At 37.7% G+C, this 57,671-nt stretch carries 51 protein-coding genes and 1 tRNA gene (2 of these 52 only partly in view); 44 read left to right on the forward strand and 8 right to left on the reverse strand.

The features are described from left to right. The 15 genes from rsmH to ileS all read left to right on the forward strand — a co-directional run. A protein-coding gene (gene rsmH, locus IGL49_RS03640; protein ID WP_164982962.1) for a 16S rRNA (cytosine(1402)-N(4))-methyltransferase RsmH crosses the window boundary here: on the forward strand, positions 1-666 show its 3' portion. Its footprint begins 291 nt before the window's first position; only the last 666 of its 957 coding nucleotides appear in the window; the start codon falls outside the window, past its left edge; the stop codon is at positions 664-666. Positions 667-682: 16 nt separating this feature from the next. Then, the gene (ftsL, locus tag IGL49_RS03645) at positions 683-1,090 is read left to right on the forward strand and encodes a cell division protein FtsL (RefSeq protein ID WP_104854495.1); all 408 of its coding nucleotides are present in this window, start codon (positions 683-685) and stop codon (positions 1,088-1,090) included. Beyond that, positions 1,090-3,318 carry a penicillin-binding protein gene (locus IGL49_RS03650; RefSeq protein ID WP_104854494.1) on the forward strand — a complete coding sequence of 743 codons (2,229 nt, stop codon included), beginning with the start codon at positions 1,090-1,092 and terminating at the stop codon, positions 3,316-3,318. The genes ftsL and IGL49_RS03650 overlap by 1 nt, the downstream gene beginning before the upstream one ends. A 27-nt stretch (positions 3,319-3,345) precedes the next feature. Next, the gene (gene mraY / locus IGL49_RS03655) at positions 3,346-4,311 is read left to right on the forward strand and encodes a phospho-N-acetylmuramoyl-pentapeptide-transferase (RefSeq protein ID WP_104854493.1); all 966 of its coding nucleotides are present in this window, start codon (positions 3,346-3,348) and stop codon (positions 4,309-4,311) included. A 22-nt stretch (positions 4,312-4,333) separates the two neighbouring features. Further along, positions 4,334-5,704: a UDP-N-acetylmuramoyl-L-alanine--D-glutamate ligase gene (gene murD, locus IGL49_RS03660; protein ID WP_104854492.1), complete on the forward strand. Its 1,371-nt coding sequence runs from the start codon at positions 4,334-4,336 to the stop codon at positions 5,702-5,704. 4 nt (positions 5,705-5,708) lie between these two features. Next, on the forward strand, positions 5,709-6,800 hold the full coding sequence (murG, locus tag IGL49_RS03665; protein ID WP_104854565.1) for an undecaprenyldiphospho-muramoylpentapeptide beta-N-acetylglucosaminyltransferase: 1,092 nt from the start codon (positions 5,709-5,711) through the stop codon (positions 6,798-6,800). Positions 6,801-6,808: 8 nt separating this feature from the next. Next, on the forward strand, positions 6,809-7,933 hold the full coding sequence (locus IGL49_RS03670) for a cell division protein FtsQ/DivIB (protein WP_104854491.1): 1,125 nt from the start codon (positions 6,809-6,811) through the stop codon (positions 7,931-7,933). Between the two features lie 173 nt (positions 7,934-8,106). Then, the gene (gene ftsA, locus IGL49_RS03675) at positions 8,107-9,429 is read left to right on the forward strand and encodes a cell division protein FtsA (RefSeq protein ID WP_104854490.1); all 1,323 of its coding nucleotides are present in this window, start codon (positions 8,107-8,109) and stop codon (positions 9,427-9,429) included. 26 nt (positions 9,430-9,455) lie between these two features. Then, positions 9,456-10,688, forward strand: a complete 1,233-nt coding sequence (gene ftsZ, locus IGL49_RS03680; protein WP_002355899.1) for a cell division protein FtsZ — start codon at positions 9,456-9,458, stop codon at positions 10,686-10,688. 16 nt (positions 10,689-10,704) lie between these two features. Next, positions 10,705-11,382, forward strand: a complete 678-nt coding sequence (locus IGL49_RS03685) for a YggS family pyridoxal phosphate-dependent enzyme (protein ID WP_002358890.1) — start codon at positions 10,705-10,707, stop codon at positions 11,380-11,382. Positions 11,383-11,395: 13 nt separating this feature from the next. After that, positions 11,396-12,040, forward strand: a complete 645-nt coding sequence (locus IGL49_RS03690) for a cell division protein SepF (RefSeq protein ID WP_002355901.1) — start codon at positions 11,396-11,398, stop codon at positions 12,038-12,040. A 28-nt stretch (positions 12,041-12,068) separates the two neighbouring features. Next, positions 12,069-12,326 (forward strand): YggT family protein, encoded by a 258-nt coding sequence (locus IGL49_RS03695; RefSeq protein WP_002355902.1) that lies wholly within the window; start codon positions 12,069-12,071, stop codon positions 12,324-12,326. Between the two features lie 26 nt (positions 12,327-12,352). Continuing rightward, positions 12,353-13,135 carry an RNA-binding protein gene (locus tag IGL49_RS03700; protein WP_104854489.1) on the forward strand — a complete coding sequence of 261 codons (783 nt, stop codon included), beginning with the start codon at positions 12,353-12,355 and terminating at the stop codon, positions 13,133-13,135. Positions 13,136-13,286: 151 nt separating this feature from the next. Further along, positions 13,287-13,988, forward strand: coding sequence for a cell division protein DivIVA (gene divIVA / locus IGL49_RS03705; protein ID WP_002355904.1), 702 nt, complete (start codon positions 13,287-13,289; stop codon positions 13,986-13,988). Between the two features lie 310 nt (positions 13,989-14,298). After that, positions 14,299-17,079, forward strand: coding sequence for an isoleucine--tRNA ligase (ileS, locus tag IGL49_RS03710; protein ID WP_104854488.1), 2,781 nt, complete (start codon positions 14,299-14,301; stop codon positions 17,077-17,079). A gap of 51 nt (positions 17,080-17,130) precedes the next feature. Here ileS and zwf read toward each other — a convergent pair whose 3' ends face one another. The 3 genes from zwf to IGL49_RS03725 all read right to left on the reverse strand — a co-directional run bounded on the left by zwf (position 17,131) and on the right by IGL49_RS03725 (position 19,860). After that, positions 17,131-18,654 carry a glucose-6-phosphate dehydrogenase gene (gene zwf / locus IGL49_RS03715; protein WP_104854487.1) on the reverse strand — a complete coding sequence of 508 codons (1,524 nt, stop codon included), beginning with the start codon at positions 18,652-18,654 and terminating at the stop codon, positions 17,131-17,133. Next, positions 18,654-19,322, reverse strand: a complete 669-nt coding sequence (locus tag IGL49_RS03720) for a metal-dependent transcriptional regulator (RefSeq protein ID WP_104854486.1) — start codon at positions 19,320-19,322, stop codon at positions 18,654-18,656. The genes zwf and IGL49_RS03720 overlap by 1 nt, the downstream gene beginning before the upstream one ends. Positions 19,323-19,491: 169 nt before the next feature. Beyond that, a complete protein-coding gene (locus tag IGL49_RS03725) occupies positions 19,492-19,860 on the reverse strand; it encodes a DUF4828 domain-containing protein (protein ID WP_104854485.1) in 369 nt (122 codons plus the stop codon). Positions 19,861-20,058: 198 nt separating this feature from the next. Here IGL49_RS03725 and sfsA point away from each other — a divergent pair, with 198 nt between their 5' ends. The 17 genes from sfsA to IGL49_RS03810 all read left to right on the forward strand — a co-directional run bounded on the left by sfsA (position 20,059) and on the right by IGL49_RS03810 (position 34,785). Next, positions 20,059-20,790, forward strand: a complete 732-nt coding sequence (sfsA, locus tag IGL49_RS03730; protein WP_104854484.1) for a DNA/RNA nuclease SfsA — start codon at positions 20,059-20,061, stop codon at positions 20,788-20,790. A gap of 105 nt (positions 20,791-20,895) precedes the next feature. Next, a complete protein-coding gene (locus IGL49_RS03735) occupies positions 20,896-21,894 on the forward strand; it encodes a Gfo/Idh/MocA family protein (RefSeq protein ID WP_002355910.1) in 999 nt (332 codons plus the stop codon). A gap of 26 nt (positions 21,895-21,920) precedes the next feature. Continuing rightward, the gene (locus IGL49_RS03740) at positions 21,921-23,222 is read left to right on the forward strand and encodes a DEAD/DEAH box helicase (protein ID WP_104854483.1); all 1,302 of its coding nucleotides are present in this window, start codon (positions 21,921-21,923) and stop codon (positions 23,220-23,222) included. Between the two features lie 44 nt (positions 23,223-23,266). After that, positions 23,267-25,972, forward strand: a complete 2,706-nt coding sequence (locus IGL49_RS03745; RefSeq protein ID WP_104854482.1) for a sigma 54-interacting transcriptional regulator — start codon at positions 23,267-23,269, stop codon at positions 25,970-25,972. Between the two features lie 228 nt (positions 25,973-26,200). After that, complete coding sequence (locus tag IGL49_RS03750; RefSeq protein WP_002355913.1) at positions 26,201-26,518, forward strand: PTS sugar transporter subunit IIB; 318 nt, start codon at positions 26,201-26,203, stop codon at positions 26,516-26,518. Positions 26,519-26,659: 141 nt separating this feature from the next. Continuing rightward, positions 26,660-28,123: a PTS sugar transporter subunit IIC gene (locus IGL49_RS03755; RefSeq protein WP_002364646.1), complete on the forward strand. Its 1,464-nt coding sequence runs from the start codon at positions 26,660-26,662 to the stop codon at positions 28,121-28,123. A 43-nt stretch (positions 28,124-28,166) separates the two neighbouring features. Continuing rightward, positions 28,167-28,385 (forward strand): hypothetical protein, encoded by a 219-nt coding sequence (locus IGL49_RS03760; RefSeq protein WP_104854481.1) that lies wholly within the window; start codon positions 28,167-28,169, stop codon positions 28,383-28,385. A gap of 13 nt (positions 28,386-28,398) precedes the next feature. Next, positions 28,399-28,599 carry a DUF3188 domain-containing protein gene (locus tag IGL49_RS03765; protein WP_002355916.1) on the forward strand — a complete coding sequence of 67 codons (201 nt, stop codon included), beginning with the start codon at positions 28,399-28,401 and terminating at the stop codon, positions 28,597-28,599. Then, entirely contained in the window at positions 28,599-29,009 is a 411-nt protein-coding gene (locus tag IGL49_RS03770; RefSeq protein ID WP_002355917.1) for a DUF3284 domain-containing protein, read from the forward strand. The genes IGL49_RS03765 and IGL49_RS03770 overlap by 1 nt, the downstream gene beginning before the upstream one ends. Positions 29,010-29,284: 275 nt before the next feature. Next, a complete protein-coding gene (locus tag IGL49_RS03775) occupies positions 29,285-29,611 on the forward strand; it encodes a PTS sugar transporter subunit IIB (RefSeq protein ID WP_002355918.1) in 327 nt (108 codons plus the stop codon). A 22-nt stretch (positions 29,612-29,633) separates the two neighbouring features. Then, the gene (locus IGL49_RS03780; RefSeq protein ID WP_002355919.1) at positions 29,634-29,954 is read left to right on the forward strand and encodes a PTS lactose/cellobiose transporter subunit IIA; all 321 of its coding nucleotides are present in this window, start codon (positions 29,634-29,636) and stop codon (positions 29,952-29,954) included. Between the two features lie 65 nt (positions 29,955-30,019). After that, positions 30,020-31,297, forward strand: a complete 1,278-nt coding sequence (locus IGL49_RS03785; RefSeq protein WP_002355920.1) for a PTS sugar transporter subunit IIC — start codon at positions 30,020-30,022, stop codon at positions 31,295-31,297. An 83-nt stretch (positions 31,298-31,380) separates the two neighbouring features. Then, entirely contained in the window at positions 31,381-32,775 is a 1,395-nt protein-coding gene (locus IGL49_RS03790; protein ID WP_104854480.1) for a glycoside hydrolase family 1 protein, read from the forward strand. A gap of 57 nt (positions 32,776-32,832) precedes the next feature. Continuing rightward, a complete protein-coding gene (locus IGL49_RS03795) occupies positions 32,833-34,026 on the forward strand; it encodes a GNAT family N-acetyltransferase (protein ID WP_104854479.1) in 1,194 nt (397 codons plus the stop codon). Between the two features lie 83 nt (positions 34,027-34,109). Then, on the forward strand, positions 34,110-34,235 hold the full coding sequence (locus IGL49_RS03800; protein WP_002414508.1) for a hypothetical protein: 126 nt from the start codon (positions 34,110-34,112) through the stop codon (positions 34,233-34,235). 111 nt (positions 34,236-34,346) lie between these two features. Beyond that, positions 34,347-34,420 (forward strand) — tRNA-Arg (locus tag IGL49_RS03805). Between the two features lie 32 nt (positions 34,421-34,452). Next, complete coding sequence (locus IGL49_RS03810; RefSeq protein ID WP_104854478.1) at positions 34,453-34,785, forward strand: putative quinol monooxygenase; 333 nt, start codon at positions 34,453-34,455, stop codon at positions 34,783-34,785. 113 nt (positions 34,786-34,898) lie between these two features. Here the strand turns inward: IGL49_RS03810 and ppdK are convergent, their stop codons facing one another. Then, positions 34,899-37,544: a pyruvate, phosphate dikinase gene (gene ppdK / locus IGL49_RS03815; RefSeq protein ID WP_104854872.1), complete on the reverse strand. Its 2,646-nt coding sequence runs from the start codon at positions 37,542-37,544 to the stop codon at positions 34,899-34,901. A 169-nt stretch (positions 37,545-37,713) separates the two neighbouring features. On the opposite strand from ppdK, the gene IGL49_RS03820 reads away from it, so the two are divergent. Continuing rightward, positions 37,714-38,343, forward strand: coding sequence for a helix-turn-helix transcriptional regulator (locus IGL49_RS03820; protein WP_002355926.1), 630 nt, complete (start codon positions 37,714-37,716; stop codon positions 38,341-38,343). Between the two features lie 12 nt (positions 38,344-38,355). After that, positions 38,356-39,168 carry a pyruvate, water dikinase regulatory protein gene (locus IGL49_RS03825; protein ID WP_104854873.1) on the forward strand — a complete coding sequence of 271 codons (813 nt, stop codon included), beginning with the start codon at positions 38,356-38,358 and terminating at the stop codon, positions 39,166-39,168. Positions 39,169-39,238: 70 nt separating this feature from the next. Here IGL49_RS03825 and mprF read toward each other — a convergent pair whose 3' ends face one another. Together mprF and IGL49_RS03835 are read right to left on the reverse strand one after the other, a co-directional pair. Beyond that, on the reverse strand, positions 39,239-41,770 hold the full coding sequence (gene mprF, locus IGL49_RS03830; protein WP_104854874.1) for a bifunctional lysylphosphatidylglycerol flippase/synthetase MprF: 2,532 nt from the start codon (positions 41,768-41,770) through the stop codon (positions 39,239-39,241). Beyond that, positions 41,767-42,501, reverse strand: coding sequence for an alpha/beta fold hydrolase (locus tag IGL49_RS03835; RefSeq protein ID WP_104854875.1), 735 nt, complete (start codon positions 42,499-42,501; stop codon positions 41,767-41,769). Before IGL49_RS03835 ends, mprF begins: the two co-directional genes overlap by 4 nt. Before the next feature lie 176 nt (positions 42,502-42,677). Here IGL49_RS03835 and IGL49_RS03840 point away from each other — a divergent pair, with 176 nt between their 5' ends. Then, complete coding sequence (locus IGL49_RS03840) at positions 42,678-43,262, forward strand: hypothetical protein (protein WP_104854876.1); 585 nt, start codon at positions 42,678-42,680, stop codon at positions 43,260-43,262. Between the two features lie 22 nt (positions 43,263-43,284). Further along, on the forward strand, positions 43,285-44,340 hold the full coding sequence (locus tag IGL49_RS03845; RefSeq protein ID WP_104854877.1) for an endonuclease/exonuclease/phosphatase family protein: 1,056 nt from the start codon (positions 43,285-43,287) through the stop codon (positions 44,338-44,340). Positions 44,341-44,388: 48 nt separating this feature from the next. On the opposite strand, the gene IGL49_RS03850 is transcribed toward IGL49_RS03845, so the two are convergent. Beyond that, a complete protein-coding gene (locus IGL49_RS03850) occupies positions 44,389-46,626 on the reverse strand; it encodes an ATP-binding cassette domain-containing protein (RefSeq protein ID WP_104854878.1) in 2,238 nt (745 codons plus the stop codon). Positions 46,627-46,787: 161 nt separating this feature from the next. Between IGL49_RS03850 and IGL49_RS03855 the strand changes: the two genes are divergently transcribed. From IGL49_RS03855 to IGL49_RS03875, 5 genes are all read left to right on the forward strand, one after another. Continuing rightward, the gene (locus tag IGL49_RS03855; protein WP_438748971.1) at positions 46,788-49,145 is read left to right on the forward strand and encodes an amidase family protein; all 2,358 of its coding nucleotides are present in this window, start codon (positions 46,788-46,790) and stop codon (positions 49,143-49,145) included. A gap of 321 nt (positions 49,146-49,466) precedes the next feature. Next, a complete protein-coding gene (locus IGL49_RS03860; protein WP_104854879.1) occupies positions 49,467-50,111 on the forward strand; it encodes a DUF4767 domain-containing protein in 645 nt (214 codons plus the stop codon). Positions 50,112-50,220: 109 nt separating this feature from the next. Beyond that, entirely contained in the window at positions 50,221-50,631 is a 411-nt protein-coding gene (gene ndk, locus IGL49_RS03865; RefSeq protein ID WP_174128039.1) for a nucleoside-diphosphate kinase, read from the forward strand. Between the two features lie 152 nt (positions 50,632-50,783). Beyond that, a complete protein-coding gene (aspD, locus tag IGL49_RS03870; protein ID WP_104854880.1) occupies positions 50,784-52,394 on the forward strand; it encodes an aspartate 4-decarboxylase in 1,611 nt (536 codons plus the stop codon). Positions 52,395-52,536: 142 nt separating this feature from the next. Next, positions 52,537-53,622, forward strand: coding sequence for a hypothetical protein (locus tag IGL49_RS03875; RefSeq protein WP_104854881.1), 1,086 nt, complete (start codon positions 52,537-52,539; stop codon positions 53,620-53,622). A gap of 114 nt (positions 53,623-53,736) precedes the next feature. On the opposite strand, the gene IGL49_RS03880 is transcribed toward IGL49_RS03875, so the two are convergent. After that, positions 53,737-54,540 (reverse strand): Cof-type HAD-IIB family hydrolase, encoded by an 804-nt coding sequence (locus IGL49_RS03880; RefSeq protein ID WP_002355941.1) that lies wholly within the window; start codon positions 54,538-54,540, stop codon positions 53,737-53,739. 205 nt (positions 54,541-54,745) lie between these two features. On the opposite strand from IGL49_RS03880, the gene IGL49_RS03885 reads away from it, so the two are divergent. The 3 genes from IGL49_RS03885 to IGL49_RS03895 form a co-directional block, all read left to right on the forward strand. Next, the gene (locus tag IGL49_RS03885; RefSeq protein WP_164982967.1) at positions 54,746-55,321 is read left to right on the forward strand and encodes a DUF1361 domain-containing protein; all 576 of its coding nucleotides are present in this window, start codon (positions 54,746-54,748) and stop codon (positions 55,319-55,321) included. A gap of 151 nt (positions 55,322-55,472) precedes the next feature. After that, entirely contained in the window at positions 55,473-56,879 is a 1,407-nt protein-coding gene (locus tag IGL49_RS03890; RefSeq protein WP_104855358.1) for an NCS2 family permease, read from the forward strand. A 209-nt stretch (positions 56,880-57,088) separates the two neighbouring features. Then, positions 57,089-57,671 carry the beginning of a multidrug efflux MFS transporter gene (locus tag IGL49_RS03895; protein WP_002381323.1) on the forward strand. It continues 614 nt past the right edge of the window, so 583 of the gene's 1,197 nt are visible here — the first part of the coding sequence; its start codon is at positions 57,089-57,091; the stop codon falls past the right edge of the window.

Below are 57,671 nucleotides of genomic sequence, written 5' to 3' on the forward strand. Positions count from 1 at the left end.
CATGTCGATGGGATTCTATACGATTTAGGTGTTTCTTCACCACAATTAGATGAAGCAGAACGTGGTTTTAGTTATCATCAAGACGCGCCCTTAGATATGCGCATGGATCAAGACGCACCCTTAACGGCTCGCGAAGTGGTGAATACGTATAGCTATGGTGAGTTAGTCAAAATTTTCTTTCGTTATGGGGAAGAAAAGTTTTCGAAACAGATTGCTCGAGAAATTGAACGTGTTCGCGAAAAGCAGCCAATTGAAACAACAGGCGAACTCGTTGAGATTATTAAGACGGCGATTCCCGCTCCAGCAAGACGCAAAGGTGGACATCCCGCAAAACGGATTTTCCAAGCAATTCGCATTGCTGTTAATGATGAATTAGGGGCAGTTGAAGAATCGCTAGAACAAGCAATTGATTTGCTAGCGAAAAATGGCAGAATCAGTGTGATTACGTTCCATTCGTTAGAAGATCGGATCGTTAAAACATTGTTTAAAGAGTACAGTACGGTACAAGACTTGCCACCAGGCATTCCAGTCGTACCAGAAGAATTTCAACCAGAATTAAAAGTAATTACGAGAAAACCAATTTTACCAAGTGACAGTGAGTTATCTGAGAATAATCGTTCACGAAGTGCGAAGTTACGCATTGCCGAAAAAATAAAATCTAGTTAGAGAGAGGGGTAGACACATGGCTGAATTGAAGAAAATAAATGATTTCCATTATGAAGCACCAGAAATGGATCAGCCAACTGTGGCAACAGAGCAAGACAGAAAAATGCAAGAGGAAACGCTACCTGTCCCCACTCTATTACCCAAAAAGAAATTAAAAAATGTCTCTTTACTAGAAAAATTAATCGGTGTTGTGTTAGTTTGTGCAACGATTGGTATTGCAATTGCGACAATTCAAGTAAGAACGACAATTGTCCAAACCATGAACGATATTACAGAAACACAAGCAGTCATTAAAGAAAAGGAAGATAACGCTTTGAAATTGGAACAAGAAAGAAGCGAACTTTCTAAATCAGATCGAATCAAAGATGTCGCTAAAAAACAAGGACTAGAAAATAATGGCGACAATGTTAGGACTGTTAAATAATGAGTAAAAGACATAAATTTAAACAATTCATGAAAAAGAAAAACTTAAATCCGATGAACAATCGTAAAAAAGTAGGCATCATTTTATTCGCTACGAGTATTGGATTGTTCTTTTTATTTGCCTTTAGAACGACATACATTGTGGCAACAGGCAAAGTAGCCGGTGTATCACTAAAGGAAAAAACAGCTTCTTTATATGAAGGAAGCAAAGTGGTAAAAGCTAAGCGAGGATCAATTTTAGATCGATATGGTAATCCAATCGCAGAAGATGCTACCTCCTATTCGCTGTATGTCGTATTATCAAAAAAATATACGGGACAAAATAATGAAAAGCTATATGCGGAGAAAAAAGACTTCGATGATATTGCTGAAATTTTAGCGAAATATACCAAACTAGACAAAAAAACAGCATTGAAATACTTGAATAATGGGATCCATGAAGATGGGTCAACACAATATCAAGTGGAGTTTGGTGCGGGTGGTCAAAATATCACCTTGGAAACGCGTCAAAAAATTGAAGCAGATTTGAAAAAGAAAAAAATCTCAGGTGTTTATTTCAATGAACATCCAGCCAGACTATATCCCAATGGTCAGTTTGCTTCTCACTTTATTGGCTATACAAAAGCCGCCAATCCAGATGATGATAAAGAAGGCTTAGTAGGCGCGATGGGACTAGAACAGACCTATAATGATATTTTAAGCGGAACCGATGGCCGTGTTTATTTTGAAAAAGATATTTATGGCAATGCCTTACCAGGAACTGTGGCGGAAGAGAAAAAAGCAGTGGATGGTCAAGATATTTACACAACGCTAGATAGTCGCTTGCAAAATACCTTAGAAGATTTAATGACTCAAGTTAATGAAAAATATGAACCAGTTTCCATGACCGCTATGTTAATGGAAGCCAAAACAGGTGAAATTGTTGCCATGTCTCAACGGCCGACATTTAATCCTGAAACGAAACAAGGATTAGACGATAATGGCACGTGGCAGAACCTATTAGTTGAAAGTCCTTATGAACCAGGCTCAACAATCAAATTATTTACAACAGCTGCTTCTATGGAACAAGGACAGTTTAATCCTAATGAATTATTCAATCGTGTTGGTGGAATTCAAGTTGGGGATGTAACTGTAAATGACCATGACTACACTCGGTTAAACGGCAAAGAATATTTGAACTATCGTCAAGCCATTTCTTGGTCTAGTAATATCGGTATGGTAAAACTAGAACAAAAAATGGGTGATGAAAAATGGATGGAATATTTGAAAAAATTTGGTTTTGGTACGAGCACGCATTCAGGATTAAGTGGTGAATCTGCTGGTAAATTGCCAGGAACAAACTTTGTAGATAGAGCAATGTCGGCATTTGGTCAAGCAATTACGGTTACTAATTTCCAAATGATGAAAGGTTTCTCAGCTATTGCAAATGACGGTTCAATGTTGCAACCTCATTACATCAGCAAAATTGTTGATAAAAATACAGGAAAAGAAACGATTACGGAACCACAAATCGTAGGAACCCCCATCAAAGCGCAAACAGCTCAACAGATTCGTACGTACATGATTGATACCGTTGAAGACCCAACTTATGGGATTGCGTATGATATTTATAAAGTACCAGGCTATCATGTTGCTGCCAAAACAGGAACTGCCCAGATTTCAGATGGTAAAGGGTACGTTGATGGAGCAAGTCAAGTCTTGTCTTCTGTAGTGGAAATGGTCCCAGCGGATAATCCTGAATATGTTTTGTATATTACACTTAGACAAGCAAAATCAGGTTCGCCTTCAGAAGCAATGGCGGCAATTGCAAACCCATTAATGAAATTAGCGTTAGACATTAAAGAGACAGATCCGGAAACAACGAAAGTAGCTTCTGATAAAGTCACGGTTGCTGATTATAAAAACATGACACCAGCGGAAGCGTTGGCCAATGCCAAAGTGAACGGGGTGGATCCTGTGATTATCGGCGATGGTGAAAAAATCAAGAAACAATCAACGCCGTCTGGTGAAACATTAATGCCTAATCAGAAATTGATTTTAATCACAAATGGAACGAGCTATATGCCTGATTTAACCGGCTGGTCGAAGAGCGATGTCACCAAGCTTGGTAATCTATTAGGTTTGACTGTCGAGTTTAAAGGTGAAGGTTATGTGACGAAACAAAGTATCGCTGCTGAAACTGAAATTACGGAGAAAAAATTAACCGTGACTTTAGAAGGCACAGAATAATAACGTAGAATAATTAGGAGAGATAACATGGAGTGGACACAGATTTTTATTCCCATAGTGGTGAGTTTTGCCATTACAGTGAGCGTAATGCCACTATTCATTGGCTATTTTCAAATGAAAAAACAAGGGCAGGTTACTCGTGAAGATGGCCCAACTTGGCATAGCGTGAAAACAGGTACCCCTACAATGGGTGGAGTGGTTTTCCTTGTAGCAAGCTTGATTACTTCGCTAGCAATGGGGTTGTTTTTCCACCAATTTACGCCGTCTCTACTAATTATTCTATTTATTTTAGTATTATACGGTTTGCTAGGTTATTTAGATGATTTCATTAAAGTCTTTAAAAAACGGAACATGGGCTTGAATTCTCGTCAAAAATTAATTGGTCAAATTTTTGGTGGGTTGGTTTTCTACTTTGTTTATCGAAGTGAAGGCTTTGCAGACACCTTAGACTTGTTTGGATTAGCAGAAGTTCCGTTAGGTATTTTTTATGGCGTGTTTATTATTTTTTGGTTAGTCGGTTTTTCTAATGCCGTGAATTTGACAGATGGGATTGATGGCCTAGTTGCTGGTTTAGGAACAATTTCCTTTGGTACCTATGCAATCATTGCCTGGAAACAACAACAATTTGATGTTGTGATTATCTGCCTAAGTGTGATTGGTGGGCTGATTGGCTTTTTCCCTTATAATAGAAAACCAGCAAAAATCTTCATGGGTGATGTTGGTTCATTAGCATTAGGTGGATTGTTAGCAGCAATTTCAATTATTTTGCATCAAGAATGGACGCTACTTTTAATTGGACTTGTCTACGTTTGTGAAACAGCAAGTGTTATTTTACAAGTTGCTTCTTTTAAATTATTTGGTCGACGGATTTTTAAAATGTCACCAATTCATCACCATTTTGAAATGTGTGGTTGGTCTGAATGGAAAATTGATTTTGTCTTTTGGTCTGTCGGTTTAATCTGTTCAGGAATCACATTATGGATTCTTTTCTAATCTATCAAAGGGGAAATTGACAATGAAAAAAATAACAACCTATCAAAACAAAAAAGTGTTGGTTTTAGGACTAGCTAAAAGTGGTATCAGCGCAGCGAAACTCTTACATGAGTTAGGTGCGCTCGTTACCGTTAATGACGCAAAACAATTTGATCAAAACCCTGACGCCCAAGATTTATTAACCTTGGGTATTCGTGTTGTTACAGGGGGGCATCCAATTGAATTGTTGGATGAAGAATTTGAACTAATCGTTAAAAATCCTGGTATTCCTTATACAAATCCACTTGTGGCAGAAGCACTAACTCGGGAAATTCCTATCATAACTGAGGTGGAATTAGCAGGTCAAATTGCCGAATGTCCAATTGTCGGCATTACGGGTACCAATGGCAAAACAACCACGACCACGATGATTGGTTTATTGCTAAACGCTGACAGAACGGCTGGTGAGGCACGTTTGGCGGGAAATATTGGTTTTCCAGCGAGTACGGTGGCTCAAGAAGCAACAGCCAAGGATGACCTTGTAATGGAACTTTCTAGTTTTCAGTTGATGGGAATTGAGACGTTTCACCCACAAATTGCAGTAATTACAAATATTTTTGAGGCACACTTGGATTATCATGGTTCGCGGAAAGAATATGTTGCTGCCAAATGGGCCATTCAAAAAAACATGACCGCAGACGACACCTTGATTTTAAATTGGAATCAAGTAGAGCTTCAAACGTTAGCCAAAACCACAGCTGCTAACGTATTGCCTTTTTCAACAAAAGAAGCAGTAGAAGGAGCTTATCTTTTAGATGGGAAATTATATTTTAATGAAGAATATATTATGCCCGCCGATGAGCTAGGGATTCCTGGCAGTCACAACATTGAAAATGCACTCGCAGCGATTTGTGTAGCTAAATTAAAAAATGTATCGAATGCTCAGATTAGACAAACATTGAAAAACTTTTCGGGCGTTCCTCATCGAACGCAATTTGTTGGTGAAGTTCAGCAAAGACGTTTTTATAACGATTCAAAAGCAACCAACATTTTAGCTACAGAGATGGCGTTAAGTGGGTTTGACAACCAAAAGCTACTTTTACTTGCTGGCGGCTTGGATCGTGGCAACTCATTTGATGAATTGGTTCCTGCTCTGCTAGGACTCAAAGCAATTGTTTTATTTGGAGAAACCAAAGAAAAATTAGCGGAAGCTGCTAAAAAAGCGAACATTGAAACAATTTTATTTGCTGAAAATGTTCAAACGGCGGTTACCATTGCCTTTGATTATTCGGAAAAAGATGATACTATTTTACTATCACCTGCTTGCGCAAGTTGGGACCAATACCTGAATTTTGAAGTACGCGGGGAAGCCTTTATGCAAGCTGTTCAACAATTAAAAGAAAGTGAAATGTGAGAAAATGAAGATACTAGTAACTGGTGGTGGCACAGGTGGGCATATCTATCCTGCGTTATCCTTCGTCGAACACGTCAAAAAAGAAGCACCTGCAACAGAATTCTTGTATGTGGGAACAGAAAATGGCTTAGAAAGTCAAATTGTGCCAAAGGCGAAAATTCCATTTAAAACGATTAAAATTCAAGGATTCAAGCGTTCACTGAGTCCTCAAAATTTTAAAACAATTTATTTATTTTTAACAAGCATCAATAAAGCGAAAAAAATTATTCGGGAATTTCAACCAGATGTGGTCATTGGTACAGGTGGTTATGTTTCTGGTGCAGTCGTTTATGCAGCCCATCAATTAAAAATACCGACAATTATTCATGAACAAAATAGTATCCCCGGAATGACAAATAAATTTTTAAGTCGTTATGTAGATAAAATTGCGATTTGTTTTCCGGATGTCGCTAGTTTTTTCCCGAAAGAAAAAACAATTTTAACAGGGAACCCGCGGGGACAAGAAGTCGTAACGGTGGAAAAGTCAGCTGTTTTATCAGAGTTTGGCTTGGACCCAGCAAAGAAAACGGTGGTTTTATTTGGTGGAAGTCGCGGTGCCTTGAAAATCAATCAAGCGTTTGAACAGGCCTATCCTTTGTTTGAAGAGAGGGAGTATCAAGTTTTATACGCTTCAGGAGAAAGATATTATCAGGAACTTCAAGAAAGTCTAAAGCTTTCTGAAAAGAAATTGACAAACATAAGTGTGCAACCGTATATTGATAAAATGGTTGAAGTGATGGCTAATACCGATTTAATGGTGGGACGTGCAGGAGCAACCTCGATTGCGGAGTTCACCGCATTAGGATTACCAGCAATTTTAATTCCGAGTCCTTACGTCACCAATGATCATCAAACGAAAAACGCGCAAAGCTTAGTAAAAGTTGGTGCTGTTGAAATGATTCCAGATGCAGAATTGACCGGCGCTCGTTTGGTTGCGGCAATTGATGATATTTTATTAAACAATGAAAAAAGACAACAGATGGCAACGGCGTCCAAAGGGGAAGGCATCCCAGATGCAAGTGATCGTTTGTATCAAGTTGTGAAAACGTTAGTCTGAGATAGGAGGTGTGGAAGATTAGTAACGAGAACGATATATTCAAAAAAAGAAAACCATTACCTCCAAAAAAATCGGAAGAGTCTCAACCTGAACTGACACCTTGGCAAAAACAAAACCAAGAATATTTGAAGAAACAAGCGGAAGAAGCTGCTTCAAAAGGTGAAAAGGAACAAGCAGAAGTCACCATCACTTTACAAGAACAAAGTCAAGAAGAGCCTCAACAACATCTTCCACAAGAAACAGTGGAAGAAGAGGAGCATTTTGCAGATCGTTTACCGAACGTTAAGAAAACACGGAACAAGCGGTTATACAGGCGTTTAGCCTTTATTTTAACTTGTTTAGGGACAGCTATTTTAGTGGCACTGTATTTTGTTTCGCCTCTTAGTCGATTGAGTGAAGTGACAGTTTCAGGGAACAAAAGTATTGAAAGCCAAGCGATTATTCAGCAGTCAAAACTTGAAACGGGCAGTGGTTTATGGGAGCAGTATTCGAATCGAAATTATTTTTCTGCAAATATTCAGAAAAAGTTTCCAATTATAAAAAAGGCGAACATTAAGTTAAATGGTATTAATTCATTTAAAATTGATATTCAAGAGTATCAAATTGTCGCTCTTGCTGCGACTAAAGGCGGCTATCATCCGATTTTAGAGAATGGTAAAACTTTGGCGGAAACCACCAAAGCTGCTGAAAGTGGCAAACCAATTTTTGAGAATTTTAAAGAGGATAAATTAATCCCTGAATTAATGGCCTCTTACAACAAATTGCCTCAAGAAATTAAACAAGGAATTTCAGAAATTAAATATGCACCATCCAAAACCAATAAAGACTTGATTAATGTCTATATGAATGATGGAAATCGAGTGATTGTTAATATTTCTGATTTAAGTGAAAAAATGGCTTATTATTCACAAGTAGCCGAGCAAATGGACAAACCTGGAATCGTTGATATGGAAGTCGGCATTTTTTCTTATCCGTATGAAAAAGAAAGTGAAGAAACGGGCAGTGAAGTTTCCGAAGATTCAGCGGTTGCAAATCAAGAAGTTGTGGACCCAAATACAGGCGTAGCAACGGATGAAGCGAATAACGGTACGCCGACAAATGGAGAAAATCAAGAAGTGCAACAAGCAGAATAAGTTTTTTACAAAAATGTTTCAAAAATTAACGAACAAATTCGTATAATCTGCTTTCTAAAACCCCCATTTTTATGGTAAAATTGGAAGAAGTGAATAATACTAAAAAAGAGATAGTTAAACGGACGCCTTTGTCCGCTTAGATATTGGAATTAATAGGAGGAGGAATTCCGTTCATGGCAAAAACAGGAATGTATGTAGGCCTCGATATTGGTACAACTTCTGTCAAAGTAGTTGTCGCTGAATATATTGAAGGTCAAATGAACATCATCGGCGTTGGAAATGCAAAATCAGACGGTTTGAATCGAGGGATTGTCGTCGATATTGATCAAACAGTTCAAGCAATCCAACGGGCCGTTCGACAAGCCGAAGAAAAAGCCGGCATTCAAATTAAAAGCGTAAATGTTGGATTACCAGCGAATTTATTAGAAGTAGAAAGCTGTCAAGGAATGATAGCTGTTAGTAGTGAATCAAAAGAAATTACAGATGAGGATGTGCGCAACGTCGCATCTGCAGCTTTGGTTCGTTCAACTCCTCCTGAACGTCAAATTGTTGCAATCTTACCGCAAGACTTTACCGTCGACGGCTTTGAAGGCATCAAAGACCCACGTGGAATGCTTGGCGTTCGCATGGAGATGTTTGGCGTTGTCTATACTGGACCAAAAACAATCATCCATAACATCCGTAAATGTGTTGAAAAAGCTGGCTTAGGAATTAACGAATTAGTGATTACGCCGCTTGCTTTAACGGAAACAATTTTAACAGATGGCGAAAAAGACTTTGGAACGATTGTCATTGATATGGGTGGCGGTCAAACAACGACATCTGTTATTCATGACAAACAATTGAAATTTACTCATGTTAACCAAGAAGGCGGCGAGTTCATCACGAAAGATATCTCAATCGTGTTGAATACTTCTTTTAACAACGCCGAAGCCTTAAAAATTAATTATGGGGATGCTTATCCAGAAAGAACTTCAGCGAACGAAGAATTTCCTGTTGATGTTATCGGTAAGTCTGAGCCTGTAAGAGTGGACGAACGTTACCTTTCAGAAATTATCGAAGCGCGTGTAGAACAAATTTTGAGAAAATCAAAAGAAGTTCTGGATGAAATTGATGCGTTTGAATTACCTGGAGGCGTTGTGTTAACTGGTGGCGCCGCTAGTATGCCAGGTATTGTTGATTTGGCGCAAGAGATTTTTGAAGCCAACGTAAAACTATACGTACCAAATCACATGGGCTTACGTAACCCAGTCTTTGCTAATGTCATTAGCATTGTGGAATATTCAGCGCAACTAAACGATATTTATCACATTGCCAAATATGCAATCCCTGGTGAAAAATCGAAACCAGCACAGTCAGTCGCTGTCCAACAAGAAGTTCGCTATGACACATATGCTGAACAGCCTCAAGAAGAATACGAAGAATTCAACGAACGTGAGTCTGGTGAAAAAATGACAGGCAAAATCAAAGACTTCTTCTCGAACATTTTCGACTAATCACACAAACAGGAGGATACGATATCATGGAATTTTCATTAGACAATAACATTAACAACGGTGCAGTCATTAAAGTTATCGGTGTAGGTGGCGGCGGCGGAAACGCTGTAAACCGTATGATCGAAGAAAACGTTAAAGGCGTGGAATTTATCACAGCCAATACAGACGTTCAAGCATTAAAACATTCAAAAGCAGAAACAGTGATTCAATTAGGCCCTAAATACACTCGTGGTTTAGGTGCCGGTTCACAACCTGAAGTTGGCCAAAAAGCTGCAGAAGAAAGTGAACAAGTGATTTCAGAATCATTACAAGGCGCGGATATGATTTTCATTACTGCTGGTATGGGTGGCGGAACTGGTACAGGTGCTGCGCCAGTAGTTGCAAAAATCGCTAAAGAATTAGGCGCTTTAACAGTTGGTGTAGTAACTCGTCCATTTAGTTTTGAAGGTCCAAAACGTGGTCGTTTTGCTGCTGAAGGAATTGCCTTATTAAAAGAAAACGTTGATACACTATTAATTATCTCAAACAACCGCTTATTAGAAGTCGTTGACAAGAAAACGCCAATGCTTGAAGCATTTAGAGAAGCTGATAATGTATTACGTCAAGGTGTTCAAGGAATTTCAGATTTAATCACTGCGCCAGGTTACGTAAACTTGGACTTTGCTGACGTGAAAACAGTGATGGAAAACCAAGGAACAGCTTTAATGGGAATTGGTGTAGCGAGCGGCGAAGAACGCGTAATTGAAGCAACGAAAAAAGCTATTTCTTCACCATTGTTAGAAACATCAATCGATGGTGCGGAACAAGTCTTATTAAACATTACTGGTGGCTTAGATATGACCTTGTTTGAAGCGCAAGATGCTTCAGATATCGTTACAAATGCTGCTTCAGGTGATGTGAACATCATCCTAGGTACATCAATCAATGAAGATTTAGGCGACGAAATTCGTGTAACAGTAATCGCTACAGGTATTGATGAATCAAAAAAGGATAGAAAACCGCACCGTCAAACAAGACAAGCGGTTCAACCAATGCAACAAACAACTCAATCTGTGGAAATGGATCAACCAAAATCACAAGAAGAAGCAAGTGCTTTTGGCGATTGGGATATTCGCAGAGAACAAAATACACGTCCAAAAGTTGATGAATCTTCATTAGAACAAGTAGACAAAAAAGAATTTGACACATTCCACCGTGAAGAACCAAATCACAATGATGACGAATTAAGTACGCCACCATTTTTCCGCAGAAAACGATAAGGAGCATCGATTAGAAATGATAGCTGAAAACTTAACAAATATTAATAATCAACTTCAGCTAGCATGCAAAAGCTCACAGCGCTCTGTTGCTGATGTGACAATGATTGGCGTCACTAAATCAGTAGGAATTGAGGAAGCAGCAGAGCTTGTTCAGCTTGGTGTCCAGAATTTAGCTGAAAACCGAGTAGATAAGTTACTAGAAAAGAAAGCTGGATTGGAAAAATTTAATGATATTCAGTGGCATTTAATTGGTAATTTACAACGTAGGAAGGTAAAATTAATTATTAATGAGATAGATTATTTTCATGCATTAGATAGTCTGAGTCTAGCCAAAGAAATTCAAAAAAGAGCAACGAAAGTTATTCGTTGTTTTGTTGAAGTGAATATAACTGGGGAAGAAAGCAAGCACGGCTTTCGTAAAGAAGACGTCTTACCTTTCATTCAAGAACTTGCTGATTTGGACAAAATTCAAATCGTCGGTCTAATGACTATGGCACCTTTTGGGGCAAGTGAAGAAGTATTACATGCAACATTTAGAGAATTAAAAGAGCTGCAAATGACCGTAAATGAGAAACATTTATCTTTTGCTCCTTGTACAGAACTTAGCATGGGAATGAGTAACGATTTCCCAATCGCAGTTGAAGAAGGTGCAACTTTTATACGAATCGGAACAGCGTTATTCAGAGATGCGTAAAGGAGAGGAATTTATGTCAATTTTTAACAAGGATGCGTTATCGAGCTTTTTTGGCTTATCTGGCGAAGAAGATGATTATTATGATAACTACGAAGAATATGAAGAGCGCAAAGCAGTTAATGAACCACCGCGTCGTGCAGCTCGGCCTAAACCACAACGACCTGTTCAACAACAGGAAAGTTACAGTCAGCCAGCTTATACACAACAAAGTGAGCCTGTAGTTGAAAAACCTTCTGCACGCTATCGTTCTGCTGAAGCGCATCAAGAAAGAGACACACAACAAGCTGCTTACACAGAGAAAAAAGTGGTTTCTATGCGTAGTTCTAATCAATCAGCGACTACGAATACAAGACGAGCACAAGAAAGCACCGCCAATGCAAAAACACATAAAATTACTATTATTGAACCACGTGTGTATTCAGAAGCAATGAGCATTGCGAAACATTTATTTGCTGAAGAAGCTGTGCTAGTTAATTTTACATTAGTAGAAGAAGACCAAGCACGACGCATCGTTGATTTCTTAACTGGTACTGTGTATGCTTTAGACGGAGATATTCAGCGCGTTGGCAATGAAATCTTCTTATGCACACCAGCGAATATGGAAATTGATAGTGCGACAGCACAATCTTTAGCCAACAAACAATTCTTTGATTTCTAAGCCTTAGGGAGGTGTTATTATCGCAACACTGATTACTCTATTATACAAAGGCGTTCAAATCTATTCAGGATTACTAGTGATTTACGCGCTACTTTCATGGTTTCCAGGAGCATATGATTCTGCTTTCGGGCGTTTGCTCTCTAGAATTTGTGAACCATACTTAAGTTTGTTTGACCGTTTGAATTTAAGGATTGGAATGGTTGGATTTAACGTAATGGTAGGGATTATTGTCCTTAACCTAGCAGCGGGTGGCTTAGCAGTCATTTTACGAGCTATTGTTTATTAATAACTTTTAGAAAGGATGATTTATCTATGAACGCAAATGTGTATCAACATTTCCGCAAAGATGAACATCCTTTTATTGACACTGTCGGGGATTGGCTAGAGCAAGTGGAGATGCAATACGCGCCTTATTTGACAGACTTTCTTGATCCTAGACAGGCGTATATTTTGGAAACGTTGATTCGACAAAACAGTGATTTATCGTTTACTTTTTATGGTGGTTATGAGCAAGCAGAACGAAAACGCTGCTTGATTTATCCAGCGTATTACATACCAGAAGAGACAGATTTTGGTGTTGTATTATTTGAAATTATTTATCCATCTAAATTTGCGACATTATCTCATGGGAAAATTTTAGGCACCTTGATGAATGTTGGGGTTCGTAGGGAAGCCTTTGGAGATATTATTTCCGATGGCGATAAGTGGCAGGTTTTTATAGCACAAGAAGTAGCTGGCTTCGTTGTTAACCAAGTCGACAAAATTGGTAAAATTACTGTTCGCTTAGAAGCGCGGGATTATACACAAATTTTGATACCGAAGGATGGTTGGCAGGAAGAGCGAACGACTATGAGCTCTTTGCGGCTGGATAGTGTAATTTCCGCCGTATTTAATATTTCAAGGCAGCGATCAAAACAATTGATCGAATCTGGTAAAGTAAAAGTCAATTGGACAGAAACGACACGACCAGATTTTGCCTTAGACTTATTAGATATTGTTTCGATACGAGGATTTGGGCGCCTTCAGATTCAAGAATTAGAAGGAAAAACAAAAAAAGAAAAATTCCGTGTCCTCTTAGGGGTATTGAGAAAATAATCTCGAACTTTTGTTTAAGAAAACCATTTTGGCTGTTCATTCAGACGAAGTTGTGTATAATAAAAAAAGTAAGATATTTGCTATTTCAGGATTAGTATGAGAATGTGTTCATAAGGGGTTTTACAAAAATAATCCAAAGAGGTGAAGGAATATGGCATTAACTCCATTAGATATTCAAAACAAAGACTTCTCAACAAAAATGAGAGGCTATAACCAAGATGATGTAGATGACTTTTTAGATCAAGTCACACGTGATTATGAAGATGCATTACAAAAAAATCGTGAACTTGAGAAATCATTAAAACACGCAGAAGAAAAATTACAATACTTCAATGAATTGAAAGATGCATTGAACCAATCAATTATTGTTGCACAAGATACCGCTGATAAAGTGAAATCAAGTGCCAATAAAGAATCAGAAATGATTATCACTTCGGCAGATAACCAAGCCAAAGAAACCTTGGTAGAAGCTGAACGTAAATCAAATGCAATGATTGCAGATGCTGAAGCGAAATCAACACAAATCTTAGCAGAAGCAATTGAACGTGCCCGTCAATTAGCTGGGGAAACAGAAGACTTGAAGAAGAAAACACGTGTCTTCCATCAACGCTTAAGCTTAATGCTTGAAACTCAATTAGAGCAAGTAAAGAGTGAAGAGTGGGAAGAAATTTTAAAGCCTTTTTCTAGTTATGTCGGAGACAAACATACAGCAGTTAAGGAAATTCTTGATGAACAAGACCTTGACAACGAAAATGAAACTGTTGTAAACTCTGAAGAGAACACAGATGCTGTAGTAGAAAAAAAGCCTGTAATTGAAGTCACTGAAGAAACAATTGAAGAAGAATCAAAATAGATAGAACAGAACGTTTAATGTTTATTCTTAGCAGCGAGTCAATGATAGTGAAAGTTTGACAGACACTGGCATTAAACAGATCCTCTATCCTAGATGCAGTTCTGAACACTTGAGTAGGAACTGCCGGATAATTACCGTTATCAATTTCAGAGAAAGTAGGGGCAACTCTACTTTGAATTTGGGTGGTAACACGAGTACTTCGTCCCTTGGGATGGAGTACTCTTTTTTTATCTACTTTTATCAGCTATCGTTCATCTTTAGTATGAACTAACACAATTAAATCGATAAAATGAAAGCGAGGCAAATGCATATGAAAATGAAAGAAACATTGCAATTAGGAAAAACAGCTTTTCCAATGCGTGGGAACTTGCCAAACCGTGAAGCAGAATGGCAAAAAGACTGGGAAGAAAAAGGCTTATATGAACAACGTCAAAAATTAAACGAAGGAAAACCAACCTTTGTTTTACATGATGGCCCTCCGTATGCAAACGGAAATATTCATTTAGGACATTCTTTGAATAAAATCAGTAAAGATATTATTATTCGTTCAAAATCAATGTCTGGTTTCCGTTCTCCTTATGTGCCTGGTTGGGATACTCATGGTTTACCAATTGAGCAAGTGTTAACCAATAAAGGGGTTAAACGTAAAGAAATGACTGTCGCTGAGTATCGCGAAAAATGTAAAGAGTATGCCTTATCACAAGTCGACAAACAACGTAACGATTTTAAACGTTTAGGTGTGTCAGGTGATTGGGAACATCCATACATTACGTTAGATCCAGAGTATGAAGCAGCAGAAATTCGTGTTTTTGGTAAGATGGCAGAAAAAGGCTATATTTATAAAGGCTTAAAACCAATTTATTGGTCTCCTTCAAGTGAATCTTCTTTAGCAGAAGCAGAAATTGAATACAAAGATGTAAAATCACCATCTATTTACGTAGCTTTTAACGTGGCCGATGGTAAAGGTCTTTTAGATAACGAGACAGCCTTCGTCATCTGGACGACAACCCCTTGGACATTACCAGCCAACTTAGGTATTTCAGTTAATCCTGATTTTACGTATGTTGAAGTGAAGGCAGACGGTCGCAAATTTGTAATTGCTAAAGATTTATTAGCAACAGTTAAAGAAGCGATTGGTTGGGAAGAAGTAGAAGTCTTGCGAGAATTTTCTGGTGAAAAATTAGATCGTATGACAGCTCAACATCCATTCTATGATCGAACATCACTTGTTATGCTAGGCGACCACGTGACGCTAGATGCCGGGACTGGCTTAGTTCATACCGCACCGGGACATGGTGAAGATGACTATATCGTTAGCCGTAAATATGATTTACCTGTTATTTCTCCTGTTGACAGTCGAGGAGTCTTTACAGATGAAGCAGCTGGCTTTGAAGGAATTTTCTATGACAAAGCGAATCCAATGATTACTGAGTTATTAGAAGAAAAAGGCGCGTTATTAAAATTAGATTTCTTTACGCATAGTTATCCACATGACTGGCGTACCAAAAAACCAGTTATCTACCGTGCAACGCCACAATGGTTTGCTTCAATCTCTAAATTCCGTCAAGATATTTTAGATGAAGTTGAGAAAGTTGACTGGCTAATTCCTTGGGGAAAAACACGTTTGTATAATATGATTCGTGACCGTGGTGATTGGGTAATCTCTCGTCAAAGAGCGTGGGGCGTGCCATTACCGATCTTCTATGCTGAAAATGGAGAAGCCATCATTACGCCAGAAACAATTGAACATGTAGCGAATTTATTTGCAGAACATGGATCAAATATCTGGTTTATGCGTGAAGCAAAAGAGTTACTACCAGCAGGCTTTACACATCCAGGTTCACCAAATGGCGAGTTTACCAAAGAAACAGATATCATGGACGTTTGGTTTGACTCAGGTTCTTCACATGAAGGAGTTTTACGAGAAAGAGAAGAGTTAACTTTCCCAGCAGATATGTATTTAGAAGGTTCTGACCAATATCGTGGTTGGTTTAACTCAAGCATTACAACAAGTGTCGCTATCAATGGGGTAGCGCCTTATAAATCAATCATTTCTCAAGGGATGGTTCTCGATGGCGAAGGCCGTAAGATGAGTAAATCGTTAGGCAATACTATCTTACCTGAAAAAGTTATCAACCAAATGGGGGCAGATATCTTACGCTTGTGGGTAAGTAGTGTTGACGCGGAAGCCGATGTGCGTGTCTCAATGGATATCTTAAACCAAGTATCTGAAGTGTACCGGAAAATCCGTAATACTATGCGTTTCTTGTTAGCGAATACGAGTGATTTTAATCCAGCTGAGCATACTGTAGCTTATGCTGATTTACGTTCTGTAGATAAATACATGACGGTTCGTTTAAATCAAGTCATTCAAGAAATCCGTGAAAATGGGTATGAAAAATATAATTTCATGCATATTTATCGGACAGTTATGAACTTCTTAACGGTAGATTTATCTTCTTTCTATTTAGACTTTGCGAAAGATGTCGTTTATATTGAAGCAGAAAATGATTATCAACGTCGTTGTATGCAGACTGTTTTCTACCAAACACTGGTTTCATTAACAAAACTATTGACACCAATTATTCCACATACAGCGGAAGAAATTTGGAGTTTCTTACAAGAAGAAGAAGAGTATGTGCAATTAGCTGAATTCCCAGGTTACGAAACGTTTACTAATGAAGAAGAATTGATGGATACATGGGCAGCCTTTATGGATTTCCGTGACAATGTCTTAAAAGCGTTGGAAGAAGCTCGTCATTCTAAATTAATCGGTAAATCGTTAGAAGCCAAAGTGACCGTTTATCCAAATGAACAAATTCGTCAATTAATGACAGCTGTTGATGCAGATATTGCTCAATTACTAATTGTTTCCGACTTTGAAGTATCAAAAGAAGTAGCACCTAGTGAAGCTATTCAATTTGAAGACATGGCTATTTTAGTTGAAAAAGCAGAAGGCGAAACGTGTGACCGTTGTCGTTCCGTTCGTCAAGATGTCGGCTCAGATGAAAAATTACCAACACTTTGTGGCCGTTGCGCACACATTGTTGAAGAAAATTATCCAGAAGCGGTTGCTGAAGGATTCGAATAAACAAGAAAAAAGATCCGCTAGTCGTTAACTAGTGGATCTTTTTTGGCTTATTTATTGATCAAGTTGACCGCGGTCACGGTACCAGTTATCTGGTTGCCATTCCCAAGTAAAGCCATCTTTTTCTAATAAGTCGAAGGCAGCTTGTGGGCCCATTGTGCCAGCGGCATAATTAGGGAAAGAAACGTCTGTTTTATCCCAAGCATGTCGAATAATGTCAACAATGCGCCAAGATTGGGCAACTTCGTCCCAATGAGAGAAGTTTGTACTATCGCCATTTAGGCAGTCTAATAGAAGTTTTTCATATGCTTCTGGACTATTTTCAGTCATTTCAGCACTTTGACGGAAATCAAGTTTCACTGGAGTTGTATTGAACCCTTGACCGATTTCTTTTCCATTTAAGGTTAATGAAAATCCTTCAGTTGGTTGGATATAGATAGTTAAAACATTCGGTGGTAAATCGGTTTTATCGCATTCTTCACACGTATCATCTTTGAAGACATTAATAGGTACTTGTTTAAAGACGATGTTAATGCGTGTACCTTTTTCAGTTAATCGTTTACCTGTGCGAACATAGAAAGGGACGCCAGACCAACGGAAATTATCAATTAAAAATTTACCAGCAACAAAAGTTTCAGTGGATGAAGTTTCTGCCACATTCGGTTCATCACGATAGGCTGCAAATGTTTGATCAGCTAGCTGACCTTCGCCGTATTGTCCACGCACGAAATTTTGAAGGGCTTCTTCTTCAGAATAAAGGCGGATGGCACGTAAAGCTTTTACTTTTTCAGTCCGAATTTCTTTTTCAGAAAAGGCAACAGGAGGCTCCATAGAAAGCAAAGCAACGACTTGTAAAATATGATTTTGAACCATATCTTTTAGTGCACCACTGTGGTCATAATAGCCGCCACGATCCTCGACACCTAAGCTTTCAGCGAAGGTAATTTGGACATTATCAATATAACGATTGTTCCATTGTGATTCAAAAATATTATTGGCAAAACGAATGGCTGAAATATTTTGGATCATTTCTTTGCCTAAGTAATGGTCAATTCGGAAAATATCTTGTTCAGGAAATGCAGCACGAATCTCTTCATTTAATTCGTAGGCAGATTCATAGTCAGAACCAAATGGCTTTTCGATAATTAGACGATCAAAGCCTTCTTCCGAAATAATATGTTGCGATTTCAAGTGATTAACAATGGTTCCAAAGAATTGAGGGGCCATAGCTAAATAGTATACGTGATTGCCCTCTAAATGATATTGTTCATTTAGACGATCAGATAATTCTTTTAAGGTATTATAATGTTCCGTATCATTCACATTATGTGATTGATAATAGAAATGACTAGAAAATTCAGTCGCCTCTTCGGCCGTGGGCTTTAAGTCTTGAATGGTTTCACGAACGATTTCACGATAGTATTCGTCTGTCCATTCCCGACGTGCAGTACCAATCACCGCAAAACGCTCAGCTAATAATCCTTTTTTATATAAGCGGAACAGGGAAGGATACAATTTGCGTTTGGCAAGATCGCCTGTCCCCCCGAAAATAGTAAATAAAGCTACTTTTTCATTCATTAGTTTTCCTCACTTTCTCTAATCAACGGCTCAACAAAAATTGTGTTTGCTGCTTTAAAGCTGACGGATAGTTCTTTGTGTTCATTATAAATGGTGATAGGTCCTTCATATGCAGCAATTTCTTTAATTGTATATTCTTCTTGAATATTTAAATCAATGGAAACTAAATAATCCAGTAATTCTTTTTCGTCTAAGACACGCGCAATACGAATTTTTGTGCCAACAGGGTAGTCTGTTAGCGTTTGGCGTTTTTCCTCATGAATGGGTTGATTATCTTCGGGAATAACACCACCGTGTGGACAAAATTCTGGATGATTTAAATAATCCGCTAATCGGTTCACAAGCGTTTGTGAAGTAACATGTTCTAAAACTTCTGCCTCTTCGTGAACGTCATTCCAAGTATAATTTAAGTGCTCTACTAAAAAGACTTCCCAGATTCGGTGTTTGCGAATTAACGTACTCGCTTTTTTTAAGCCTTTTTCAGTTAATTGTACCCCTTGATAAGGAGAATGCTCAACCAAATCTTCTTTTACTAACTTTGAAATCATCTCACTAACCGAAGCTGCCGAAACATCTAGTCCAGAAACAATTTGTTTATTATTCACTTTAACTTCGTCGCCACCTAATTCAAAAATTAATTTTAAATAGTCTTCGCGATTTGGTGTCATAGGGGCTCATCCTTTCAAAAAAACATCATCCTAAGTTTATCAGAAAAAGGCGCATTTGACTATTTAATAATATTCAAGTTGTAAGAAAACTTTCTGAATGCTTTTGCAAGGGATGCAAAAAACAAATCACCCACGACACATGCTTAATTTCATGTGAGTGGGTGATTTGTTAATTGTAAATGGCACGTTCTAGTGTGTAGGTTTCGTCGTCGGCTTCATCGTAAAGCGTTGCAGGGACACCATTTTCACATTGAATGATTAAATGATAACCTAACTTGTCTAAGATAACTAAGCGTTTAGGACTTAATTCAACAAGCATGGCATGCATTTGTTTACCATCAATGAAAACATTGAAAGATGAGGTGATTTCCAAGGTGTGTTGCGTGGCTTTCTTCACGTCTACAAACCACCAATGCCCAGTATAATTGTGTTGAAGCTCCTGTGGGGAAGGGAGCTGTTTGTTTTTTTTCCAGAGGATAGAGCCTGCTAATCCAGTAAGTAAAGATGCACCAACCAAGAAAGTCCAATGTTTTTTCAAAGAAATTCCTCCTAACCTTCATTTTCATTTATTCGTCTTCGTTACTTTTATTATATAGAACTTGTCTAAAATATTCGACTAAATCGCTGAGAATTGACAAATATTTAATGATTGACACAAGATAGTAAAATTGTTGGTTTTGGTCTATACTTTTCCTTGTTTTTTTATGGTATAGTGTGTAAGAAAGGAAGTCTGTGTATGAAGTACCCGAATGTCCAACTCGCTTATTTTATCGAACGACCCAATCGGTTTATTGCACACTGTCGTTTAATGGAGACGAATGAAGAAGTGATCACACATGTTAAAAATACTGGCAGAGGGAAAGAAGTCTTTTTACCAGGTGCTGTTGTGGCGCTTAGTTATCAACCATCGCCTAAAAGAAAAACAGATTACGATTTGATTGCAGTAAAAAAAGGTTCTTTTTGGATTAATATTGATAGCCAAGTACCGAATACATTAGTTAATGAAGGATTAAAAAATGGTCAAATTGTGCTTCCTGGTTTAGTTGGTACGATCCAAACTGTTAAACGTGAGCAACGATTTGCACATTCAAAATTTGATTTTCTAGTGGAAACGGATGCGGACGAACAAGCTTTTGTTGAAGTGAAAGGCATGACTTTAGAAAATAAAGGCGTTGGTGCTTTTCCTGACGCGCCAACACTTCGTGGCTTGAAGCATGTCACTGAACTAATGGCTGCAACTAAAGCTGGTTACCGCTGTTACATTTTGTTTGTGGTCCAATTTGAAGAAATTAAGCAAGCAACGATTCACCAAGAGATGCAACCCGCCTTTGCTGAAAATGTGGGTGCTGCAATTGACCAAGGTGTGCAAGTCCTTGCTTACAATTGCCACGTAACACCAGCAACGATTGAACTTAAGTCACAGGTAACCTTTGATTTATTACAGGCATTTGATGATCCTAATAAATAACTTGAAGAACTCCTAGCGCTTTAAGGCAGGGTAATTACGTGACTTTTGTACGAGAGATTACTATTATAAAGAGAGTAAATAAACAAAAAATGGAGGTTTTTGATTATGATACATTTAGGCGTAATTGGTACCAATTGGATTAGTCATCAATTTGTTGCAGCAGCTTTAGAAACGGGTGCGTATGATTTAACGGCTGTTTATTCTCGGAAACTAGCAACGGCACAAGAATTTGGTTCTCGCTATGGGGATGTGGAATATGCAATTGATTTAGAGACGTTTTTTGGTATTGCACATATGGATACGGTTTATATTGCCTCACCAAATTCATTACATTTTGAACAAGCGAAACAAGCAATTTTAGCGAAAAAAAATGTAATTGTTGAAAAACCAGCTTTTTCAACGCCTGATGAGATGGCAGAAATTATTGAATTAGCGAATAAAAATCGTGTGTATTTCTTTGAAGCGGCCCGTAATATTCATGAGCAAAGTTTCCAAAAAATTGCTGAATTATTGCCATTAAAAAACCAAATTTTAGGTGCGAATTTTACGTATATGAAATATTCTTCTCGCTATGATCAAGTATTAGAAGGCAAAGAACCAAATATTTTTTCTCCTCATTTTTCTGGGGGAGCCTTAGCAGATTTAGGCGTTTATTTAGTTTATGCAGCCTTAGGCTGGTTTGGCGTACCAAACGAAAGCCATTATTTTGCTAGTAAAATTGCGACAGGTGTCGATGGCTTAGGAACAATTATTTTACGTTATGATCAGTTTGACGTGACGTTAAACACTGGGAAAATTAGTGATTCTTTTGCGCCATCCGAAATTTACTTTGAAAACGGGACCTTGATTTTAGATAGTGTCAATGCTATTTCTTCGGCTGAGTACCATGATCGCGCACATGAAGAACGTGATGTCTTAGATATTCAAGTAGCCGATAATCCAATGATTGAAGAAGCCCGTGATTTTGCAGCAGTTTTAAATAACCCAACAGATAAGTATTGGGGCACCAAGTATGAAGAATGGGTTGAGCTTGCTCGAAATGTCAATAAAGTAGTCACTGATTTACGTCATAGTGCCGGCATTATTTTTGATGCTGATAAATAAGAATTAAGCGATAGGAAAGGAACAATATGAGATTTTTAGAACAACTTCCAGAGGCTTGGCAAGAACAGTGGCAAGCTTCTGGCTTTAACGAACCATCAACAATTCAAGAAAAAAGTTTTACGCCCCTTCGCGAAGGAGAAAATGTTTTAGGAATTTCGCCGACAGGAACTGGAAAAACACTTGCTTACATGCTGCCTTTACTCTTAACTGTTGAAAAAGGACAGGGAAATCAATTGTTGATTATTGCTCCGTCTCAAGAATTAGCTATGCAAATTGCTGAGGTTGCTCGGACTTGGGCTAAGCCACTTCAATTAACGGTTCAAACGTTAATCGGTGGGGCCAATGTTTCACGCCAGATTGACAAGTTAAAAAAACGCCCCGAAGTGTTAATCGGAACACCGGGTCGGATTTTAGAGTTAATGAAGAATAAAAAAGTCAAAGCTCAGTTGTTAAAAACAATTGTAATGGATGAAGTTGATCAACTTTTCCAAGAGGAAGAGCTAAGTTTAACCAAACAAATTTTGACACACACACCAACCGAATACCAACTTGTTTTTTATTCAGCTACCGCTGACCGTGTTGTGAATCAAGCGCAATCTTTAAGTCAAAAATTACAGGTGATTGATGTGACGGAAGAAGATACTTCAGCAGGTCAAGTCGCCCACTACTTTATTCGGTTAGCGCCAAGAAAAAAAGCCGATTACTTACGTCGTTTGGCACATACAGAAGCATTCAGAAGTATGGTCTTCTTCAATCAAGTTGCTGATTTAGGTGCAGCAGAAGAAAAATTAGTTTACGAGAATGTGCCAGCTATTGGTCTGGCTTCAGATCAAAGTAAACAGTTGCGTAAATTGGCAATCGATCAATTTAAAGCAGAACGAGTGAAGTTGTTACTAACCACGGATATTGCGGCACGGGGCTTAGATTTCACAGGGGTCCCTTACGTCGTAAACGTAGATGTTCCTTTAACTGAAGAGAGCTATATTCATCGCGCTGGTCGCGTTGGACGGATGGGTGCACAAGGGGCAGTGATTACGTTTATCAATGACGGCACTAAAAGAGATTATCAACGTTTAATGAAACAATTAGCCATTCCTTATCAGGAAATCTTTTTATATGATGGTGCACTTTATGAGCAGCCAAAAGCCAAAGATGAACTAGAAAAAAAGAACGTAGCCAAAGATACGTATTCAGAAAAAAAGAGTACGAAAGAAAGAAAACCAGAAACAGTAAATTCTGGCGTCAAAGAACCGCAAGAAACACGTAAAAAGAAGAAAAACAAAAAGAAAAACACGAAAAACAAAGGAGCTCGTAAAGCGAAGAAATAACGCTTTACGAGCTTCAAGCAGAACGTTGTATCGAGGAGGATTCCATGAAATCTCGGAAGGAAGAAATCTTAGCGTTACTTCAAAAAAATGAAACAGGCTTAACGGCAGGAGCGGTAGCAGAACAGTTAATGATTGACCGTAGTAATGCCAGCCGTTATTTAAATGAATTATTCAAAGAAAAGAAGATTACTAGAAGTACTGGTCGTCCTGTCATCTATTCAGTGCCAACAATCAATGAAGGGGAACAAGTCCATGTGGATGAGTCCACAGCTGTTAGTTTTGATACATTAGTAGGTGCCAATGATTCTTTAAAAGTGAGTATTCAGCAAGCCAAGGCGGCTATTTTATATCCACCAAGAGGTTTGCACACGATTATCTTTGGGAAAACAGGAACTGGGAAATCTCTTTTTGCTGAATGTATGTACCATTTTGCAATTGATTCAAAAACCTTAGATGAAGATGCTCCTTTTGTCTCTTTTAATTGTGCTGATTATGCGCAAAACCCACAATTATTATTTGGTCATATCTTTGGTGTAAAAAAAGGTGCCTATACTGGTGCGAATGAAGATAGTCCAGGCTTAATGGCAAAAGCAGATGGCGGGATTCTCTTTTTAGATGAAATTCATCGCTTACCGCCAGAAGGTCAAGAAATGCTCTTTACGTTTATTGATAAAGGCGTGTACCGTCCATTAGGAGAAAGTGGCCAAACCTATGAAGCCTCTGTTCAAATTATTGGTGCGACAACGGAATCATCAGAAAACTTTTTAACCACTTTTAATCGGCGGATTCCGATGTCGATTACATTGCCATCTTTAGATGCACGGACGCTAGATGAGCGTTATGCCATCATTTCGTTATTTATTCAGCAAGAGGCAACACGTTTGGGCCAACAAATTGATATCGAACGCGAAGCAGTGTTGGCGTTCATGTTATACGATGCAGAAGGAAATATTGGTCAGGTGAAGCGGGACTTAAAATTAGTTTGTGCTAAGTCATTTCTTTATTATCGGACGCACAATTTAGAACACTTGGTTATCCGTAAACGGGATTTATCGTTACCTGTCCAAAAAGGATTATTAAAAATTAAAGAAGTACCTGAGCGCTTGGATCAATTTGTCGATAGTAAAAGTAATTATTTATCTTTTCAGCCTGGTACCAACAAAATTGTTTGGTCGCAAGATCCAGCTAGAGACATGCAAGTGTACAATGAAATTGAAGAAAAAGTCGCTGACTTGTCCGAAGCTGACTTAGAAAATGTTGATTTAGAAGAATTGATTTCTAAAGATATGAATGCGTATTTTAAAAATTATGTCGAAGAATTAACCCAACATTCTTTACATAAGGAGTTACTACCAGAAGCTATTTGGGACTTAACGAATCGTCTTTATGATATCGCAGAAGAGCGTTTGGAACACACGTACAATGAAACAGCGCGCTTTGCCTTTGCACTTCATTTACAAAGTACGATTGAACGTGTCAAAGAAGGTCATGTGATTGTTCATCCTGATTTAAATAATGTCCGTAAAAATATGAAAAAAGAATTTCAAGTAGCCTTAGATTTATCTTCTATTATTGAAGAAGAGAACAACATAGAGATTCCTTTCGATGAAATTGGCTTTATTAGTATGTTTTTATCTATTAATGTCGGTAAAGAAGAAAGAACTCCAGAAAATAATGTTGGTGTGTTCGTCTTAATGCATGGGGATTCTACTGCCTCAAGTATGTTGAAAACCGCCCAAGAACTTTTAGGAACATCAATCGGAACAGCGATGAATATGCCGTTAACGATGGAAGTTCAAACGATGTATGAACAATTACGAAACCAAGTAATTGCGCAAAAAGAATCGTTAAATAATGGGATTTTGTTACTGACGGATATGGGTTCATTAAATTCGTTTGGAAATATGTTGTTTGAAGAAACAGGTATCCGAACGAAGGCGATTACAATGACGAGCACAATGATTGTCTTAGAAGCTATTCGAATGGCAAGCGTGGGACGAAGTTTAGAGGACATTTACCAAAATATTCAACTTTCTTTTGAAAGCGTTGTGAGAGAACAATTTCGCTCTAGTCTGCAAAAACGTCAAAACGTTAAAAAAGCAGTAATCGTGACGTGCTTTACAGGAGAAGGGGTTGCCGCAAAACTATACCAACGAATCTTACCAGTTATTGATGAAACAAAAGTGGAACTGATTCAAATGCAATTTATTGAACGAGAAACGTTTAAAAAGCATATCGACAACTTGATGGAAGAATATGAAATTAAGGCCATTGCGGGAACTGTGGATGTTGAATATCAAAATATTCCATTCTTTTCTGTCTATGATATTTTTGATGATGAAAAATTAAATGTACTGAAACGGATTGCTAGTGATGAAGTGGCGATTGATACAATTGTTCATTCACTAAGTGGCGTTATTACTTCTGTGGACTCCTTACAAAAATTAATTCTCATGTTACAAAAAACAGTTCATCAAATACAAACAGACATGCATATTATTGTTGAACCAGGGGTGGATGCCGGAATCATGATTCATTTGGCTTTTCTGGTAGATGCTTTAATTAAAGGAGAAGAAGCAAGAACTTTTCCAAACTTAGCGGAATATGTTAAAACACATCGTTTAGAAATCGATGTCGTACGCACGAATTTTATGTTAATTGAACGGGCATATCGTGTGACGATTCCAGAAGCGGAAGTTGCGCATGTTACCCAAATGTTCTTAGAAAATGAAATTAAAAGTAAACAATAATAAATAAAAAAACATCAAGAAATGAGAAAACGCTCTCTTTTTTCTTGATGTTTTCTTTTTGTAAGTTACACACAATTTCATGTGTGTAAGCGTTTTCTTTTAGTGTGTGCACGCTTTTTTTGATAGCGAAAGCTGTTATATCAGTATTTTAATGAGGAAAAAACTTGGCACAATTATTGCTATAAATAAAGTGTATAACGTCATAACTTTTAAGGAGATGAAGAAAAAATGGCAAAAAAAACAATTATGTTAGTTTGTTCCGCAGGAATGAGCACGAGTTTATTAGTAACAAAAATGCAAAAAGCAGCAGAAGATCGTGGCATGGAAGCAGATATCTTTGCAGTATCGGCTTCTGAAGCAGATACAAACTTGGAAAATAAAGAGGTGAATGTTTTACTTTTAGGTCCACAAGTTCGTTTCATGAAAGGGCAATTTGAACAAAAATTACAACCAAAAGGGATTCCTTTAGATGTCATTAACATGGCGGACTATGGCATGATGAATGGCGAAAAAGTTTTAGATCAAGCAATTTCATTAATGGGATAAGAAATTAAAACGTTTAAGAAAAGTGAATAGCAAATAAGGATAGTGCATGTTACCAAAGGTTTTATTTTGTACGCTCGATTCATTCGTTTAATGAGGCTACTGCCTTTTTAATAAATATAAATGGATACAGGAGGAATAAAAATGAACGGATTAATGGCATGGATGGAAAAATATATCTTACCAACTGCCGCAAAAATTGGTGCACAGAAACATCTGGTGGCACTAAGGGATGCTTTTATTGGTACATTACCTGCGACAATGGCTGGATCAGTCGCCGTAATGATTAACGCAATTATTCGAGATCTTCCCCAAGAGTTTGTCTCAACTTATGCGGCAAGTTTGGAAGCAGACAAAGGTATTTTTGCAGTATTGAATGTCATCATTGGGATTAATGGTTTTGTTTGGAATGGTACATTGGCTATCGCTGGTTTGATTTTCGCTTTTTCTTGGGGCTATAACTTAGCGAAAGCATACAATGTGAATGAGCTAGCTGGTGGGATTGTCAGTTTAGCTACCTTAATTTCAGGTGTTGCTTTTGCACCAAATAACACAGCTGAATTAGCTGTAAAAGTGCCAGAAAAGATTGCCAACGCAATTAATGGTGCAGAAATTGGTGCGTCAATTGCTAATAATCAATTGACTGTCAATCCATGGGGTTGGTTAAATCTCAATCATTTAAATGGTAACGCTTTCTTTACAGTGATGATTATGGGCGCTTTATCAACCATTATTTTTTGTAAATTAATGCAAGCAGATTTAACAATAAAAATGCCTGATTCTGTTCCGCCAGCAGTTTCAAAAGCGTTTGCGGCAATTTTACCAGCAACAATCGCGTTGTATGTCGTAGCAATTATTAACTTTACTGTCTCAAAACTTTCAGGCGGTCAATTATTAATTGACTTAATTCAAAAATATATTGCGGAACCGTTTCTTGGGTTATCACAAGGACTAGGCGCTGTGTTAATCGTAACAGTTTTTGTTCAAATTTTCTGGTTCTTTGGTATTCATGGGCCAAACGTTTTGGCACCAGTTCTTGAAGGAATTTGGGGACAAGCACAATTAATCAATATTGATATTTTCCAAAAAGGTTATGAAGGAAAAACAGGAACAGCTGCGGTTTTAGCCGCTATTGACGACGGTAAAGCCTACATGTGGGTCCGTGGTTCGTTTGATGCTTTTGCTTGGTTTGGTGGTTCAGGCGGTACAATCGTCCTAATTATTGCAATCTTGTTATTCTCCAAACGAGCAGATTATTTAACAGTCGGTAAATTATCATTAGGACCTGGAATCTTTAATATCAATGAACCGATTATGTTTGGTTTACCAGTTGTTCTGAATCCAATTATGTTTATTCCATTTGTAATTGCGCCATTAGTTGCTACTACAATTGGTTGGGTTGCAACGTATCTTGGGCTAGTCGCCCCAGTTTCTCAACAAGTCGCATGGGTGACACCGCCGTTGCTATTATCTTTCTTAGCGACAGGTGCCGACTGGCGCGCACCAATTGTAGCGTTGGTATGTATGGTAGTCACTTTCTTGATTTGGACACCGTTTGTTATCGCTGCTAACAAAATGGATCCTGCATTAGGCGAAAGTGAGCAATAGGCAATAAAAACAGCAATTACTTGTATAGAAAGGAGCGAGCGGCATGATTTCGATTGCAAGTGCAATGAAGCAAGAGGAAATTATTGCTTTATTAGAGGCATATCAAGGGGAAAATGAAACATTTACTTTTAAAGAAAAGAATGGTATTAAGTTATTTTTTGAAGTTGAAGGAGACCCTGAAACTGCTGCACAAGTTGCAAAACAGCTGATTAAGGAACAACCTTGGGGTGGCGTTTTATACTTCCAAGCAACGGTAGTCTAAAAAGATAGGATGGATGAAAATGATTAGAAATGGATTATTTTTATGTAGTATTGGCTTCTTGATTGTTTTGTATTCGTTGAATCCCAGCTCCTTAAACTATGATTTATTAAGTCTGACAACGGGGATTTTTTTCATTGGACTTGGTGGTTACCTGTTTTTTAAAGGAAAAAAAGTTGCTGAAGAAGAGGCGACAAAGGATGAGGTGAAACGGTAATGGAAATTACGAAAACATTAACTATTTCAGCAGATGAATTTTACACGCAATTAATGAATTCTGTTATTTTTGATATCCGTAAGCAAACAGGCAAAACTCTTACAAGAAAGCAGTTGCGTAAGTTTGAATACATCAAAGAATATAGTAAAAATAGTCGCGCGAAAATAGTTATTGAAGAAGCTGTAGAAAATAAGACCTATCAATTTCGAACATCCACAACTAAAAATGATTTCTCGGTGCGGTATGAGCTCCAGCCAATTGACGAAAAAAGCTGTGAACTGCGTTATACAGAAACAATGGTTTCTTATGGGGCGTTACAAAAACTGAATGATGCAGTATTAGGTATCTTTTTAAGTTATTTTAAAAAGAAACAGTTTTATAAAATGCTTAAAATGATGGAAACTGCTTAAAGGGAAAAAGCGGCTTTTGTCCAGTTGATTCTCTTCAGCTTTAGAAAGTGAGCGATGAGTCGTTTCGACTTATCGCTCACTTTCTTTTGTTGCCCTATTATTTTGGAAACGCACACAAAAAAGCTGTGTGTAATCGTTTTATTTTTAGTGTGTACACGCTTTCTATATCAAGAAACGTTGTCATATCAAGGTTTTTAATCTGTTAAAACTTGGCACGCTTCTTGCTTATATAAAGGTGTAAAGCAAAACAAAGAGAATTTAGGAGATGAAGGAAAATGGCAAAAAAAACAATTATGTTAGTTTGTTCCGCAGGAATGAGCACGAGTTTATTAGTAACAAAAATGCAAAAAGCAGCAGAAGATCGTGGTATGGAAGCAGACATCTTTGCAGTATCGGCTTCTGAAGCAGATACAAACTTGGAAAATAAAGAGGTAAATGTTTTACTATTAGGCCCACAAGTTCGTTTCATGAAAGGGCAATTTGAACAAAAATTACAGCCAAAAGGGATTCCTTTAGATGTCATTAACATGGCAGACTATGGCATGATGAATGGCGAAAAAGTTTTAGATCAAGCAATTTCATTAATGGGATCATCAAACTAGAGCAGAAAATGGGGTAGAGGTAATGGACGGACAACAGAACTTAGAAGCAATCATGGGTTTAATCATGTATGGCGGAAATGCTAAAAGCGATGCAATGGAAGCGATTGCCGCAGCAAAATCGGGGGATTTTGAATTAGCAGACAAAAAAATTGCAGATGCAGAAGAATCACTTGTACATGCACATCATTCGCAAACAGGAATGTTAACAGAAGAAGCAAAAGGCAATAACATGCAAGTAACATTGTTAACAGTGCACAGTCAAGATCATTTAATGACTGCGATTGCATTTACAGATTTAGCAAAAGAAATTATCGATCTTTATCGCCGTATTGATAACGAGTAATCTCGTTGTCAATGCGTCTTATAAGAAAAACGCGCTTGAGAAAGCGTTAATTAGGAGGAATAACAATGGACGGATTTGTTCAATGGATGGAGAAACACTTTATGCCGAAAGCGTCAGTAATCGCAGCGCAACGGCACTTGGTAGCAATTCGTGACGCGTTTGTCGTAACGATGCCATTAATGATTTTAGGGGCTTTGGCGGTATTAATTAATAATATTCCAATTCCAGGATATGAGGACTTTTTAAACAAAATTTTCCCAATGATGTATAACGATGCACCAATTTGGAAAAGCTTTGGTGGCAACATTTGGAACGGTACATTCGCAATCTTTGCCGTTTTAGTAGCCTTTTTAGTAGCACACAATTTAGTTAAATCTTATGGAAAAGACGGTATTGCAGCCGGGACAGTTTCTGTAGCTTCATTCTTCGCAGTTGGCGGCTTAGAAGGTATGGGCGCAACTGGATTATTTATTGCTTTGATTATTGCACTTATTTCAGGAGAACTATTCCAACGTTTATCTGGCAATCCTAAATTAGTTATCAAAATGCCTGATGGTGTACCACCAGCAGTAGCAAAATCATTTGCGGCATTATTACCAGCAATGATTACAATCAGTTTATTTAGTTTAATTACATCAATTCTATTTGCTTTAGGAATTGACAATATCGTTATTTCATTCTATGAAGCAGTTCAACAACCATTTATGGGACTTGCAAACAGCTACCCATCTGCATTATTGTTAGCTTTCATTACACCATTCTTATGGTTCTTTGGTTTACATGGTGCCAACATGGTTGACCCATTAATGCAAACAATCAACGTACCAGCGATTGATGCGAACATTAAAGCTTTAGAAGCAGGTAAAGCAATTCCTTATATTGTAAACAAACCTTTCTTTGATTCATTTGTAAACTTAGGTGGAACAGGGGCAACATTAGGTCTGTTAATTGCTATCTTTATCGTAGGTCGTCGTAACAAACCATACAAAGTCATTACAAACTTAAGTTTAGCACCAGGACTATTTAATATTAATGAACCAGTCATGTTCGGTTTACCAATTGTTTTAAACCCAATTATGTTTATCCCATTCATTTTAGTCCCAATGGTTCTTGTAACTGTTGCGTATGTGGCGACAGCAACTGGTTTAGTGCCAGCTGCAACCTTTATGCCACCTTGGGTAACACCACCAATTATTGGCGGATTTTTAGCAACGAAGAGTATCGCCGGCGGAGTTTTAGCAGCTGTTAACTTATTGATTTCTATTTTGATCTACATGCCTTTCGTAAAAGTAGCAACAGATCAATACTTGAAACAAGAAGCAGCCGCAGAAGCAGCTGAGTAAAAAATCGAAGGATTGAATCGTCCGGACTCTTACGGAGGGTTCAATCCTTTTTTTAATGATTAAATCGTAAAGGAGCAAATAACATGAAATATCAATTTCCAGAAAATTTTTGGTGGGGTTCTGCAGCCAGCGGTCCTCAAACAGAAGGCGTTTTTGAAGGTGATGGTAAAGGTCAAAATATTTGGGATTTTTGGTATCAAGAAGCGCCAGAAAAATTCTTTCAACAAGTCGGTCCAGATAAGACCTCACAATTTTATAAAAAATACCAAGAAGATATTCAGTTAATGAAAGAAACGGGACATAACTCCTTTCGAACATCCATTCAGTGGAGCCGTTTAATTCCAGATCCTACAACAGGGAAAGTCAATCAAACAGCAGTTGATTTTTATAATCAAGTGATTGATGATTTATTAGAACACGGGATTGAGCCCTTTATGAACTTGTATCATTTTGATATGCCGATGGTACTTCAAGAAAAAGGCGGTTGGGAAAGCCGTGAAGTAGTTGATTTGTATGTTGACTTTGCCAAAACCTGTTTTGAATTGTTTGGCGATCGCGTGAAAAAATGGTTTACACACAATGAACCAATTGTACCAGTTGAAGGTGGTTATCTCTATGGCTGGCATTATCCTGATAAAGTGAATCTAAAAGAAGGGATTCAAGTACTCTATCATGAAGCTTTAGCTAGTGCCAAAGCGATTGCCGTCTATCATTCTATGAACTTATCAGGTGAAATTGGCATTATTTTAAACTTAACGCCGACTTATCCTCGTGATGAGCACAATGAAGCCGATGTAAATGCGGCTAAATTTGTCGATGGTTTCTTTAACCGTTCGTTTTTAGATCCGGCTGTTAAAGGCCATTTTCCAGAAGATATGGTTGCCTGGGCGAAAGCAAATGACTTGTTGCCAGAAACTACGCCAGAAGATTTAGCAATAATTGCTGAAAATACTGTAGACTTATTAGGGGTAAACTACTATCAACCACGTCGTGCCAAAGCAAAAGAAACACCTGTTGAAACACGACCAGAAGGCTTACTTCCAGAAGATTTTTATGATGTCTATGATATGCCTGGCAAAAAAATGAATCCTTACCGTGGCTGGGAAATCTACGAAAAAGGCATTTATGATACATTAATGAATTTAAAAGAAAATTATGGCAACATTCGCTGCTACATTTCAGAAAATGGCATGGGCGTAGAAGGAGAAGAACGCTTTGTCAATGAACAAGGAGTCATTGAAGATGATTATCGGATTGAATTCGTGCAAGATCACTTGAAATGGGTGCATCAAGCGATTCAAGAAGGTAGTAATGTTCAAGGATATCATATGTGGACGTGTATGGATAACTGGTCTTGGCTCAATGCCTATAAAAATCGTTACGGCTTCATCGCTGTGGATTTAGATGATGATGCGAAACGGACCATTAAGAAAAGCGGTCGTTGGTTCAAAGAAATGACAGTAAATAACGGCTTTTAGAAAGAGAACCGTTTCTGTGATAAAATGAATTGATACAATGTGCGAGGAGGAAAGAAAATGACAACTAAAAGAGTCAAAAAAATGGGCAAAGAAGAAATGAAAGAGATGTTTGATCTTGTCATCTATGCTTTTAATCAGGAACCCACGGCGGAACGCCAAGAACGTTTTGAAAAATTGTTGTCACATACGCAAAGCTATGGCTTCCTAATTGATGAGCAATTAACAAGTCAAGTGATGGCGACACCTTTTCAAGTGAATTTCCATGGTGTCCACTATCCCATGGCTGGAATTGGCTATGTGGCATCTTATCCAGAATATCGTGGTGAAGGCGGCATCTCTGCTATTATGAAAGAAATGTTGGCTGATTTAGCGAAACAAAAGGTTGCCCTTTCTTACTTAGCACCGTTTTCATATCCATTTTATCGTCAATATGGCTATGAACAAACATTCGAACAAGCAGAGTATACAATTAAAACGGAAGATTGGCCACGTATTAAACGAGTTCCGGGTACCATTAAACGAGTTTCTTGGACTGACGGTAAAGAGGTCATTAAAGACGTATACCTTGAAAATCAAAGAGCGCACTCTGGTGGTGTGATCCGTGAAACTTGGTGGCTGGATTATACGCTGAATCGTGCAAGTAAACCAAATAATCAAGCGATTTATTATTCACCAGAAGGGAAAGCGGAAGGTTATGTGATTTATCGGATAGCTGCCGGAACTTTTGAAATCGTAGAATGGAACTATTTAACTAATACAGCTTTTAAAGCGTTAGCTGGGTTTATTGGCTCACATAGTGGTTCCGTTCAATCGTTCCATTGGATTAATGGTTTTGCTGGAAAAGATTTAAATGATTTAATGCCAACGCCAGCAGCTTCTGTAAAAATTTTACCTTACATGATGGCACGAATCGTTGAGTTACAAACATTTCTGGAAAAGTATCCATTTCAATCAGGAGAAAAAGAAACGTATTCTTTAGAGATTGAAGATTCCTATGGGCCATGGAATGAAGGTATTTGGACAATAATAATTGACGAACAAGGAAAAGCGACAGTGACTAAAGGTGCTGTGGAAAAAGAAGGGACTGCTGCTTTGAAAGCAGATATCCAAACGTGGACGCAATTATTCTTGGGCTATCGTTCAGCAGAGACGTTATCTTTTTATGAACGCTTGCAAGGAGACGCAACGACAGTTCAACGTTTAGGCCAACGTTTAGTCAAAGGCATGCCAATTTTAGAAGATTATTTTTAAAAAGTGTGTTTATTCGCAAAAAATGACAGAACCTACTATAATAAAAATGTAAAAAGAATTATTTTAGAAAGGTGATGGGGACAATGGCGAAAACGAAACAAGAAAAAGTTGCACGCAATAATAAAATTGGGCAATATATAGCTATCGCGACAGGACTTTATTATTTAGGGAAAATGATTCTTGATCGGCGGCAAAAAAATAATAGATAAAAGAACGATGTGTTTCACTTAAAGAAAGTATCTCGCATAAACAATTATGCGAGATACTTTCTTTTTGTCTATTGACAGATGTAGTGAAGACTTCTAAAATTAAAACAGATTGTTCTCGTAGCTCAGTAGGATAGAGCAACCGCCTCCTAAGCGGTAGGTCGCTGGTTCAATTCCAGTCGGGAACGTAAAAAGGCAAGCAAATTTAGGGGGGAGACAGATGGCGATTACCATAAACATTTATTATAGTGGAACAAATGGACGTGCAAGAGAATTTGCCAAAGAAATGATTGCCAGCGGAATTGTAGAGGCGATTCGTGCAGAAAAAGGGAATAGCCGCTATGAATACTTTTTTCCAATGGACGATGAAGAAACAGTTCTGCTGATTGATAGTTGGACAGATCAGGAAGCATTAGACAAACACCACGCTTCTCCAATGATGGCCTGTATTACGGAACTTAGAGAAAAATATGATTTGCATATGAAAGTAGAAAGATATGTATCAGATATAACAGACCCCTTGACAAAAGATGCCGCATTTATAAGAAAATAACCAGAGTACAAGCATTAATCATAAAATAAAGTGCTAGGAACATCAGTCGTTGCGACTGATGTTCCTAGCACTTTTTATCTTGTAAGGATGAATCATTTGTTACATACGTTAAATTAAAGAAGGACCATTTGTTCTTCAGTCACAGCCGGTTCGGTTAAAATTCTGGCTTGGGCGGCTGCGAGTTTCGCAATTGGTACCCGATAAGGTGAGCAAGAGATGTAGTTTAGGCCAAGTGTTTGGAAAAATGTGATGGATTGCGGATCACCACCGACTTCTCCACATACGCCAATACTCATGTTTGGTTTAGTGTGACGCGCTTTCTCTACAGCTAATTGAATCAGTTGACCAACACCTGTTTGATCTAGTGATTGAAACGGATCTTGGGTAATGATTTTCTTTTCCCGATACGTATTAATGAATTTACCGATATCATCACGAGAAAAACCATAGGTCATTTGTGTTAAATCATTTGTTCCAAAGCTGAAAAAGTCTGCTTCTTCTGCTAACTGATCCGCAATCAGACAAGCTCTAGGTAGCTCAATCATTGTCCCGATTTCGTAAGGGAAAGGAGTCATTTTATATTCTTCAAAGAGACCGTCAATCGTTTCTTTTAAAATGCGTTTGAGATAGAGAAGTTCTTCTTTTTCGGCGATTAGAGGAATCATCACTTCTGGATAAACAGTAATTCCTTCTTTGACTAATCGAATGGCACTAGTAAATAAGGCTGTAACTTGCATTTTGTATATTTGTGGTTGGGTCACACCTAAGCGACAACCCCGATGGCCCAACATTGGATTGGTTTCTTGTAACCGTTCAATTTGTTTGGCGATGGTCACTGGGAACCGTTGTAGTTGCTTCGCTAATAATTGAATATCATTCTTTTCATGAGGTAAAAACTCATGCATCGGCGGATCTAATAAGCGGACCACCATGGGCTTGTCTTGGACTACTTTCAGCATTTGATAAAAGTCTTCCTGTTGAAAATGTAGAAGTTGTTCCAACGCATAGGTTGCTTCCTTTTCAGACTCTGCTAAAATCAAGCGACGCATTTCCAAGACACGCTCTTCACCGAAAAACATATGCTCTGTTCGTGCTAAACCAATCCCCGCTGCGCCAAAACGGATGGCAGTCTCTAAATCTTGTGTAGTTTCTGCATTGGCACGAACAGTTAAATCAGCGTACTCATCTGCCCAATACAAGAGCTCTTGAAGGTCATCATTATTGTCAGCAGAAATTGTGGGAATTTCACCAAGATAAATTTCTCCCGTTGAGCCATCGACGGAAATGATTGTTCCTTCTAAAATGACTTGTGGTCCGCAGTGTAGTTGCTTGGTTTCTTCATTGACGGTTAAACTTTCGCAACCAGTCACACAGCAAGTTCCCATTCCTCGTGCGACCACGGCGGCATGAGAAGTCATTCCGCCACGACTGGTTACAATTGCTTCGCTTACAACCATGCCTTCAATATCTTCTGGTGAAGTTTCTTGACGAACAAGAATGACTTTCTTTCCTAGATTGGTCAGTTCTTTGGCTTTTTCTGCTGTAAAAACAATTTGGCCACTTGCTGCACCAGGACTAGCAGGAAGTCCTATAGCTAAGCGTTCCATGTGTTGTCGTTTCTCTTGATCAAACACGGGATGAATTAATTGATCAATCGTATCAGGTGTCACACGCAACAGTGCTTCTTGTTTAGTGATGCGATTTTCTTTGGCTAAGTCTAAAGCAATTTTAACCGTAGCTGCGGCAGTTCGTTTCCCGTTTCTTGTTTGTAAAATATATAATTTTTCATTTTCAATGGTAAATTCAATATCTTGCATGTCACGATAATGATATTCTAAAAGCTCTGCGTAATGGCGAAAATCTTGATAAACTTTTGGCATAGTCAAACGTAAACGACGAATGGGTTCTGGCGTCCGAATACCAGCCACTACATCTTCTCCTTGCGCGTTCAAAAGAAACTCTCCAAACAATTGATTTTCCCCTGTGACCGGATTTCTAGTGAAAACAACGCCAGTGCCACTGTCTAGTCCACGATTGCCGAAAACCATTTCTTGAATATTGACAGCCGTACCTAAATCATGTGCAATATGATGTAAGTTTCGATAAACCACCGCACGTTGATTATTCCATGAATCAAAAACAGCTTTGATTGCTTCAAAAAGTTGTGCGACAGGGTCTTGCGGGAAGACCACCTGATGTTGTTCAAAAACTTCTTGGTAACGGATAATCAAGGCGAAATGGTCTTCTTCTTGAAAAGCGGTAATTTTTTTGTTTAGCTCTTGTTCTAAGCGCTCTTTTTGTTGGTCAAATAATTCTTTGGGAATGTGATAGACGACGTCTCCAAACATTTGAATAAGTCGGCGATAACAATCAAAAGCAAAACCAGGAGAGGTTAAGGTCGCAAATTTTTTCACACGTTGATCATTTAAACCCAAATTTAAAATAGTATCCATCATACCAGGCATCGAGAAGGCAGCACCACTGCGAACAGAAACTAAGAGAATCTCATTGTCCGCGGTAAAAGATTTGCCTGTTTCAGCTTCTAGGTTTTTAACCGCTTTCAAAATTTCTGATTGTAAGTGTTCTTCAAAGAAAGTAGCATCTGCCAAATAGTCCATACAGCAACGGGTTGTGATCGTGAACCCTTGCGGAATCGGCAAACCTAAGCGAGTCATTTCTGCCAAGTTCGCTCCTTTACCACCAAGGGTTTCTTTTCCTTCATTGTGTGTTTCGTTAAAAGAATAAATAAACTTTTTCATGAGTGACCTCCGTTTAATATGTGTCTTATATGTTCAATAAACATCATAATAGACGGGAATAAGTTTGTCAATAGAAAAAGTTTCCTGTCAATATGTTGAAAAAACAATAAATATGTGTATAATTGTAAGCGAATGCACAATTTATTTAAGAGGAATTGAGGAGGAAATGATGAAATTAAGTAAACGACAAGAGCAAATTATCGCTGTTGTAAAAGAGCATCAGCCAGTTAGCGGTGAACGCATTTCAGATATTCTAGCCGTATCACGTGCGACATTGCGTTCTGATTTGTCTTTTTTAACACTTTCAGGAATTTTAAAAGCAAGTCCGAAAGTTGGCTATACTTACGAAAGTGATAATATGGAGGCTTTTTTCTTTTTTGATGTTTTTCAAACAAAAGTTCAGGAGATTATGAGTCCACCATTGATGGTTGCTCAAGACACCTCAATTCGAGATGCGATTACCAACTTGTTTATGTATGATGTCGGTTCTCTTTATGTCATGGATGAAGCAAAAGAATTATTAGGGGTTTTGTCACGAAAAGATTTATTGCGGGCCTCTTTAAATACAAATATTGATGGCACACCTGTTGCTGTTTGTATGACAAGAGTGCCACATGTGAAAACCTGCACACCAGAATTTACTATTCTTGAAGCTGCTGACACTTTGCAAAAATACGAAGTGGATTCTTTGCCAGTCGTTGAAAAAGAAAATCCTAAAAAAGTTATTGGAAAAATTACGAAAACGAAAATTTTAACCTATATTACGCAACAAGCGAAAGAAGCCGCACAAAACAGATAAAGGAGCTTAATTATGAAAAAAGAAATCATTGTTTATACTATTTCCGATTCACTTGGAGAAACATCACAAAAATTGTTAGCTGCAGCAAGTGCACAATATCCAGATATTTCTTTTCTTAATCGTTACAATTTTTCTTTTGTTACAACAGAAGAAGAATTATTGGAGATTTTAAAAGATGCCTTAAAAGATAAAGCCTTAGTTGTCAGTACATTAGTAAGTAAACAACTAATTACAGCGGCCAAAGATTTTAGTGAACGAACAGGGTTGTTATATTTAGATTTAATGGCGCCATTTTTTGAATTAATTAGAGCGAAAGCTGGAGTAGATCCTATTGAAGAACCTGGACGACGCCACCAACTAGATCGTGCTTACTTTGATAAAATCTCAGCGATTGAATTTGCTGTAAAATATGATGATGGCAAAAATCCTCAAGGGTTTCTAGATTCCGATGTATTGTTGTTAGGCGTTTCGCGGACCTCAAAAACGCCAGTCAGCATGTATTTAGCGAATCAAGGCTACCGCGTTTCTAACTTACCATTAATTCCAGAAGTTCCATTGCCGACAATATTGGAAGAAATGGATCCACAAAAAATGATTGGTTTAGTTTGTTCGCCAGAAACATTAGGACAGATTCGTAGCAGTCGGTTGGCTTCCTTAGGTTTAGGTAATGAGACCAGCTATACCAATGTTGAACGGATTGAACAAGAATTAGCCTATGCCGAAGAAATTTTTGCGAAGTATGACATCCCAGTGATTGATGTAACCGCAAAATCTGTCGAAGAAACAGCCTTTTTAATTAAAGAAAAACTAGATGAAAGAAATTAAAAAGCTTGGCAACTTCACTGAAATGTAGTGAGGTTGCCAAGCTTTTCATACTTAATTGGGATTCTTTTTGTTAGTCAATATTTTTTTGATCGACAATGAGTAAAGCAATCATCACGTAGACAATCCAGCTACTTTTAGAATAAAGTGTATAGCGTGGTTGCCATTTGCTAGCAAATTTTTCCTTGTACTCGCGTAATCCTTGGAAGGAGTAAATTTCCGAGCCAAATTCATAAATTAACGCTGCAATTCGTTCTTGAATAAAACTTTTTCTTGATTGACCAACGTTGGCTAACGGAGCCATCCCTAAATTGAAATAATGAATATTTTCTGTTTTCATATATTCAAATAAATGAATAAACAAGAAATCCATACTTCCAGATGGGGCTTTTTCTTTATGGTGACGCATCAAGTCGATGGTACCAACTTCATTTGTGTAACTAGGAATGATGTTAGCGAAAGAAACCATTTCTCCTTCGGCATTTCGTACAACAGCAATTGGGTTTCTTTGAAGATAAGCTTCATCGAAAAATCCCAGTGAAAAGCCTTTTTCTTTTCGATTGTTTAACCAACTATCCGAAATGGCTTTTAATTCGTGCATTTGTTCGGCACTAAAAGGAGGTTGGAGTACGTCAAATGAATAGCCGGCTTTGGTAATTTTATTAAACACTGCGCGGGTACCTTTGAATTTTTTTCCAGACATCGTAAATGTTTCTAGATTAACTAAGGCTTCTTCGCCCATTTTGATAAATTCGTAGCCGTATTCGTGTAATAACATCACGCTGTCTTCATTGGTTTCGTAAAAGACGGGTACATAGCCGAAATGATCTGTTTCTTTAAGGAATGCATCAATTGCCGCAGGAAAATCTTCTTTGTTCCCAGAAGGGTTGCCCATCACAACACATTTATTATTAATGGTGTTGAATTGTAAAAAGACAGTTGGTTCTTCTTTGGGATATAAGAAAACCTGTTTATCATGAAGAAAGACAAGTTCACTGTCAATATTCCCGCCATAAGTTGTTAGGATATTATGCAAGATACTATCTTCTGGAAACTCACCAACTTGGTGTTTTTTCCCTTGAAGGTAGCGAACAAATAGAAAGTTAAAACTCATAACTAAGAGGATAGCAATAAATCCTGACAACCAGATCCGCTCTGAAGGGAACAAGAAAAATTCCACAAAATGATGACGATGATGTGGGAAGTTCGGTAAATTATAAACACCAATGACTAGGTATAACAAGGTCAACAAGCCAAAAATAAACCCATCAATCGTCATCCACTCCCAAGAGTAAACCAGTTGTTCACGGTACAATTCTGATTTTGAAAAAATAACGATAAATAATAAAATAGCTAAATAGAAAATGGAAAACATACTAAAGTCAACCACAAATGAATACAAGATAGCACCAATTAATAAAATAATCGTTGGATAATAGGCTCTTTTAACACGATCAGCAATCCCACGTCCCATAATTAATAATGCAAAGCCTAGCACAATACTCGGAATTTGAATAATAATATGTGAACGGAAGGGGTTAATATCTCTTAACCAATGCACTTGAGTGAAGGCTTCTGGAATAGTGGCTAAGAGCACCATCATAATTCCTGAAAAATAAAGTAAAATCACTTCTAGCTTGTGGGCAATTTCCAAAGTAATTTGTTTCAATAATTGACGATAATGAGTATCTAACTTTTGGCTCAAGTGTTTTGTAAAGAACAAACAGCCAATTAAGAAAGGAATAATATAATAGAATAAGCGATAGAGCAATAACCACAAAACAATAATTTCACGATCGACACCTAAGTTGCTTAGTCCTAAAATCATCATAACATCAAAACTACCTAAAGCCCCTGGAATCATCGAAGCAATCCCAATAATCGAAGCTGCTACATATAAAGGAACAATATCAATTAAAGGAATCGGCACATCCAATAAGTAACCAATACTAATAAAGGTAATTAAAACACCTGTCCATTCTAAAAACGAAGAAACAACTAAAGATAAGCGATTTTTAGCATCGAGGTTACCAAAGGAACTATTTTTTTGGAAATGTAAAATAAGATAAAGTAATGGGAAATAAAGACCACCACCTAATAACCAAATCCAATATTGCTGTAAATAAGCCATCTTTGGATCGAACTGAACAAGGAAAAAGCACAGAATACTATAAATAGATAGACCGGATAACACAAAAAGTAAAATATGGGTTAACGCAGGTAAAATTTTCTTTTCCTCTGTTTTATTTCCATAAAATTCAGAACGAAGTCCCATGCTGACCAAACCACCGAACCCACCAACATTATTAATTGTATTGACAATCCAGCTAGATTCAAGGAGTTCCCGTTTTGAGACTTTCAAGTTTAAAATGCGATTTAATGTTAAGTCATAATTTAGCATCGGAGTAACGGAAACTAAACCGATAACCATCATCAATAACAATTTCCATAGCGGAATCTCATCAAAAATCTGTTTTAATTGTTCAAATGAGATTGTCTTACCAATTGATAAAAGTTGGGCAACAACAATAATTGAGACCGCAATAACAAACAGTGTTTTTAGTAATCCTGTATGTGTTTTGATCCAATGAATAATTTGTTTCATTTAGACACCTTCATTTCCTTCAAGAATTTTTCGATTGTTTTATTAAAAATATCTGGTGAGTTTTTGGCAAATAAATGGCCCTGTTTATTTACCAAGACCAATTTGCCAGCAGGAATGGCATCAGCAATCGCACGTGAATGGGAAAGTGCAATTAAATCTCGACTGCCCGTAATAACAAGAGTAGGACAGGGGATGTGTTCTAAATCTTCTTTTGTCAGTCCAGTATCTTCAAATAACAGAGCCACGATAGGGAGCCGTGCGCGCAATTTTTTTGAAAAGAAAGCACCAATACGACTAAACCAATATTGAAAATAGGTGGCGATTGTTACATATTTTTTTAGACCAGACATAGTGACATTTCCAGAATTTAAGACGAGTTTGTTGACGAAATCAGGATATAAATGGGTAAAAACCATGGCAATATTTGCTCCGTCACTAAAGCCCAATAAATTAATTTTTGCTAAGTGTTCTTGTTGAATAATCCCAGCTAAATCTTCTGCCAAAAGCGGAAAAGTTAATTGACTTTGTGTATTGGTGGAACGTCCATGTCCGCGGGTATCCACCGCAATAACTTGATACTCCTTGGAGAAATAAGAAATTTGATAATTAAAAAAAGTATGATCATTGCCATTACCATGAAGTAACACAAGGGGGTAATTTGTTTTTTTGCCAAAAATTTGATAAAAAATTTGACTGCCATCTATTGTTTGAAAATATTTTTCTATTGCCATTCTCCGTCACCTATCTCATCTATAATCAATCGAGTCCTCTCTCATTATAGAGTCTTTTGTCTTTTTTTTGTAATAAAAAACAGAAAATTTTCCGAACAGTTTTGTAAGGTGCTGTAATATAGTGTGATATAGTAGAAGATAGCCACCTAAAAATTAGGCTAGAGGAGGGAAAGTTGATGTCTTTAATCGTTTTAATTGGTGCCCAAGCTGTCGGGAAAATGACCGTTGGCAAGGCTTTAGAAAAGCAGTTAGATGCTAAATTACTATTTAATCATCAAACCATTGACTTATTTGCAAACTATCTTGGGTATACGGAACGTGCGTTTCAATTGTCTGATTCCGTTAGAAAGGAACTTTTTCATGCCTTTGTAGAAAATCCAGCCACAAATACAACAAAAAACATTATTTTTACAGTGGTGATTGCTTTTGATCAAGAACAGGATTTTCAATTTTTAGAAGAAATATCAGAAATTTTTCTTAATAAACATGAATCCGTCTATTTCGTCGAACTCGTCTCTTCAACAGAAATCCGCCTAGAACGAAATGTTCATCCAGAGCGGCTAGAGGCAAAACCTTCAAAACGCGATGTCGATTTTTCTCGAAAAGAATTACTCAATACCTTCAAAGAACATCGGTTAGTAAGCCACGAAGGTGAACTAGAAAGTACATTTCCAAATGTAAAAATAACGAAAGTAAATAATTCAAACATGACACCAGAAGAAGTAGCAACGAAGATAATTGCTACTTTTGGTTTGACATAATCGGAAAGGAACATCGGAACCAATGAAAAAGTTTTTTAAATATCTCGGTAGCTTGATTGTCCTTCTTCTAAGCATAGCTTTAATTTTGATAGGATATTTAACCTTCCGAGAGTTTCGACCACGAGCGGTTGAACCAGTTGCTATAAATAAAAATTTTTCAGAAAAAACCATTGAAAAAAAGCAACCCATTTCTTTAGTCACGTATAACATAGGCTATGCTGGTCTAGGACAAACAGAAGATTTTTTTATGGATGGTGGCAAAACTGTTCAACCAGTTAATAAGGCAATGATCCAACAGAATTTAACAGGCATTGAAGAAACCTTAAAAGAATTACCAGCGATGATTTACTTATTACAAGAAGTCGATCGTCGCTCGCAGCGTTCCTATGAAGTCAATCAAGAGCAAGAATTACAAAAACAACTGCAGCTGAACAGCGTATTTGCTTATAATTTTAAGGTAGATTATGTGCCCATTCCTTGGCCGCCGATTGGACGAGTAGAAAGTGGTTTATTAACATTAACCAATGAAAAAATAACAGAGGCTAAACGAATTGCTTTACCCAATCCCTTTCGTTGGCCCGTTAGCATTAGTAACTTAAAACGAGCGCTTCTAGAAACGCGTTTTCCAATTGAAGGCACAGACAAAGAATTAGTGGTTTTTAACTTACATTTGGAAGCCTATGACAATGGGAAAGGGAAGATTGCTCAAAGTAAAAAGTTAGCTGACGTATTATCCCAAGAATACGCTAAAGGAAACTACGTAATTGCTGGAGGTGACTTTAATCAAGTTTTCAAAGGCAGTCATCGATATCCTAACCTAGGGGAAGCTGGTTGGGTACCAGGAGAAATTGATCCTGCAGACTTACCCAAACATTTTTCACTTGCTTATGATGATCAACAGCCGACTGTGCGGGTGCTTAACAAACCTTACACTGGCTCTTATGAAACATCCCAAGTGTATGTAATTGATGGCTTTATTGTTTCTGATAACGTGGCTGTTCATAGCGTGAAAACAAAGGACGAACAATTTAAATATACAGATCACCAACCTGTGAAGATGGAAGTTGGGTTGAAATAGAAAAAGTACAAACGGTGCTTGTTGTTTGCACCATTTGTACTTTTTATTTTACAGATAGCCTTTAGTAATAGAATGAGTGGAATTTAGCATATTTGCTGGCGTTCCTGTAAAAAGAAGCTGTCCGCCTTTTTCTCCACCTTCGGGACCTATTTCAATTAACCAGTCGGCACTTTTAATCACATCAATGTGATGTTCTAATAAAATTAAGCTGTTTCCTTCTTCTACCATTCGATTGAAAAGTTGAATACTTTGTTGGATATCAATTAAGTGTAAACCATCTGTAGGTTCATCCATTAAATAGATAACCTTTTTTTGGTGAAGTGTGTCTGCTAATTTTACCCTTTGCAATTCGCCGCCGGATAATGTTGAGAGCGATTGATTGAGTTTAAGGTAGCTTAAACCAACTTCCAGTAAATTTTTTAATGAAAGAGCAAAAGCCTGGTCTTTGAAAAAATCATAGCCATCTTTAACGCTTAAAGCTAGTACTTCAACGATATTTTTTCCTTTATATAGATACTGAAGCACCTCTTCTTTGTAACGCGTTCCGTGACAGGTTTCGCAAACGCTAGTAACATCCTCCATAAAAGACATATCGGAGACAATTATTCCTTTGCCCTTACAAGTAGGACAGGCGCCTTTGGAATTATAGCTAAATAAAGCTGGACTAACATGATTTTCTTCAGCAAATAGCTTGCGGACCTTATCAAAAATATTGAGATAGGTCATTGGCGTGGAGCGTAAATTTGCAGTAATGCTTTTTTGTGAAAGATGAATAATTTCTTGGTTATCAGCTTGTGCTTTTTGATAAATTTCTTCAGCTAATGATGATTTACCTGAACCAGCGACACCACAGATAACAGTCAAAACACCTAAAGGAACTTCGACAGATAGATCTTTTAAATTATGCAGTGTCGCATGTTCGATTGTTAAAGACTTCATTGCTTTTCTTGGTTGGTCGTTTAAAGGGACCGGCTCTTGAAGCGCTTGACTAGTTAAGGTTTTGGAGGCTAAAAATGCGTCATACGTTCCTGAAAACTGGACATGGCCACCATTTTCGCCTGCAAAAGGTCCTATATCGATAATAAAATCAGCTTCTCTAATTAATTGTGGATTGTGTTCCACCAGAACCACGGTGTTTCCTTTATTTTTTAAATTGAGCAATGCGCGACTGATCCGTTCGATGTCCTTTGGGTGTAAGCCGGCACTTGGTTCATCTAAAATATACATAATATCATTTAAGGCGCTGTTTACATATTTAGCAATTTTAATTCGCTGTGCTTCACCACCAGAAAGTGTTTCAGTTGCTCGTCCTAATGTAAGGTAGGAGAGACCGATATTAATTAATGCTTCTAGACGTACAAGCAGCTCTTCTTGAATATTTTTTATTAACGATAGGTCCATTGAACGAATAAAAGAATGTAATTCATTGAGTGGCATGTCAACAGCATCAGCAATACTTTTCTGATTAATTTTACAGCTACGAACACGTTCATTGACTCTACTTCCTAAACAATCAGGACATCTTTTTACGGTAACAAAGTGATTAAGGTATTTTTGATGACGTTTACCCTCGTCTGTATGCAATATGCTACGTTGCATGCGCGGGACGATTCCTTCATACAAAGCTGTATGAGGCCATTCTTTGGGTGGCGTAGCCAGTTTTTGTTGTGGAGCATATAAAAATAATGCTAACTCTTCAGGGGAATAGTCTTTGATTTTTTTATCTAAATCAAATAGACCACTATGGGCATAGCGTTTCCACCGCCAGTTGCCAACTGTAAATGTTGGGAAATCGATAGGGCCTTCGTTTAATGATTTGTCAAAATCAACTAGCTGATGAAGATTGATTTCGGTAATCTTTCCTAAGCCATCACATGTGGGACATTTTCCATCCGGATGATTAAACGAAAAAGTATCTGAATAACCAACAAATGGAGAACCTGCTCGTGAGAACAACAAACGTAAAAACGTATAAATATCTGTATACGTTCCCACTGTCGAACGTGAATTACCTGCTACTTTTTTCTGGTCAATCACGATTGCGACAGGGAGATTCTCGATTTTTTCAACTTCTGGACGACCATATTTGGGTAAATAATTTTGAACAAATGAACTAAATGTATCATTTAATTCGCGACGCGATTCAGCGGCTAATGTGTCAAATACTAAGGAGGACTTTCCCGAACCAGATAGTCCAGTAACAACAGTTAGTTGCTTTTTAGGAATATTGACAGAGATATCCTTCAAATTATTTTGTGTTGCGTGCTTAATTTTAATCCATTCCATTTAAAAACCTCCGTTTCTGTTCTATTTTATCATATAAAAAGAACCTAACCTAAAAGTTGACTACAGAAATTTTTAAGAGAACTTTACTTTTTAATCGCTTTCATTTATGCTATGAGTAATACAGATTTTTTATCTGTGTTAATAGATAAAGGATGTGACTTATGAAGAAGTCAATTTTGTTCAAAAAGTTAGGGATTATTTTATTAATTAGCCAAACACTGGTAGGGGTACCAATGCTGGCACAAGAAAGTATATTAGAAACAACCATTCAAACAGAGACGAAACCAGCAACAACAGAAACCAGCGAGACTGTAGCTAGCTTGGAATCTGAAACTACTAGCCAAGCGGTGATACAGGAAAAAGAATCCGCTTCGTCCATCGCGGAAAGCAGTAGCAAAAGTGTGGTTGCAGTAACCACTGAAATCACAAATGAGATACAAAATAGTGATACAGCTGAAAAAGCTGTTTCTGCAGAGAATGTTTTTTCAGAAACAGATTATAAACAAGCAACTGCACTGGAGTTAGCAACTTTAGTAAGAGAAAAAAAGGTGACGAGCGAAGAATTAGTAAAAATTGCGTTGGCCATCACTAAACGTGAAAATCCTACATTAAATGCGGTCATTACTTTACGAGAAGAAGCGGCTTTGACAGAAGCAAAAGCTTTACAAGATACAGGTCAACCATTTCTAGGTGTGCCGCTCTTACTAAAAGGGTTAGGACAATCCTTGAAAGGTGAAAGTAACACGAACGGTTTTGGTTTTCTCCAAGATCAAGTAGCTGGTGGGACATCGACCTTTGTCAAAGCGCTACAAAATGCTGGATTCATAATCATTGGTCAAACGAATTATCCAGAATTAGGTTGGAAGAATATTTCAGATTCGAAGTTATATGGCGTTTCCGTCAATCCATGGAATCCTAACCATTATTCAGGTGGTTCTTCAGGCGGAGCGGGTGCTAGTGTCGCCGCGGCATTTGTTCCCATTGCTTCTGGAAGTGATGCTGGTGGCTCTATCCGCATCCCTGCTTCTTGGACAGGCACCGTAGGCTTGAAACCTTCTAGAGGAGTAATCATTGGTAATTCTAATAGTACAAAAGGTCAAACTGTTCACTTTGGTTTAAGTCGAACCGTGGCGGATACAAGTGCATTATTTGAAACCTTATTAATCAAAAAAGATCTTCCTGCGGGACATTTAAGTCAAGCGCAACCCATTGCTTATACAACAGAATCCCCTGCCGGAACACCTGTAAGTGCCGAAGCAAAAGAGGCGGTCGCTGAAGCTGTTGCTTTTTTAAAAGACCAAGGGTACACATTGGTTGAAGTGAAGCACCCTGTTGATGGGGAACGTCTAATGAAAAATTATTATACTGTAGCTGCTGGCTCAGCAGGAATTGCCGATTTTATGGCGCGGCAGAAATTGAAAAGACCGCTTGAACGAAATGATGTAGAACTGTTAACATGGGCGCTTTTTCAAACAGGAAAAAATATAACGAGTGAAGAGACAACTGCGGCTTGGACAGATATTGCTTTACAAGCACAAAAGATGGACGAATTTTATCAACAGTATCCTATCTTATTAACACCAACGACAGCTGCCACGGCACCTAGTATTGATAATCCGTTACTAAAGCCAGAACATGCAGCCCAGATGGAAAGAATTGATCAATTGTCACCAGCAGAACAAAAACAATTGATTTATGACCAATGGCTGACGGCGTTCACATATACACCGTTTACACAACAAGCAAATTTATTTGGACATCCAGCATTAAGTGTACCAACTTACGTTTCAAAAGAAGGACTGCCTTTGGGGATTCAATTTAATAGTGCATTAAATGAAGACCGAACATTGCTACAATTAGGTGCTTTATTTGAAAATAACCACAAGATAAATCAACCACATCTAGAAGAACCAGAAAAAGACAAAGACCCAGATGCAAGCGGCGAACCAGACAAAGACAAAGAGCCAAATGCAAGCGGCGAACCAGACAAAGACAAAGAGCCAAATGCAAGTGGCGAACCAGACAAAGACAAAGAGCCAAATGCAAGTGGCGAACCAGAAAAAAACAAAGAACCAGATACAAGTGGCGAACCAGATAAAGATAAAGAAACAAAAACAAGTGAAGGACCAATCGAAGGAAAAGATCAAAACCAAAACCAAAACCAAAACCAAAACCAAAACCAAAACCAAAACCAAAACCAAAACCAAAACCAAAACCAAAACCAAAACCAAAACCAAAACCAAAACCAAAACCAAAACCAAAACCCAGACAAAGCTGAAAAAACTACTAGTGAGTCATCCTTAGATAATTCGCTGAATTCATCAGCAAAACAGGGGATCAAATCAACAGAGAGTACGCATGCTTTTTCTAATAAAAGCATGGTTGGGAAACAAGATCAGCTTCCCAAAAAAGTATTACCCAAAGCAGGTGCAGAAGTACCGAGTACTTTCTGGATTGTTTTAGGGGGAGCTTTCTTAGTAACGAGTGGAACGATTTATATAAGAAGAACTAGAAAATAATAACCAGTGAAGGCTGGAGACAATTTGGAATAAATTGTCTCCAGCCTTTTTTCTTTGGTATACTAAAACCAAGAGAGAAATGAGGCGAAAGCAATGAGGGCGTTTGAGAAGATTCCAGAGTTTCAGCAATGGCAAAAAGTTGAAGCTATTCACCGTGGTTGGTCAACGGATTTAAAGTTACCAAAAATCAAGAGATCTTTACTAGAGGACTATAATTGTGGAGAATTATTAGTTCCCAAATGGTTTTCAACTATCCAAAGAAAGGGATTGAGATTTTAGGCTTGTTTCGATAGAATAAAAATAAAAACAGGAGTTTAAGGAATGAAACTAAACGGGATTATTATGATAGTAGTTGTTGGAAACGTTTTATCTAGCTGTGGTTGGCAAAAATCAAAAGAGGAATCACAGAAAGTACAAACACACAATGTAAATACTGAAGAAACAAGAGCGATTTCAGCAACCAAAGTTAGTCAAACCACGGCGTTGGAATTAGAGCAAACAACGCAAACGCAAGAATTAACTGAATTAGTTACAGAAGAAGGGACGATTTGGAATCAGCAAAAAGCAAAACAGTTAGGACAATACATGGAAACCTGGGGCCAAGAACGCAATCAGAACTATCAAGCATACCAACCAGGTCACTCTGTAGCTTTTTACACGATTCAAGTGCCTGATGATTTATTGAGTTATGAACCTAAATTACAACCAGCTATTGGGAACAATCCCATTTGGTTAAATTGGTCAGAAACAGGCAGCGAAGGGGGTTATTGTCTGGTGGCAGTATACTCTGACAGTGCGACACAAGTTGCCCAGAAGCATGTCTATCTATTTACTTTAGTGAATGGTGAAGCCAAAGTCTATGTGAGTAAAGAACAGCCAGTAGCGGAGCAACCTTATTTTCTTTTAAAAGAAACAAGTAATACAGAACTGAAAGAACAATTCACAAACCTTGTGCATAATCTTTAATTTTTTATTTAATCAAAAGGAAAAGAAAATTTATCATTGACAAAGTATCCGCTTTCATTTTATTCTGTAGCTACCCCTTGGGAAGGGGCAAAAGGAAGTTTTGAAAGGGATGAAAAAAATGAAGGAAACAAGTTTAGTAATTATTAAGCCAGATGGCGTTGAACGGAAGTTAGTTGGCAAAATCATTCAACGTTTTGAAGATAAAGGTATTGACTTATTGCACCTTAAATTCGAACGACTAACAGTAGAAACAGTGAAGGAACATTATGAGCATTTAAAAGATGAACTATTTTTCCCTGAATTATTAGCCTATATGACAAGTGGCCCAGTGGTTGTGATGGTCGTTGTAGGGGACAATGTGGTTAAAAAAGTACGTAAATTAGTTGGAGCAACGAATCCGTTAGATGCTGAAAGTGGCACCTTACGAGCGGATTATGGGTTGTCAGTCACCAAAAATTTAATCCATGCTTCTGCCTCTGTTCAATCAGCAAAAATTGAAATGCAACGGTTCTTTGGTTAATCAGCAAAAAAGAAACAATTCTTTATTTTTTATAAAGGATTGTTTCTTTTTTATTAATTGTCAGAATATTCCACTTAAATGGTTGACATTTGGAGGTAGAAGAGTAGTATAGACTACATACTAAATGACTGCATGTGTTTCAGGAGGATAAAATGATAACCAGTGATGAATTGACAGAAAACCTTAGTCCGTTTGAATTAAGTCTATTTTTAGAGAAAAAATTACATGAAGAAAATCATAATTTAGAAACATTGCTAAATGCAGGGCGAGGCAATCCTAATTGGACAGCGCCAACACCAAGGGAAGCCTTTTTTTTATTAGGTCAATTTGCTACAAAAGAAACGTTAAGAGAGGGGAGCGAACAAACGGCTGGTATGATTCAGCCAAGTTTTGGTAGAACGCAACGCTTCTTAAACTTTTTAGCAGAAAATCCTAGCAAAGGGGCAACCTTCTTACAAGAAATTTGGACAGCAGAGCATAACTATTTTGGGATGGATAAGGAAATGTGGTTAGATGCCATGTTAGACTATGTGATTGGGGATAATTATCCGAATCCTGTTCGTTGCTTGAAGGCGTGTGAACAACCGATTAAAGCATATTTAAATCAAGAATTATTTTCCAGCGAAGCACAACCGTTTGATATTTTTGCCGTTGAAGGTGGTACAGCAGGGATTTGTTACTTGTTTGATACGTTGGCAAATAATTATTTACTAGAAAAAGGTGATCGTATTGCGTTGTTATTGCCAACGTTTGCTCCTTATCTAGAAATTCCAGAACTACCACGTTATGATTTTGACGTGGTTAAAATCAAAGCAGAGCAAATGATTATTGATGGAAAAACGACGTATCAATACTCAAACAAGGAAATTGATAAACTAAAAGACCCGTCCATCAAAGCGGTTTTTGTCGTAAATCCCAGCAATCCAACTGCCAATGCTATGGGAAAACCTACCATTGAACAAATCAAACAAATCGTTGCAGTGGATAACCCTAAGTTAATGATTTTAACAGATGACGTTTACGGAACCTTTGTGCCAGCTTTCCGTTCACTATTTACGGAGTTACCTTATAATACAGCCTGTATCTATTCTTATTCTAAATACTTTGGTGCTACCGGTTGGCGTGTGGGGACCATTGCGGTCAGCCAAGAGAACATCTTTGACCAATTATTAAAAGAATTGCCAGTGGCTCGAAAAATGGAATTACAGGCACGTTATGCTACATTGAATGCAGACACAAGCCAAATTAATTTTATCAGTCGCTTAGTCGCAGACAGCCGCGATATTGCGTTGAACCATGCAGCGGGACTTTCTTCTATTCAGCAAGCGATGATGGCTTTATTTAGTTTGTATGCTTTGTTAAAAGACGGTCAAGCATATAAAGACGAAGTGATGGATATTTGTCATACGCGTGAAAAGCTCTTGTTCCGCACCTTAGGTATTGAAGAGCCTTTAGCAAGTTTAAATACAGCATACTATTGTGAAATTAACTTTAGAGACTGGACAGAAAAACGTTATGGCCCAGAATTTTCAAGTTATTTAACGAAATCGTGGACGATTACAAAAGTATTAACCTCGTTAGCAGAAAAAGAAAAATTAATGCTTTTAAAAGCGGATGCTTTCGGGAGTGACAAATGGTCAGTTCGAATTTCTTTAGCCAATTTAGCGACTAACCAATATAGTGAAGTTGGTAAACGAATGATTCGCCTATCTGAACACATCAAAGAAGAGTGGTTGCGCCAAAAGCGCCAAACCATTAAATAAAAAAACGCTAAGTCTCTTAAGATGCAGGAGGCTTAGCGTTTTTGTTTATTATTTATTCATTTTTCCGTTAGTTTTGGTTTATAAATGTTTGCTACACTGGAGATAAGAGGAAATTAAGCGTTTATAAAAAGGAGAGAAGTGAATGAAACATATTAAAGGAATGTTGGTTTTTATCGGATTATTTATTTGGGTTGGTTGTGCGCCAGATCAAGAGCCAACGAAACAAACCACAAGTGGCCCGCAAGAGACAAAGCAAGTGAAGCAAGTTACCGTCACCAATCAAACAACTTCTGCGGTGGAAAAACAAGCGCCAACTAAAAATGAAGAACTGATTGCTAATCAATTGACTTTTGATTCTCATGAATACACGTACGAAGTGGTTACAGGTGCCACGCAAACGACATTTGGGACCACCCCACCAGCCAAATATACCCCAGAAGAAAAAAAGGAAAAAATGTTTTGGTCCAATCAACCGCCATTGGGATTAATGACGGGCAACTATTATAGAAATGAAGGTGTATTTACTGGCGGAAATTACGGCATTGTAGAGATTGTTACGGAACCTGAAACGCACCGGATTCTAAATGTTGAGTTTACAGAGTTTGCTAGTGACCCTTATTATGATACACGCTATTCGGGTGTCAACAAACGTCTGTCGGATTATCCTGAATTTCAAGCAAGCAACACGCGCACAGACGATACGTTAGTCACCGTTGTTAATGGTATTACTTATGTAGAAAAACAAATGCGTGACGAAAATCGTGTCACAGGTAATTTTTATACTGTACGTGGTTCATCAACTTCTGCGCGTGAAGGATTGATGCCTTTAGCAGCAGAGATGGCTACTTGGCTAAAAGAGCCATCGAAAGAAACGTATATCGGTTACGCAGAAGATTTAGGCAATGGCCTAATCGGTCGACTTCAAGTGATAACAGAAGAGCAGAAAATAAAACATGTCAGCTATGATGAATACTTTTCGGATGAACAGGAAAAAATCACAGAAACAGCTCTGCGGCCTTTTTATCGTCAATCGAAATATTATTCACCAGGATACAATAAACAAACCAACAATGCTTTTATTCATTTTGTAGATGCACTAACAAAGGCCATTACGACACAACAAACTCTATCCGTTAACGAAGAACAAGAGCTACAGCATCCGTCTTTTACTACTTATCAAAGATTGGCTGAAAAAATCAGCACGTTTCAAAATTCATTGAAGGAATAAAAAAACGAAAGTGGGGCATAAGTCGTTTCGACTTATGCCCCACTTTCGTCATCTTAAGATTAACAGCTAAACCAAAGCGAGTTCTTTTTAAAGAAATACTATTGTCTTAGCCTTTTATAGATCTAAATAATTTTCTAAGTAATCTGCTAAACCATCTTGATCATTTGTTTTTTCAGTGACATCGTTGGCTACGGATTTAATTTTATCCGTGGCATTGTTCATAGCAACACCCCAACCAGCATAACTTAACATTTCTTCGTCATTATGTTCATCGCCAAAAGCAATGATATCAGCTGGTTTGACAGATAAAAAGTTTGCCACTTGGTCAACGCCATGGGCTTTTTGAATTCCTTTTGCGACCATTTCTAAAATAGGCATTGGACCGCCCCAGGTACGGACATCAATATAATCGCCATATTGTTTTGTCAATGTATCAGCAACTTTTTCAGCTTGGTTTGGTGTGGTCCGAACCATCATTGAGGTAGGATTTGTTCGTAAATTTTTAGCAGTAAGTAAATTATCTAAGGTTGCTTTTGAAGCAAAAAATTTCGGATCGAATCCATCTAACGTATCAATATAAAATGTTTCTTTGTTTTCAGCAGCAACAAAATCTAATTGTAATTCTTTTTTCTGTGCCAAAATGTCAAAGACTAGGTCACGTTCAATATTGGCTTCGCTTTCCAAGTCCCACTTTTTCTCTGGAATGTGGACTAAAGCGCCGTTAAAGTTAACCATAGGGGTCGTTAGGCCAAGTTGTTGGTAAAATTGATGACTCATTCTATAGGGACGTCCAGTAGCAATACTGACGTAATGACCGTTGTCAATCGCTTTTTTTAGTGTTTGTTCGGTTTTTGGACTGATTAAAGACTGTGCATTTAATGTTGTGCCGTCTAAATCAATAGCAATTAATTTTTTCAAGTAAAAATTCCTCCTAAATGCCTTTTACTCAGTCTAGCATAAAACCGAAGATTATCAAGGGGAGAAGCATGTTCATTTATAAGGTTTAAAAAAAAGCTTAAGAAGTATGCTACACTAAAATAAACCGTTTGGAAAAGGAGCGCAGAGTATCTTGAGAAATTCTAGAAATTATTTACGAGTGATCACCTTAATCTATTGTATCTATATGTGGTTATTTGCTACGCATTTTCATTTTATGGCGTTGAACGTGTTGTTAGCCTATATTCCAATTGAACTTAGTTATCTTTTAAACGCAGGAAAACGTAAAAGGGATTGGTTGATAGGTTTTGCTTGGTTAATTTTTTATCCTAATGCGCCGTACCTATTTACGGATTTTTTTCATTTAGAAACGCTATCTATTTATCAAGGCTTTAATACGATTTTTGCAAACCAAATTGGTGATTGGTGGGCGTTTGTTTGCTTAACTAGCGGGATTGTTATATATGGGCTTTTAGGGATGAAAACAGTAACAATTGTTAGTCAGAAATTGCAAAGTTATTGCGGCTATAGAACAATTGTAGTCTTTCAAGCCGTCCTTCATTTCTTGTCTGGTTTGGCGATTTATGTTGGACGTTTTGATCGATTACACAGTGTCTATCTTTTTATGAGTCCAATTGAAACAGTGAAAATTATCTTTTTTGATTGGTCCCTTCAAAAATTAATGTTTATTTTATTAATGATGTTTCTACAGATGCTGTTGTTTGGGCTAATCCAATTATTAGGAAAAGAAGAAGCAATGTAAAGCTTTTTCTTTTTTTATATCTGAAAAACACGAACGTTATATAGAAAAGTATATATAATAGTTAATATTTTGTTGTAAAAAGGTAGCGATTCTCTTATAATCAAAGAGTAATTATTCGAAATCATGGATTTTAAGGGAGAGAAGTGCAATTATGAATACGTTTTTCAAATTAAAGGAAAACAAGACAACGGTGTCGACTGAAATAATGGCGGGGGTTACGACCTTTTTTGCAATGAGTTATATTTTATTTGTTAATCCGTCCATTCTTTCAGAAACAGGGATGCCTTTTCAGGCTGTTTTTTTAGCGACCATTATTGCTTCAATCATTGGTACATTAATTATGGGGCTGTTTGCTAATGTACCTTACGCTCAAGCACCGGGAATGGGACTCAATGCTTTCTTCACGTTTACGGTCGTTTTTGGGATGGGGTATACATGGCAACAAGCACTAGCAATGGTTTTTATTTGTGGTTTGATTAATATTTTGATTACAGTGACAAAAATTCGCAAAATGATTATTAAAGCAATTCCAGAGAGTTTACAACATGCTATTGGTGGTGGAATTGGAATTTTCGTCGCTTATGTGGGGCTGAAAAATGCTGGCTTACTGAGTTTCACAGTACAAGCAGAACCTCAAAATGGTGTTGTGAATGGTTCGAGTATCGTGCCTGCTTTAGGAAATTTTGATCATCCAGCCATTATATTGGCGGTGATTGGGTTAGTTTTAACAACGATTTTAGTTGTCACGAATGTTCGCGGCGCGATTTTAATTGGTATTGTGGTTACTACGTTAATCGCAATTCCAATGGGAGTGGTAGATACTGCTTCGGTTGATTGGCATGCTAATTCGCTGGGCAATTCATTTAAAGAATTAGGTACAACTTTTGGCGCTGCTTTTGGTGCTGAGGGCTTACAGTCATTGTTTAGTGATTCTTCAAAAATTCCTCAAGTCTTAATGACCATTATTGCCTTCAGTTTATCAGATACGTTTGATACAATTGGAACATTTATCGGTACGGGACGTCGAACAGGGATCTTCTCTAAAGAAGATGAATTAGCTTTAGAAGATAGTAAGGGCTTCAGCACTAAAATGGACAAAGCTCTATTTGCAGATGCTATTGCAACATCTATCGGTGCGATTTTTGGTACATCGAATACGACAACTTATGTAGAAAGTGCAGCAGGAATCGGTGCAGGTGGTCGAACAGGTTTGACATCGGTAGTGGTAGCAATTCTATTTGCCCTAAGTAGTCTTTTTTCACCACTTATTGCTATTGTGCCAGCACAAGCTACGGCTCCAGCGTTAATTTTAGTGGGAATTATGATGTTAGCTTCTTTCAAAGACATCAATTGGACGGATTTAGAAGATGCGATTCCAGCATTTTTTGCTTCAATTTTCATGGGATTATGTTATAGCATCTCTTATGGGATTGCTGCTGGGTTCATCTTTTATGCAGTGGTGAAAGTAGTCAAAGGGAAAGCCAAAGAAATTTCACCAATTATTTGGGTTATTGATGCGTTGTTTATCTTAAACTTTGTAATCTTGGCTATTTTATAGTAAACAAAAGTGAGGCTGAGATAACAGCGGGTAGCTTCGAAGGTGTTGTATTTGTTCAGCTATTTATTTTAAGCTTAAACGTTAAGGAGTCTGGAAGATTGGTCGTTTTGACTGCTCTTCCAGACTTTTTTTTAAAAGAATTTTCTTTTGAGAGATTCACTTTTTTAGAGTATAGTGGTAGGTGAAGAGGTGATAAGGTGGATAAAAGTATGAAAATAAAATGGAAGCAGAATTTATTAGTCGCATGGATTGGTTGCTTTTTTACAGGGGCGAGTATTAGTTTAGTTATGCCGTTTATTCCAGTATACGTTGAACAATTAGGGACGCCTAAGAGTCAAGTAGAGCTGTTTTCTGGATTGGCAATTTCTGTCACGGCATTTGCTGCTGCGATTGTTGCACCGATTTGGGGAAATTTAGCTGATCGAAAAGGTCGGAAAATTATGATGATTCGGGCTGCAGCAGGAATGACAATCACAATGGGGGCTTTAGCGTTTGTTCCTAATGTATATTGGTTGTTGATTATGCGTTTTATGAACGGGATTTTATCCGGCTATATTCCTAACGCAACAGCGATGATTGCATCGCAGGCACCAAAAGAAAAAAACGGCTGGGCTCTAGGGACATTATCAACAGGTGCAATTGCTGGAACGTTAATTGCGCCATCGATTGGCGGTGCGTTGGCACAGTGGTTTGGAATGGAAAATGTCTTTATTATTACTGGTGTTATTTTATTCATTACAACATTGCTGACGATCTTTTTAGTTAAAGAAGATTTTCAACCAGTTGAGAAAA

It is taken from the genome of Enterococcus sp. DIV1337a (assembly GCF_051712285.1).
Classification (GTDB): domain Bacteria; phylum Bacillota; class Bacilli; order Lactobacillales; family Enterococcaceae; genus Enterococcus; species Enterococcus faecalis.

Coding starts and splice junctions, on each gene's coding strand:
- ftsL (WP_104854495.1), top strand. CDS start 683: ATGGCTGAATTGAAGAAAATAAATGATTTCCATTATGAAGCACCAGAA.
- IGL49_RS03650 (WP_104854494.1), top strand. CDS start 1,090: ATGAGTAAAAGACATAAATTTAAACAATTCATGAAAAAGAAAAACTTA.
- mraY (WP_104854493.1), top strand. CDS start 3,346: ATGGAGTGGACACAGATTTTTATTCCCATAGTGGTGAGTTTTGCCATT.
- murD (WP_104854492.1), top strand. CDS start 4,334: ATGAAAAAAATAACAACCTATCAAAACAAAAAAGTGTTGGTTTTAGGA.
- murG (WP_104854565.1), top strand. CDS start 5,709: ATGAAGATACTAGTAACTGGTGGTGGCACAGGTGGGCATATCTATCCT.
- ftsA (WP_104854490.1), top strand. CDS start 8,107: ATGGCAAAAACAGGAATGTATGTAGGCCTCGATATTGGTACAACTTCT.
- ftsZ (WP_002355899.1), top strand. CDS start 9,456: ATGGAATTTTCATTAGACAATAACATTAACAACGGTGCAGTCATTAAA.
- IGL49_RS03685 (WP_002358890.1), top strand. CDS start 10,705: ATGATAGCTGAAAACTTAACAAATATTAATAATCAACTTCAGCTAGCA.
- IGL49_RS03690 (WP_002355901.1), top strand. CDS start 11,396: ATGTCAATTTTTAACAAGGATGCGTTATCGAGCTTTTTTGGCTTATCT.
- IGL49_RS03700 (WP_104854489.1), top strand. CDS start 12,353: ATGAACGCAAATGTGTATCAACATTTCCGCAAAGATGAACATCCTTTT.
- divIVA (WP_002355904.1), top strand. CDS start 13,287: ATGGCATTAACTCCATTAGATATTCAAAACAAAGACTTCTCAACAAAA.
- ileS (WP_104854488.1), top strand. CDS start 14,299: ATGAAAATGAAAGAAACATTGCAATTAGGAAAAACAGCTTTTCCAATG.
- zwf (WP_104854487.1), bottom strand. CDS start 18,654: ATGAATGAAAAAGTAGCTTTATTTACTATTTTCGGGGGGACAGGCGAT.
- IGL49_RS03720 (WP_104854486.1), bottom strand. CDS start 19,322: ATGACACCAAATCGCGAAGACTATTTAAAATTAATTTTTGAATTAGGT.
- sfsA (WP_104854484.1), top strand. CDS start 20,059: ATGAAGTACCCGAATGTCCAACTCGCTTATTTTATCGAACGACCCAAT.
- IGL49_RS03735 (WP_002355910.1), top strand. CDS start 20,896: ATGATACATTTAGGCGTAATTGGTACCAATTGGATTAGTCATCAATTT.
- IGL49_RS03740 (WP_104854483.1), top strand. CDS start 21,921: ATGAGATTTTTAGAACAACTTCCAGAGGCTTGGCAAGAACAGTGGCAA.
- IGL49_RS03745 (WP_104854482.1), top strand. CDS start 23,267: ATGAAATCTCGGAAGGAAGAAATCTTAGCGTTACTTCAAAAAAATGAA.
- IGL49_RS03750 (WP_002355913.1), top strand. CDS start 26,201: ATGGCAAAAAAAACAATTATGTTAGTTTGTTCCGCAGGAATGAGCACG.
- IGL49_RS03755 (WP_002364646.1), top strand. CDS start 26,660: ATGAACGGATTAATGGCATGGATGGAAAAATATATCTTACCAACTGCC.
- IGL49_RS03760 (WP_104854481.1), top strand. CDS start 28,167: ATGATTTCGATTGCAAGTGCAATGAAGCAAGAGGAAATTATTGCTTTA.
- IGL49_RS03765 (WP_002355916.1), top strand. CDS start 28,399: ATGAAAATGATTAGAAATGGATTATTTTTATGTAGTATTGGCTTCTTG.
- IGL49_RS03770 (WP_002355917.1), top strand. CDS start 28,599: ATGGAAATTACGAAAACATTAACTATTTCAGCAGATGAATTTTACACG.
- IGL49_RS03775 (WP_002355918.1), top strand. CDS start 29,285: ATGGCAAAAAAAACAATTATGTTAGTTTGTTCCGCAGGAATGAGCACG.
- IGL49_RS03780 (WP_002355919.1), top strand. CDS start 29,634: ATGGACGGACAACAGAACTTAGAAGCAATCATGGGTTTAATCATGTAT.
- IGL49_RS03785 (WP_002355920.1), top strand. CDS start 30,020: ATGGACGGATTTGTTCAATGGATGGAGAAACACTTTATGCCGAAAGCG.
- IGL49_RS03790 (WP_104854480.1), top strand. CDS start 31,381: ATGAAATATCAATTTCCAGAAAATTTTTGGTGGGGTTCTGCAGCCAGC.
- IGL49_RS03795 (WP_104854479.1), top strand. CDS start 32,833: ATGACAACTAAAAGAGTCAAAAAAATGGGCAAAGAAGAAATGAAAGAG.
- IGL49_RS03800 (WP_002414508.1), top strand. CDS start 34,110: ATGGCGAAAACGAAACAAGAAAAAGTTGCACGCAATAATAAAATTGGG.
- IGL49_RS03810 (WP_104854478.1), top strand. CDS start 34,453: ATGGCGATTACCATAAACATTTATTATAGTGGAACAAATGGACGTGCA.
- ppdK (WP_104854872.1), bottom strand. CDS start 37,544: ATGAAAAAGTTTATTTATTCTTTTAACGAAACACACAATGAAGGAAAA.
- IGL49_RS03820 (WP_002355926.1), top strand. CDS start 37,714: ATGAAATTAAGTAAACGACAAGAGCAAATTATCGCTGTTGTAAAAGAG.
- IGL49_RS03825 (WP_104854873.1), top strand. CDS start 38,356: ATGAAAAAAGAAATCATTGTTTATACTATTTCCGATTCACTTGGAGAA.
- mprF (WP_104854874.1), bottom strand. CDS start 41,770: ATGAAACAAATTATTCATTGGATCAAAACACATACAGGATTACTAAAA.
- IGL49_RS03835 (WP_104854875.1), bottom strand. CDS start 42,501: ATGGCAATAGAAAAATATTTTCAAACAATAGATGGCAGTCAAATTTTT.
- IGL49_RS03840 (WP_104854876.1), top strand. CDS start 42,678: ATGTCTTTAATCGTTTTAATTGGTGCCCAAGCTGTCGGGAAAATGACC.
- IGL49_RS03845 (WP_104854877.1), top strand. CDS start 43,285: ATGAAAAAGTTTTTTAAATATCTCGGTAGCTTGATTGTCCTTCTTCTA.
- IGL49_RS03850 (WP_104854878.1), bottom strand. CDS start 46,626: ATGGAATGGATTAAAATTAAGCACGCAACACAAAATAATTTGAAGGAT.
- IGL49_RS03855 (WP_438748971.1), top strand. CDS start 46,788: ATGAAGAAGTCAATTTTGTTCAAAAAGTTAGGGATTATTTTATTAATT.
- IGL49_RS03860 (WP_104854879.1), top strand. CDS start 49,467: ATGAAACTAAACGGGATTATTATGATAGTAGTTGTTGGAAACGTTTTA.
- ndk (WP_174128039.1), top strand. CDS start 50,221: ATGAAAAAAATGAAGGAAACAAGTTTAGTAATTATTAAGCCAGATGGC.
- aspD (WP_104854880.1), top strand. CDS start 50,784: ATGATAACCAGTGATGAATTGACAGAAAACCTTAGTCCGTTTGAATTA.
- IGL49_RS03875 (WP_104854881.1), top strand. CDS start 52,537: ATGAAACATATTAAAGGAATGTTGGTTTTTATCGGATTATTTATTTGG.
- IGL49_RS03885 (WP_164982967.1), top strand. CDS start 54,746: ATGTGGTTATTTGCTACGCATTTTCATTTTATGGCGTTGAACGTGTTG.
- IGL49_RS03890 (WP_104855358.1), top strand. CDS start 55,473: ATGAATACGTTTTTCAAATTAAAGGAAAACAAGACAACGGTGTCGACT.